At 38.0% G+C, this 43,831-nt stretch carries 42 protein-coding genes (1 of these 42 only partly in view); 8 read left to right on the forward strand and 34 right to left on the reverse strand.

Annotated elements, in window-relative coordinates:
- The 5 genes from BMX30_RS15760 to BMX30_RS15780 all read right to left on the reverse strand — a co-directional run.
- Positions 1-933, reverse strand: the 5' portion of a protein-coding gene (locus tag BMX30_RS15760; RefSeq protein WP_090747781.1) for an FAD-dependent oxidoreductase. Its footprint begins 363 nt before the window's first position; the window shows 933 of its 1,296 coding nt (coding positions 1-933); it begins with the start codon at positions 931-933; its stop codon lies beyond the left edge, outside the window.
- The gene (locus BMX30_RS15765) at positions 926-1,945 is read right to left on the reverse strand and encodes an electron transfer flavoprotein subunit alpha/FixB family protein (RefSeq protein WP_090747784.1); all 1,020 of its coding nucleotides are present in this window, start codon (positions 1,943-1,945) and stop codon (positions 926-928) included. The genes BMX30_RS15760 and BMX30_RS15765 overlap by 8 nt, the downstream gene beginning before the upstream one ends.
- Before the next feature lie 24 nt (positions 1,946-1,969).
- Positions 1,970-2,797 carry an electron transfer flavoprotein subunit beta/FixA family protein gene (locus tag BMX30_RS15770; protein ID WP_090747787.1) on the reverse strand — a complete coding sequence of 276 codons (828 nt, stop codon included), beginning with the start codon at positions 2,795-2,797 and terminating at the stop codon, positions 1,970-1,972.
- A gap of 300 nt (positions 2,798-3,097) precedes the next feature.
- Positions 3,098-3,352, reverse strand: coding sequence for an aspartyl-phosphate phosphatase Spo0E family protein (locus tag BMX30_RS15775; RefSeq protein ID WP_090747791.1), 255 nt, complete (start codon positions 3,350-3,352; stop codon positions 3,098-3,100).
- Between the two features lie 314 nt (positions 3,353-3,666).
- Positions 3,667-4,170 carry a methylated-DNA--[protein]-cysteine S-methyltransferase gene (locus tag BMX30_RS15780; protein ID WP_090747794.1) on the reverse strand — a complete coding sequence of 168 codons (504 nt, stop codon included), beginning with the start codon at positions 4,168-4,170 and terminating at the stop codon, positions 3,667-3,669.
- A 338-nt stretch (positions 4,171-4,508) separates the two neighbouring features.
- On the opposite strand from BMX30_RS15780, the gene BMX30_RS15785 reads away from it, so the two are divergent.
- Positions 4,509-5,552 (forward strand): acyltransferase family protein, encoded by a 1,044-nt coding sequence (locus tag BMX30_RS15785; RefSeq protein ID WP_090747797.1) that lies wholly within the window; start codon positions 4,509-4,511, stop codon positions 5,550-5,552.
- A 102-nt stretch (positions 5,553-5,654) separates the two neighbouring features.
- Positions 5,655-7,403, forward strand: coding sequence for a B12-binding domain-containing radical SAM protein (locus BMX30_RS15790; protein WP_090747799.1), 1,749 nt, complete (start codon positions 5,655-5,657; stop codon positions 7,401-7,403).
- 17 nt (positions 7,404-7,420) lie between these two features.
- Here BMX30_RS15790 and BMX30_RS23595 read toward each other — a convergent pair whose 3' ends face one another.
- Positions 7,421-7,561, reverse strand: coding sequence for a hypothetical protein (locus BMX30_RS23595; RefSeq protein ID WP_170843907.1), 141 nt, complete (start codon positions 7,559-7,561; stop codon positions 7,421-7,423).
- The gene (locus BMX30_RS23600; protein WP_170843908.1) at positions 7,561-7,722 is read right to left on the reverse strand and encodes a hypothetical protein; all 162 of its coding nucleotides are present in this window, start codon (positions 7,720-7,722) and stop codon (positions 7,561-7,563) included. Before BMX30_RS23600 ends, BMX30_RS23595 begins: the two co-directional genes overlap by 1 nt.
- 144 nt (positions 7,723-7,866) lie before the next feature.
- Between BMX30_RS23600 and BMX30_RS15795 the strand changes: the two genes are divergently transcribed.
- Positions 7,867-8,214, forward strand: a complete 348-nt coding sequence (locus tag BMX30_RS15795; protein ID WP_090747802.1) for a DUF3905 domain-containing protein — start codon at positions 7,867-7,869, stop codon at positions 8,212-8,214.
- Positions 8,215-8,246: 32 nt separating this feature from the next.
- Here the strand turns inward: BMX30_RS15795 and BMX30_RS15800 are convergent, their stop codons facing one another.
- Complete coding sequence (locus BMX30_RS15800) at positions 8,247-9,605, reverse strand: TrkH family potassium uptake protein (protein WP_090747805.1); 1,359 nt, start codon at positions 9,603-9,605, stop codon at positions 8,247-8,249.
- A 219-nt stretch (positions 9,606-9,824) separates the two neighbouring features.
- Between BMX30_RS15800 and BMX30_RS15805 the strand changes: the two genes are divergently transcribed.
- Positions 9,825-10,031, forward strand: coding sequence for an alpha/beta-type small acid-soluble spore protein (locus BMX30_RS15805; protein ID WP_090747807.1), 207 nt, complete (start codon positions 9,825-9,827; stop codon positions 10,029-10,031).
- 51 nt (positions 10,032-10,082) lie between these two features.
- Here the strand turns inward: BMX30_RS15805 and BMX30_RS15810 are convergent, their stop codons facing one another.
- The 12 genes from BMX30_RS15810 to BMX30_RS15865 all read right to left on the reverse strand — a co-directional run bounded on the left by BMX30_RS15810 (position 10,083) and on the right by BMX30_RS15865 (position 24,867).
- Positions 10,083-11,162, reverse strand: coding sequence for an anti-sigma factor domain-containing protein (locus tag BMX30_RS15810; RefSeq protein ID WP_090747810.1), 1,080 nt, complete (start codon positions 11,160-11,162; stop codon positions 10,083-10,085).
- Positions 11,159-11,914 carry an RNA polymerase sigma factor SigI gene (gene sigI, locus BMX30_RS15815; protein WP_244532627.1) on the reverse strand — a complete coding sequence of 252 codons (756 nt, stop codon included), beginning with the start codon at positions 11,912-11,914 and terminating at the stop codon, positions 11,159-11,161. Before sigI ends, BMX30_RS15810 begins: the two co-directional genes overlap by 4 nt.
- 513 nt (positions 11,915-12,427) lie before the next feature.
- Entirely contained in the window at positions 12,428-12,886 is a 459-nt protein-coding gene (locus BMX30_RS15820; protein WP_090747815.1) for a hypothetical protein, read from the reverse strand.
- A 252-nt stretch (positions 12,887-13,138) separates the two neighbouring features.
- Complete coding sequence (locus BMX30_RS15825; protein ID WP_090747819.1) at positions 13,139-14,536, reverse strand: Na+/H+ antiporter NhaC family protein; 1,398 nt, start codon at positions 14,534-14,536, stop codon at positions 13,139-13,141.
- 297 nt (positions 14,537-14,833) lie between these two features.
- Entirely contained in the window at positions 14,834-16,411 is a 1,578-nt protein-coding gene (locus tag BMX30_RS15830) for a peptide chain release factor 3 (protein ID WP_090747822.1), read from the reverse strand.
- Positions 16,412-16,730: 319 nt separating this feature from the next.
- Complete coding sequence (locus tag BMX30_RS15835) at positions 16,731-17,924, reverse strand: alanyl-tRNA editing protein (RefSeq protein WP_090747825.1); 1,194 nt, start codon at positions 17,922-17,924, stop codon at positions 16,731-16,733.
- Positions 17,925-18,400: 476 nt separating this feature from the next.
- Positions 18,401-18,532, reverse strand: coding sequence for a YjcZ family sporulation protein (locus tag BMX30_RS15840; protein WP_090747828.1), 132 nt, complete (start codon positions 18,530-18,532; stop codon positions 18,401-18,403).
- A 47-nt stretch (positions 18,533-18,579) separates the two neighbouring features.
- Complete coding sequence (locus BMX30_RS15845) at positions 18,580-18,687, reverse strand: YjcZ family sporulation protein (protein WP_090747831.1); 108 nt, start codon at positions 18,685-18,687, stop codon at positions 18,580-18,582.
- 185 nt (positions 18,688-18,872) lie between these two features.
- Positions 18,873-20,339 (reverse strand): UDP-N-acetylmuramoyl-L-alanyl-D-glutamate--2,6-diaminopimelate ligase, encoded by a 1,467-nt coding sequence (locus tag BMX30_RS15850; RefSeq protein ID WP_090747834.1) that lies wholly within the window; start codon positions 20,337-20,339, stop codon positions 18,873-18,875.
- Positions 20,340-20,551: 212 nt separating this feature from the next.
- Positions 20,552-21,283 carry a protein-glutamine gamma-glutamyltransferase gene (locus BMX30_RS15855; RefSeq protein WP_090747836.1) on the reverse strand — a complete coding sequence of 244 codons (732 nt, stop codon included), beginning with the start codon at positions 21,281-21,283 and terminating at the stop codon, positions 20,552-20,554.
- A 153-nt stretch (positions 21,284-21,436) separates the two neighbouring features.
- On the reverse strand, positions 21,437-24,055 hold the full coding sequence (gene cphA / locus BMX30_RS15860; RefSeq protein WP_090747839.1) for a cyanophycin synthetase: 2,619 nt from the start codon (positions 24,053-24,055) through the stop codon (positions 21,437-21,439).
- Positions 24,056-24,057: 2 nt separating this feature from the next.
- Positions 24,058-24,867 carry a cyanophycinase gene (locus BMX30_RS15865; protein ID WP_090747842.1) on the reverse strand — a complete coding sequence of 270 codons (810 nt, stop codon included), beginning with the start codon at positions 24,865-24,867 and terminating at the stop codon, positions 24,058-24,060.
- A 329-nt stretch (positions 24,868-25,196) separates the two neighbouring features.
- Between BMX30_RS15865 and BMX30_RS15870 the strand changes: the two genes are divergently transcribed.
- Positions 25,197-26,426, forward strand: a complete 1,230-nt coding sequence (locus tag BMX30_RS15870) for an NAD(P)/FAD-dependent oxidoreductase (RefSeq protein WP_090747845.1) — start codon at positions 25,197-25,199, stop codon at positions 26,424-26,426.
- Positions 26,427-26,660: 234 nt separating this feature from the next.
- Here BMX30_RS15870 and BMX30_RS15875 read toward each other — a convergent pair whose 3' ends face one another.
- The 5 genes from BMX30_RS15875 to BMX30_RS15895 all read right to left on the reverse strand — a co-directional run bounded on the left by BMX30_RS15875 (position 26,661) and on the right by BMX30_RS15895 (position 32,970).
- Positions 26,661-27,221, reverse strand: a complete 561-nt coding sequence (locus tag BMX30_RS15875; protein ID WP_090747848.1) for a M15 family metallopeptidase — start codon at positions 27,219-27,221, stop codon at positions 26,661-26,663.
- 111 nt (positions 27,222-27,332) lie between these two features.
- The gene (locus BMX30_RS15880) at positions 27,333-29,114 is read right to left on the reverse strand and encodes a TIGR04190 family B12-binding domain/radical SAM domain protein (protein WP_090747851.1); all 1,782 of its coding nucleotides are present in this window, start codon (positions 29,112-29,114) and stop codon (positions 27,333-27,335) included.
- 270 nt (positions 29,115-29,384) lie between these two features.
- Positions 29,385-30,845 (reverse strand): alanine/glycine:cation symporter family protein, encoded by a 1,461-nt coding sequence (locus BMX30_RS15885; protein ID WP_090747854.1) that lies wholly within the window; start codon positions 30,843-30,845, stop codon positions 29,385-29,387.
- Positions 30,846-31,074: 229 nt separating this feature from the next.
- A complete protein-coding gene (locus BMX30_RS15890) occupies positions 31,075-31,917 on the reverse strand; it encodes an STAS domain-containing protein (RefSeq protein ID WP_090747857.1) in 843 nt (280 codons plus the stop codon).
- A 30-nt stretch (positions 31,918-31,947) separates the two neighbouring features.
- Positions 31,948-32,970, reverse strand: coding sequence for an STAS domain-containing protein (locus BMX30_RS15895; protein WP_090747860.1), 1,023 nt, complete (start codon positions 32,968-32,970; stop codon positions 31,948-31,950).
- A 243-nt stretch (positions 32,971-33,213) separates the two neighbouring features.
- Between BMX30_RS15895 and yfkAB the strand changes: the two genes are divergently transcribed.
- Positions 33,214-34,338, forward strand: coding sequence for a radical SAM/CxCxxxxC motif protein YfkAB (yfkAB, locus tag BMX30_RS15900; RefSeq protein WP_090747862.1), 1,125 nt, complete (start codon positions 33,214-33,216; stop codon positions 34,336-34,338).
- Positions 34,339-34,527: 189 nt separating this feature from the next.
- Here yfkAB and aroD read toward each other — a convergent pair whose 3' ends face one another.
- Together aroD and BMX30_RS15910 are read right to left on the reverse strand one after the other, a co-directional pair.
- Positions 34,528-35,292, reverse strand: a complete 765-nt coding sequence (gene aroD / locus BMX30_RS15905; RefSeq protein ID WP_090747865.1) for a type I 3-dehydroquinate dehydratase — start codon at positions 35,290-35,292, stop codon at positions 34,528-34,530.
- Between the two features lie 46 nt (positions 35,293-35,338).
- Positions 35,339-35,887 carry a shikimate kinase gene (locus BMX30_RS15910; protein ID WP_090747868.1) on the reverse strand — a complete coding sequence of 183 codons (549 nt, stop codon included), beginning with the start codon at positions 35,885-35,887 and terminating at the stop codon, positions 35,339-35,341.
- A gap of 307 nt (positions 35,888-36,194) precedes the next feature.
- On the opposite strand from BMX30_RS15910, the gene BMX30_RS15915 reads away from it, so the two are divergent.
- Positions 36,195-36,611, forward strand: a complete 417-nt coding sequence (locus tag BMX30_RS15915) for a Fur family transcriptional regulator (protein ID WP_425283770.1) — start codon at positions 36,195-36,197, stop codon at positions 36,609-36,611.
- A gap of 398 nt (positions 36,612-37,009) precedes the next feature.
- Here BMX30_RS15915 and BMX30_RS15920 read toward each other — a convergent pair whose 3' ends face one another.
- A complete protein-coding gene (locus tag BMX30_RS15920) occupies positions 37,010-37,906 on the reverse strand; it encodes a hypothetical protein (RefSeq protein WP_090747874.1) in 897 nt (298 codons plus the stop codon).
- A 242-nt stretch (positions 37,907-38,148) separates the two neighbouring features.
- Between BMX30_RS15920 and cls the strand changes: the two genes are divergently transcribed.
- Complete coding sequence (gene cls, locus BMX30_RS15925) at positions 38,149-39,597, forward strand: cardiolipin synthase (protein WP_090747876.1); 1,449 nt, start codon at positions 38,149-38,151, stop codon at positions 39,595-39,597.
- 128 nt (positions 39,598-39,725) lie between these two features.
- Here the strand turns inward: cls and BMX30_RS15930 are convergent, their stop codons facing one another.
- The 6 genes from BMX30_RS15930 to BMX30_RS15955 form a co-directional block, all read right to left on the reverse strand.
- Positions 39,726-40,826 carry an AI-2E family transporter gene (locus tag BMX30_RS15930; RefSeq protein WP_090747879.1) on the reverse strand — a complete coding sequence of 367 codons (1,101 nt, stop codon included), beginning with the start codon at positions 40,824-40,826 and terminating at the stop codon, positions 39,726-39,728.
- 239 nt (positions 40,827-41,065) lie between these two features.
- Positions 41,066-41,641: a sulfurtransferase TusA family protein gene (locus BMX30_RS15935; protein ID WP_090747882.1), complete on the reverse strand. Its 576-nt coding sequence runs from the start codon at positions 41,639-41,641 to the stop codon at positions 41,066-41,068.
- Positions 41,642-41,758: 117 nt separating this feature from the next.
- Positions 41,759-42,238, reverse strand: a complete 480-nt coding sequence (locus tag BMX30_RS15940) for a DsrE/DsrF/DrsH-like family protein (protein WP_090747884.1) — start codon at positions 42,236-42,238, stop codon at positions 41,759-41,761.
- A 60-nt stretch (positions 42,239-42,298) separates the two neighbouring features.
- Positions 42,299-42,526 (reverse strand): sulfurtransferase TusA family protein, encoded by a 228-nt coding sequence (locus tag BMX30_RS15945; RefSeq protein ID WP_090747887.1) that lies wholly within the window; start codon positions 42,524-42,526, stop codon positions 42,299-42,301.
- 92 nt (positions 42,527-42,618) lie between these two features.
- Positions 42,619-42,879: a metal-sensitive transcriptional regulator gene (locus BMX30_RS15950; protein ID WP_090747890.1), complete on the reverse strand. Its 261-nt coding sequence runs from the start codon at positions 42,877-42,879 to the stop codon at positions 42,619-42,621.
- A 16-nt stretch (positions 42,880-42,895) separates the two neighbouring features.
- Positions 42,896-43,261, reverse strand: coding sequence for a rhodanese-like domain-containing protein (locus BMX30_RS15955; RefSeq protein WP_139195401.1), 366 nt, complete (start codon positions 43,259-43,261; stop codon positions 42,896-42,898).
- Positions 43,262-43,831: the final 570 nt, after the last annotated feature.

Here is a 43,831-nt window from a genome sequence, read left to right on the forward strand (position 1 = left end):
AATAGCATTAACAAGTTGTGCAGCATCTCCTACTACCACAACCCCATTACCAGCTACTTTTGGAACGGAACGATAGCCTCCTTCTGGAATTAAATGAGCGAGATATTCAGCTGATTCCCCGCCTTCAAGATACGGCTTGACCATAGGGTGAGTTTTCAAATGATCAAGCAAGTCGTATGGTCTAAGCTTTGCTTTTGTCATACTTGACAATGTGGTGCCTACTCCTATATTCAAACTTTCTTTATTTGTATAAAGAAATGCTGTACCTAGATTGCCTTTGGTTGAATCCCCAAATATCTCGATGGTACATCCTTGATTTTCACTCAGGTTAAATCGGTCATTAATCTTATCTTTCGGTAAATTTATTACCTCCATGACAGTTAGTGCCACTTCATCGGGGCGAAATTCCTTATGAAAGCCTAGTTGTTTGCCCAAAAGGGAATTAACCCCATCCGCAAGAACAACTACGTCCGCAAAGAGGTCACCATCAGGGCGATCGGTTCGAACTCCAACGACTTTGCCATCTTCAACTAGACATTCTTTCACCACTGTTTCATTAATAAGGAGCGCTCCAGCTTCAACTGCTTTTTTCGCAAACCATTGGTCAAATTGGGCACGTAGAATGGTGAAATTATTATACGGCTCCTGTCCCCACTCGAGACCCTTGTAGCCAAATTGAACAACTGATTCTTTATCTAACATCCAGAATCTTTGCTCAATCACAGGTCTTTCAAGGGGTGCCTCTTTCCAGAACTCTGGAATAATCTCTTCCAATTGTTTACGGTATAACACGCCACCCATTACATTTTTGCTGCCAGGATACTCACCACGTTCAATTAAGAGGACATTCAGCCCGTTTTTTGCACAAGTATATGCACATGCCGTTCCAGCAGGACCAGCTCCAACCACTATCACATCAAATTTTTCAGACATAGCTCAGGTCCCCCTTGCTTATCCCTTTAAATTGCTGAATTAATTTCGGGACGATTTCATGTGCGTCCCCGACAATCCCGTAAGTAGCAACATCAAAAATCGCAGCCTCCGGGTTTTTATTAATGGCGATAATAATCTCCGAGTTCTTCATTCCGACAACGTGCTGGATGGCACCTGATATTCCAATGGCAAAATATATCTTAGGCGTAACCGTTTCACCTGTTTGACCAATCTGTAATTCGTGCGGTAGCCACCCAGCTTCAATCACATCTCGTGTTCCACCTACGCTAGCACCAATTGTTTCAGCTAATTCATGGATCAATTGGAAACCCTGTTGATCTCCTAGCCCTTTGCCACCGGCCACGATTACATGAGCATCAGCAAGATTGGCCTTTTTTGTTACATCTTTCACAATTTCAAGCACTTTTGTACGCATATCTTCTTCCCGAAGTTCTAGTTCTTCTTCGATGATTTTACCAAGTCTACTATCATCAGGTTGTAATGCCTTCATCACCTTAGGACGAACTGTCGCCATTTGTGGACGATGTTTTTTACAAAGAATGGTCGCCATAATATTCCCACCAAATGCTGGTCGACTAGCTTCAAGGAGTCTTTTTTCAAGATCAATATCTAGCATCGTCGTATCTGCCGTTAATCCTGTACTTAAATCCGTGGCGATCGCACTTGCAAGGTCTTTTCCATTTGGTGTTGCTCCATATAAGAAGATTTCTGGCTTATATTTTTCAGCTAGAAGAATGACCGCTTTCATAAAAGCCTCAGTACGATATAGGTTTAAAACTGGATGGTCGACAACATAAACCGTATCTGCCCCGGAATAGATCACTTGGTTTGCAAGACCTCTGATATTATCTCCTAGTAACACACCAGCAAGTGGAACATTCAATTTATCGGCTAGCGCTCTCCCTGCACCCAGCAACTCTAAAGAAACGCCCTCGATATTTTTTTCCTCGTCTACTTCGATGAATACCCAGACACCACTGTATTCTTCCATGCATAATTCCCCCCTACCGCAAATTTACGAGTTATTAACATCAAAATTGAAAAGGTTCTTCTTTTCCGCTAATAATGTGACAAGTTCCCTTACCTGCTCATCCGAGGTCCCTTCCAGTCTTTTACCACCTTCAGGCTTAGGTGGAGTAAACATCTTGCCAACAACTGTTGGGGATCCCTTAAGCCCAAGTTGTGCTTTATCAACATCGTTTAGATCATTTACTGACCAGACAGTTGGCTCATAACGTGCCGCCTTGATCATATTTGGCATAGGTGCATATTCAATCTCATTCACTTCTTTCTCGACTGTTAACAAACATGGTAATTGTGCCTCGATTACCTCATAGCCATTTATTTGCTTTCTTTTAATGAGGACTTTCTTCTCTTTGTGATTCACTTCTGTTACTTCTATTACATTGGTTACTGGAGGAATATCTAACCGCCTAGCAATACCAGGGCCTACTTGTCCAGTGTCTCCATCGATGGCATGCTTACCGCAAATGACCATATCAATGGGCATTTCCTCCTGAATTTTTTCAAGTGCTTTTGAGAGAGCATAACTCGTTGCGAGTGTGTCAGCCCCAGCAAATGCCCGGTCTGAAATTAAATACCCTCTATCTGCCCCGATTTCAATGCTATTTTTAATAATGGCAACAGCCTGTGGAGGCCCCATGGATAAGACGGAAACAGTTCCCCCTATCCTTTTTTTAATTTTCACAGCCTCCTGGACAGCATGGGCATCAAATGGATTCAAGATAGCTGGAGCACTTCGTCGATCTAAGGTGTTGGTTTTTGGATTGATTTTGATGATTTTTGTGTCAGGCACTTGTTTGACACAGACAACAATATGCATAATCCCAGTTCCCCCTTAATATTGAAAGCGTTTTCTAAAAATTGAAAGGAAGCATGTATTCGAATTGATCGATTACATGCGTAGAGCATAATTGGAGAGTTATTGATGTTTTTTCCAGCGAAAGAAATCTTTGTAAGTTTAGAATATAGGAAATATTTTATTTATATCTATGATAAAAATCACTTTTTTTCATTTTTTAGGTTTAGTCTCTTTGTTACCGGGTATAAATAAATAAACCACCGACAGAGGGTCAGTGGTTATAGATATGAATCATGTATGTTTTCTATCTTTAAAAATCGTTTACGTATCAAAGCTGCCAGCAGCCTTTTGCGGTCGATGCAAAAACCAAAATAACTGACGAAAATGAATTTTTTCCTTTTTCACCTCGGTTTGAACTGTTTGCGCTGAGATTTGATATTCATAGATCAGTTTATCAAGTTCCTGGCTACAACTAACTGTTTCCACACTATTAAATCCTGTGTCTCGAGCAAAAGCAAACATCTCTTCTTTCTTCAATTGAATCTGCCTAAGCAAAGGATTATTGTTCTCTTGCACTTGCAACTCCCCCTAATCCGTCCCTTTCCATTCACTCTATTAAAAGAATGACCCGGTTATTAATGCAGTATTACAGAAAATTAAATTGATGTAAATAGAATCGCAAAATTAGACATTTTTCTTAAATAATAATTTTTCTTCGACAGTTTTTAGTTAAATAAAGTCTATTAATCTGACAAAATCAACCACAGCTACGCTGTTTCTTTTTTTGTAATAAATGGTATATTTTTCAAATAAAGCGCTTTCATTGTTTGATACTATATAAAAAAAACAATTCCCTTAAAATAGAGAATCGTCCGTACTAACCGTTATTATTAATTCCTCTCCCGAATAAAAGAAGCCCCTTCTATCGTTAAGAGTATGTTTTTAATTTCCTTTCTTGAACCAGCGTATCCTGTCAGGGTCTGATTTTTACCGATTACTCTATGACAAGGTATGACAATCGGGATTCTGTTCGCCTTATTCGCTTGTCCAACAGCTCTAACAGCTTTAGGTCTACCAACTGCTATGGCAATATCTTGATAGCTTTTCGTTTGGCCAAAGGGAATATCGGCTAACTCTTTCCATACTTCAATCTGGAAATTCGTTCCTTTTGGTTCAATTGGTAAGTTGAAATGGTTCCTCTTTCCTCTGAAATATTCTTTTAGCTGAGTGACACACTCTAGCAATAATCCATTTTCCGATTGTGCTGTTACGAGTGACATATCTTCATTGGCTAGGAAGTCGGCTTCACCTATATATATAGCAGATAGTCTATTGTTTTCAACAACAATGTAGAGCGTGTCAATCTCTGTTTCTAAAGAAGTATACATTCTCATATTTTTCACCCTCCGCTTAAACTATAATATGGAATAAAAGAAGAAGCAAAGACAAATCTTTGCTTCTTCTTTTATCTTACCAAGCCTAATTTACTCCTGTTGTTTGGTAAATGCCCATCTTTTGCTTCCTTCTTTTCCACCATGATTTATAATTTGGGGTCCAATTTTTATATGTCTTTTGAAACTTTACCTTTTTTACAAAACAGAGAAAAAAGTTACAAGTGTTCATACGTTTCTTACGTTTAAGTTAAATTGAGCTAATCCAACTATTATCCCAGTTTCTTTTTCATTACAATTGGTAAAAATGTAATTTGGAGTCTACTATACAAGGAGGAACTATGAAACAACGGGCTTACTACTTTGATAATGCAAAATTCATCCTAATTTTTTTTGTTGTTTTTGGGCATTTACTTCAACCTTTTATCACAGATAATGAAACAGCGTATACTCTTTACAAGGTCATTTATACCTTCCATATGCCTGCCTTTATATTGGTATCTGGATTTTTCGCAAGAGGATTCTTAGAAAATGGGTATATAAATAAGATTGCTAAAAAGCTAATCATTCCCTATTTAATTTTTCAAGTTGTCTATTCTGTTTTTTACTACTTTTTATTTAATAAGTCTGAGTTTGCGGTAGATCTATTGAATCCACATTGGTCCCTCTGGTTTTTAATTAGTCTATTTTTTTGGCATTTAATGCTAACAGGTTTCTCACGCCTTAAACCTTTATTAGGGCTTTCACTAGCCTTTGGCATTGGTCTTGGGGTCGGCTATATTGATTGGATTTCAAATTATTTAAGCTTGTCCCGAACCTTTGTATTCTTTCCGATGTTCCTACTGGGGTACTATTTAACGAAAGACCATATTCAGCAATTAAAGAAGTCAAATATCAGGTTATTAGCTTTTGGGACTTTTGTTGTTGCATTTGTCTTGTATTTCTCTTTTCCTGATATGAACTACCAATGGCTATTTGGATCCAAGTCCTACAGTGCCATGGACACACCCGTTGTTTTCGGAATGTTGATAAGGCTGGGCTTGTATTTATTAAGTACCATTATGGTTTTCAGTTTTCTGGCTATTGTGCCAAAAAACCAGTATTTTTTCACGAGTCTTGGCAAGAACACTTTATATGTTTACCTACTACACGGCTTCTTTGTCCGGGTTTTTCGTGAGAGCGAAGTAACAAATTACTTCACAGAAACGGAAAATTTCATCCTGCTCGGGATGGCTTCTTTTCTTCTCACTGTTTTACTTGCCAGCAAATTCGCCGCCGCTATCGCTCAGCCGTTCATTGAATTAAAAGTCTCGCTCTTAGCAAAGTATAAAGATAGGGTGAGAATACGATTCAAAATGTACAAAAAGAAAATGTTAAGTCAATAATTCCGTTTCGGGCCCCTTCATTTGGATGGGCCCTATCTATTTAGGTTACAATGGGGTATAATGATTTGTTGTTTTGGTACACGATATTGAAGGAGTAATGATATGAACATTATTTGCGCAACGTTAAATGCAAAATACATCCATACAAATATAGCTATACGTTATTTGAAGGCCTATGCTCAACCTGAGTTTGATATAACGTTAGCTGAGTATACGATTAAGGACCCGATTATTAATATTGTCACGGATTTAATTCAGAAAAAACCACAGGTAATCGGTTTTAGCTGCTACATCTGGAATATCGAAGAGACGATAAAGGTTATAACATTAATTAAAAAAATTAATCCTTCCATAACTATTGTCGTTGGGGGTCCTGAAGTCACCTATGACTATATTGATTGGATGGATCGTGTAAAAGAATTTGATTACCTTGTCATCGGTGAAGGCGAACAAACTTTCAAGCAACTTCTAACTGAACTTAATACAAATAAAGCAATAGAAAATGTAGCTGGGATTGTCTACCGAAAAGGGGATACAGTCAAGGTAAACCCTCAAATGAATAAACTAGATTTAAAAGAACTTCCATCACCACATCGATTCCCTGAAGATATCTCACACTTGTCTAAACGTGTCACTTATATCGAGACAAGCCGAGGATGTCCTTTCAGTTGCCAATTCTGCCTTTCTTCAATAGAAGTGGGTGTACGGTATTTTGATCGAGAAAAGGTCAAAGAAGATATTCGCTATTTAATGGCCAATGGAGCAAAGACGATTAAATTTGTCGATCGCACGTTCAACATTAGTCGGAGCTATGCGATGGAGATGTTTCAGTTTCTTATTGACGAGCACCTCCCAGGTACTGTCTTTCAGTTTGAAATTACTGCAGATATTATGAGACCTGAAGTCATTGAATTTCTGAATCAAAATGCCCCAGCTGGACTATTCCGCTTTGAAATAGGCGTTCAGTCAACAAATGACTATACAAATGAGCTTGTTATGCGAAAACAAAATTTTGAAAAATTGAAGCGGACCGTTACGATGGTAAAGGATGGAGGCAAGATTGATCAACATCTCGATTTAATTGCTGGACTCCCTGAAGAAAACTACTCTTCCTTTAAAAAGACATTTAACGATGTATTTGCTATGCGTCCAGAAGAATTGCAGTTAGGTTTCTTAAAAATGTTGCGGGGTACAGGATTAAGACTTCGTGCAGAGGATCACGATTACATCTATATGGATCACTCACCATACGAAATTCTCGGTAATAATGTCCTACCTTTCAGCGATATCATCCGTATCAAGCAAGTTGAAGATGTATTAGAAAAATATTGGAATGACCACCGTATGAATGCAACCATTGAATATCTTGTAACCAGAACCTTTTCAACCCCTTTTGACTTTTTCCAGGATTTTGGTGCTTATTGGGAAGAACAAGGATGGTCGCGAATTGGACACCAACTTGAGGACTTATTCAAGCGTCTATATGAATTTTTAAAAGAACGCAATACAGAGGATTTACCGATTATTGAGGGCCTGATGAAATACGATTACCTTGCTGGTAAGAAACAAAAACCACGTAAACCTTGGTGGACACTTGACAAAGACAAAGTTCAAAGATCGGAAATGTATAAAGAACTCATGGCTAGCGGAATTCTTCCGGAACAGCTAAAAATTCCTGAAAAGGAACTATATAAACATACAGTCATCGAAGAGGTATCCTTTGACCTAGACAACTACTTAACAAATAGCGTAGTTGAATGGAGTCCTTCGATAGTCGTTGTATATTTCCACCCCTCGCTTGATCAAGCCTTTGTTTATTCATATAAAAAGTCTCAAATAAAGCCGGCATAGAGCCGGCTTTATTTTTTCTACGATTTTTTACTTTTTTGTTTCTGTTTCTTTGCGGGAAAAGGGCGGTCATACATTTTTGCAGCATTCAAATCACCAAATTCTACTCCAAATTCAACGTTTGCTGCATCCTTTTGATTTACTTGTTTTTTATTGTTCATTAGGCCCTTCCCTCTTTTCCCTGCTTAGAATTTCGATTCGCAAATTTCCCTGCATCTTCACCATTTGAGAATTCAGCTGAGAACTCGGACTCATGAGTGTTTTTATGCGGTGTTTTCGAATATTTTTCAACAGCGTTTCTTTCCGCTTTACGCTTTGCCATTTCATCCACCTCCATGATAAAGCATTATTATTTTCTTCGATTACAAATGGTTTATGTAATAAGTTCTTTTCCTGTTTTTACTTGGACTTGAATGAAATAATAATCTTAAAAAGACTAATAATAACAAAAAAGGGGGAGTGAAAAATGGGTAAAGACAATAAAAAACTAGAGCCATTAGACATTGATGGCACCATGCCGCATCAAATAAGTGCCCCTAGTTTTAAAGGGACTGGAATCAAATTTCAACCTCCTTTTAAGAATGAACATGGTGTGATTATCGGCGATAGTCATTATTCTTCACAGAACTCACCATTAGAAAATTGGAGTGAAGATACTGACCCAGCCATTATGTCTGGAGATGAATGGGTCCATCCAACCAATGACATCGGGTGGAATACAACTGAGAATCAAGAAATTCTTGAAGAAAAGCGGGAACCAAAAGCATATCCTTTTATGCATCCGACAATCGATGTAAGTAAAGGTCAGGACTAAAAAAGATCCGGGTAATCCCGGATCTTTAACGTTTATCCAATAATAACTCTTTCTTTAGGGTAATGAATTTGTGTGTTATCCCCCTTACCTCCAATAAATAATAGGAACATAATAAGCCCCACACGTCCAATGAACATTAACAGAATAATCACAAATTTACCAATCGTACTTAACTCTGGGGTTATTCCCATCGAAAGACCGCTTGTTCCGAAAGCTGAAGACACTTCAAATAGGATTTCAATCAGCGAATGATCTTCTGTAACTCTCAGAATCACTGTAGCGGTAAAACAAATGACGATAGCCATTATTGTAACAACGAGTGATTTTATAATATCCTCATCTGTCAGTTCTCTTTTAAAGATTTTAATGGAACGGTTCCCCCGTCCAAAATGATAAAGAAAAAGCAGATTTAATGCAAAGGTTGTTGTGCGAATCCCGCCTCCAACTGAGCTAGGAGAAGCACCAATGAACATTAAGGAACACATAACAAGTAAGGTTGTCTCTGAAAACTGATTAATATCCATAGTTGCTAAACCGCCACTTCTAGTTGCAGCAGATTGGAATAAGGCATAGAAAAATGCTTCATGCCAAGTTTTATCAGCAAGGAAATGGTTTTGTTCCAAAAGCAAAATAGCCAATGTACCAAATATCAATAAACCTAAGAACGTAATAGTAGTGATTTTTGTAAAAAGAGAAAACCTAAATAAATGGTTCCTCCTATAGCGATTCACAAAAAATTCTTTAACTTCAACAAGTACCGGAAACCCTATTGCACCGAGAGTCATCAACACAATACTAACAATTTGAACATAATAATCATGAGCATATGGAACCATTGAAGCGCCTGTTATATCAAAGCCTGCGTTTGTAGTAGCACTGACAGAAGCAAACACACCTTGTATCATGGCTTCTTGCCATGTCGGGTAGTAACTAAGAAATCGAGTACCTAGGAGAATCGCGCCAATTACTTCAATAATGGTAATAATAAGCAAAATAACTTTTAGCATCTTTACCATCCCAGATAAACCAGTTTGGTTTTGATCCGCCATAATCAGCCGGCGCTCTTTTAACCCGATTTTCTTACCAATTAACAGCCAAAAGAAAGTTCCTAATGCCATTATTCCAATTCCACCAAATTGAAAAACAAACAGCAAGATAAAATTACCCGTAACTGTAAAGGTTTCACTTATATTAACCGTTGTTAGTCCTGTTACACTTACAGCACTAGCAGCAACAAATAATGCATCCATGAATGTCCAACTAACACCAGGTTGTGTTGCTACAGGAAGTCTTAATAAAAGAACCGATACAAAAACTGCCATAAAATAATATAGAACAATCATTTGAGCAGGTGTCATATGGTTCAGCCGTTTTCTTAGTTTGTTTAACATCAAAAATTTCCTTTCAGTCATCCCTAGTCTTAGTCCTATCATATAAAATATCAAAGCCCGTATAAGAAGTAAACGTTTGTAGAAAATTTCTATTTAATAACCCTTTTTTTTCATGAATCATTCTATATATGCAAAGATTACCAGGCATAAAACCTTTAAGTAAGCAGAAAATAGTAATGCAGAAAAAAATACTGCAAATGCAGCAAGGAGTGACAAAGTATGGCTAGAAACTCAAATAATCTACTTGTTCCTGGGGTTGAACAATTCCTTGATCAAGTGAAGTACGAAATTGCCCAAGAATTTGGTGTTCAACTTGATGCTAATACTGTTTCTCGTTCAAATGGTTCTGTTGGTGGCGAGATAACGAAGCGTCTAGTCAAACAGGCACAAGCCGAATTATCAGGAAACAACAATCAAAATCAATAAGAAACTTAATAAATTGGACAAGAAAAAGTCCGGAGGCAATCCGGACTTTTTTTAATCGCGTGGGCCTGAGTTTTTATTTTGTTGGTGCCCATTACTCCTATTGCTTTTACCTTTTTCATGGTTCTTATTATTTCCATTGTTTTTTAATTGTTTTTCCTGGTTTTTATTATTTCCATTGTTTTTTAATTGTTTTTCCTGGTTTTTATGCTGTTTATTGTTTCCATTTTCATTATACTTTAAATTTTTATCCTGATTTTTAATCTGTTTATCTTTTTCTTTACGTTGGGATTTATCTGCTTGATTTTCGTTTCTTTTATCTAGAGCGTTTTCAACCTGACTTTTATTAGACATACCTGCTGAGCGGCTAGGATTCCCCTTCGTTGCCTCTTGTTCCTTTACAGGTCTATTATTCTGCTTGTCTTTTGTATTCACCTTTTCCTGACTAGGTGTTGATTGATCTTTTTCTATTATTCCCTCATTTTTTTGTTTAAAGGTTCCCGAAGTAATGCCTTGTTTAATTGCATCGCTCCGTTCTTCCTCGGTAGCTGTAACAACCGTTAACTCTAGCTGTTCTGCTTCAGTCACCTTTTTAATTTCTGTTAAAGTTTCTTCCAATTCCGAATTAGACTCTTCCTCTGAGGGAACCGTTCCAATCAAAACACGTTTTTGGTTTTCTAAGTACCCTTGCTCCTCCATCTCATCAAGAACCTTTTTCGCAACTAGTACTGCATTTTCCTTTTTCCAGTCTTTAAGTTGATTGATAATGTTTTCACCTTCACGATTATAACCTTTCATACTAATCACATTCAGGCTATCGTTTAACTCTAATTCAATGCTTGGATTCACATCAATGGACATATAGGCATAAACCTGGCGATTTTCGAAAATAGGATAGAGTGCTACAGCTAATACCATCATTACAGCAGTGAGGATGAGTGCATTCACCTTTAGCTTGTTTCGTATTGGAAAAACCCTCGATTTCCAGGAGTGATCTACCTCTACAGGAATAAAATAGATTTCCTCCCCTTTTTGATACTCCTGTGAAAGTTTACGTGATCGCATGAATTGCCCATCGGGTGTTAATAATGTTACATAGCGTTCTTCGATATCAAGGACTACACCCTTCCTCATTTCTCCAGCACTCCTTTTAAATAATCCCTTAAATAGTGAAAATCACCCATTAAAATTAAGGCAATTGCCATTATATATTTTCTATTCCGTTCAATCGTCTTACGACTCAAAGACACCTTACTCTCAAGCTGTTTTATGGGTAATCGTTTTTTTGCTAACAGCTGTTGTTTTAAATCTTCCTGATTCACTAATATTCGAGCAACCTCTATTGCATTTTCCCTCGCATCGGAATGTTTGGGAGCCTGCTCAACTAAATCATGAAAAGAAAGACCAAACTCTTGAAGCTTTTGTTGAAATTGCACAATTTCCTCTTTCCTTTGTTGTTCTTCTGTCTTTTTTCTATAGTCCTTTATTGAAATCTCATCCTCAATACTTGAACGAGAAGACTCAGTATCAAATTGGTCACTTTCGAAGTTAATCGCTATTGTCTTGGCTCGAGCCTGCTGACGGATATAATCGATTACCCTTCGTTTAATAAGGATATCCGCAAAGCTTAGGAGCGAATTTCCTTTGTCAGATGAGAACTTTTGAATGGCTTCATTAAAGGCAATCAATCCAATGCTAAATTCATCATCCGTTTCATTGATGTACCTTTTACAAATGGCCGAAACAGATTTAGCAATAAATGGCTTGTACGTCTGTATTAAATCATCTCGAAGCGTATGGTCACCCTGCTGAATCAGTATCACTTTTTCTTCTAATGTTTGTTGCTTTCTTTTTGTAATGAACAATAAACTTAGCATCAGTCTCACCTCTATTCTCCCAAAAATTATATCATAGGTTGTCAATTTGAATTATCCTAGGAGAAGGGTGGAATAAGCTTTCTATCTAATATAGAGTATCTATAGGAAATCTTATAAAGTTCATTGTTCAAATTTATTATTAAGTCAGCACTTCATTCTCTTTTACAAATTTGCTCAGCTTTTTCTTGGAATCTTATACCCTGACAGAATTTCAAACTAAGTTTCTAATCCCTCCACTTTTAGTTAATATTTCAATAGATTATAGGCAAAAGCTTCGAAGGCTATCTTTCGCTTAGAGACAAACAAGGGAGAATCTCTTAAAACCGCGCACGAGGGTGTGAGTTAATTACTTTCTTTGGGTCTTGGGTACAGCATATTTTAATTATCACTTATTCTAACTAGCATCAGTACTAATAAAGGGTACGGTTCGCCCCAAAGGTTTTTGGGGGTTTTATTTGCCGATTTAAAAAGACCTCTGCCAAGCAACTCATAACACGATTCTTCACAATAATGATGTAAATTTTACGAGGAATTTTTTAAACCGGCACGTAACAAGAAACCAATTAGCAACCCGGGTATAAGAAAGGCCATGGGCAGAAACACAGGACCAAGTGAGATATCGAACAGTCTAATTTTTGGAGAGAGCATTAGACCAACCGTCACAAAATATGCACCGAAAACAAAGGGAAGATACCTTCCTTTAATACTGTCATCTAAGGTACTACGGTAGGCATCCCACATGGAGAACATATAGACACATGGATAGAACATCAACCACTGGTAATTTATCACCATAAAGGCCTGATCGATTTCCCACAAAAAACTATACATAATAGCTTGATTAAAGTTACTGTTAACATTAATGATAAACTCAAGAGTTACTAATAAAACGCCCTTGAGATAATTCCCTGACAATAACTGAGGGAAACCTGGGAAGGCAATCGACCACAGGATGGCTTCCAGTTTACTAAGTCGCTTCATAAAATGATGTCATTCCTTTATATCTAAGATGTTTTTCGAGAGGGCAACATTTTTAGTGGGCTTATAGGTATTAATAATTTATGCTCTGTGAAAAATAGCCTTCCTGTTGATTGGAGCTGTCATTCGACAGACTTGTTCACAGAGCTTAATAATTAGTTGGAGTTCTCTGCTTACTTATAATGTACTTTAACAGGGAAAAATATTACCATATATATGGAAATGGAATTTTTAAAATATGAAAAAGCGGTCTGCTTAGGCAGCCGCTTTTCCTTCAGAGTTTGATATCGAAATTTTAGTTAGTCCGGCTAATATGGTTAGCACTGGTGATGCTAGGCAAAAGATGGCGAATAATGCATATTCTGTAGTCGGTACCCCTAACACTCCCGCGAGGAAGACTCCGCAAACACTCCATGGAACTAGTGGGTTAATCACCGTTCCGGCATCTTCTAAAAGCCTTGACAGGTTCTTAGGATGAAGATTCGCTTTACGAAAGTACGGATCAAATGTATGCCCAGTCATAATAATCGATAAATACTGTTCCCCTATCAAGAAATTAATCCCGATTGCAGAAAGTGAAGCAGAAAGAATTAGACTCGATACTTTTTCGACGCCCTTTAAAAATAAACTTAATAGCCCTGGAATGATTCCAAGCTTAAATAACAGCCCACCCATTGATAAGGCAAGTAAAACAAGGGAAACTGAAAACAACATACTTTCAATTCCTCCTCTTGAAAGCAATGTTGCAACTACCTCCACATCAGTATTAGCCTTATAACCAGAGTATAGGATAGCTGGAAGCCCACCCCACTCTTGTTTACTGGTAAGAATCAAACTTATGCCCATAGCTGACAGGGTTGCACTTCCAAGAGTTATCACTGCAGGAACTTTTTTCACTGCTAAAATTGCTAAAACTATAAACGGGATGAGTGAATACCAATGGACAAGATTCATTGCTACTAATTCCTGTTTAATAAGGGTCGCAGTCGCAAAATCGGCGCCCGTTTTCGTCGGAGAGAGCATACCAAAGATAACCAATGAAAGGACAAAAGCAGGAACTGTCGTCCAAGCCATGTTCTTGATATGTTCAAATAAATCCACTTTAACGGTTGAAGATGCAAGCGTTGTTGTGTCTGATAACGGGGACATTTTATCACCGAAAAAAGCCCCTGAGACAATTGCTCCCGCAGTAATGGCGGCAGAAAGTTCCAATGCTCCTGAAACACCCATAAAAGCTGCCCCAATCGTTGCTGCGGTCGTTAACGAACTCCCAATGCCTACGCCAATGGCTGCTGTCACAACAAATACAATGGCGTAAAACCATTTCCCAGTAACTAGTTCAAAAGCTAGATAAATAAAGGTCGGTATCGTCCCTCCAGCCATCAAACTACTAATTAGCATTCCAATAAAAAAGAAGATGAGAACTGCTCCTAATCCATTCTTTGCACCATCCATTAATGCAGCTTCTAACTCCTTCATTTTCACTCTTTTAATCATTCCATATATTAACAACAAAAAAATGGCTAACACAATAGGGATATGAGGAACCAATTGAAGTTTTATCATACTGAAACTTATTCCAGTAAGTAGGATGACTACCATTAACAACGCCTCTAGAGGGCGAATTTCAAGCATTGTATCTCTATGTTGCATATTGTTCCTCCTCTTAGCTATTCACTGTTTTACTTAAACGCTTTTACGTACGAAAGTATTATAGTTATTACTATATGGATATATTATTTGCTTGTCAACAGATATTTGCAGAACGAACAAAAGTGCAATCGCCCTAATCAGCCCTGTGAGTCTACGCGATCCACAATATGATTGTTCTTTTATCCCAGTTCAACTGGCTTATAAACCGAGGAGTTAGACACGCTGGTTAAAACTTTCTTAACAAACTAAAAAAGCCTAGCATGAATGCTAGGCCTACTTTTTGTAAAAAAACGTTGATTACTCCGTCAAATCCATTGGATTGTATAATTTAATATTGGGATTCTTATCCTGGAACCAACGTAAAGCAAAATCATTTTCAAATAAAAACGCTTTGTTCTCATAACGGTCATGCACAAGAAGACTACGGGAGTTCGAAAGGTTTTCATCAATCTCATCATTTTCAATCCAACGAGCAATTTTTGAACCTAACCTCTCCATTGTAACCTCAACATTATACTCATTACGCATCCTATGCTCAAATACTTCAAACTGTAGTTGCCCTACAGCACCTAGCAAGTATTCCTCTGTTTTTACGGTCTTAAAGAGCTGGATAGCCCCTTCCTGAACTAGCTGCTGAATTCCCTTATGGAAATGCTTCTGCTTCATGACGTTTTTAGCGGTTACTCGAACAAAAAGTTCTGGGGTAAACTGAGGCAAACGCTCATATTGGAAACTGTCCTTACCTGAAATAAGTGTATCCCCAATTTGATAAGTACCGGGATCGTACAAACCAATAATGTCACCAGCAACGGCCTCTTCAACAGTACTACGATCATCGGCCATAAACTGGGTAGACTGGGCAATTTTTATTGTTTTTCCAGTGCGTGGTAACGTTACGTTCATACCACGATCAAATTTACCTGAACATATCCGTAAGAAAGCAATACGATCCCGGTGTGCTGGGTTCATATTGGCTTGAATTTTAAAGATAAACCCTGAAAACTCTTCAGATAAAGGATCGATTTTCCCTGCTGTCGAATTTCTCGCTTGAGGCATAGGGGCAAACTCTAAGTAGGATTCAAGGAAAGTCTGGACACCAAAATTTGTTAAGGCGCTTCCGAAGAAAACCGGAATCAAGTTACCTTCGGCTACGCGCTCAGTTGAGAATTCGTTTCCTGCCTCATCGAGTAGCATAATCTCCTCTAGCGTTTGCTCATATAATGGAGATTCCTTAAGGCTATGCTCTCCGTCAATTTCACCATCTTCATTCAAAGGAATGAACTTATCTTTTTTATCAACTCGGAACTGTTCAATTCGATTATGGTGACGGTCGTAAATTCCTAAAAATTGCTTTCCCATTCCAATCGGCCAGTTCATTGGATAAGATTCAATTCCAAGAACCTCTTCTAACTCAGCTAATAGCTCAAGTGGAGCCTTTCCCTCCCGGTCGAGTTTATTAATAAACGTGAAGATAGGAATTCCCCTCATTCGACAAACCTTAAATAACTTTAAAGTCTGCTCCTCGATCCCTTTGGCCGAGTCGATAATCATAACAGCACTATCTACTGCAGTCAGTGTCCGATAAGTATCCTCACTGAAATCTTGGTGCCCCGGTGTATCGAGAATATTTACTCGAAAACCGTCATAATCAAATTGCATAACACTTGATGTTACTGAAATCCCACGCTGCTTTTCGATTTCCATCCAGTCGCTGGTTGCGAATTTCCCGGTTTTTTTCCCCTTAACCGTTCCAGCGTCTCGTATAGCGCCACCAAATAGTAGCAGTTGTTCTGTTAACGTCGTTTTTCCTGCATCTGGGTGAGAAATGATTGCAAACGTTTTACGTGATAACACATGGTCCTTTAATTTATTCATGATTAATCCTTTCTAAAAGGCTCTATTCTCGTTGCTCTTGGATATGATGAATTCAATCCTTGTATTACTTCAAAGTAGCATTAGTTTACGAGAAAAGAGCTTACAAAATTAAATTTATTGCGCAGAATAGCTTATCTTGCGTTAAAATCGGCTGTATGATTATAACAAAAATATTTACGGAAACCATCCTTCTAAAAGAGCATGTCATTTATCATTAATTCAAGAGATATATCATGCTAGAGTGAAAATCTTCATAACTTCTATCATATATTCTATGTGGAAAGTTTGCAATTAGCTTTTATTTCCCAGCACTCTTCCATTACCTTAAAATACCGTTCTCCTCTAACTGGTTGAACAGCTGCATCCCGGAAATCGTAGCTGCCCCGCCTCCTTGGGCAAAGTTAGGGCTCCCCCCACCTTTCCCATTAATAATTGGAAGGATATCTTTGATGACGGATTTCATGTTGCGATTGGTTTTTTCACCACTAGCACAAATAACTTGCAATCGATCCTCATTTTCAGCAATAAAGACCACCATCTTATTGCCTTCATTTTCTGTTACAAGTTTTGCTAATTTTTGTAACTCCTGAATACTACGGTCCCGATAGACCTTTGTAATGACCCCTTTAGAATGTCCATCTAAAAGTTCCTTGGCTTCATAATATAATAAACTCTCCATTGCTTCTTCCTGCAATTTTTTCAATTGATTGTTCCCTTCTAACAACTTCTGAACCGCATCGACGAGCTCCCCTTCTGGTGCGCTGAGCAGCCCTGTTAATTGTTGTAGAACTTCATGCTTTTTCTCAAGCTGATTCAAAACTCTTTCACCACAAACAAACTCAACACGAATCTGTTTTCGATGCTTTTCCCAACCTAGGATTTTAATAGGGCCTGTTTCTGCCGTATTCTTAGGGTGAGTGCCTCCGCAGCCATTGTAATCATAATCAGGTATAATCACCAATCGAATGTCCTCTGAAACTGAAACCTCTTTTCTAAGCGGATAGTCTGCCACCTCTTCGGGGGAGATCCATTTAGTCTCAATCATTCGACTTTCCCTAACAATCTGATTTGCCTTTTTTTCCGCTAGTAGAGCTTCCTCTTCCGTTAGTTCCTCAATATTCAAATCAATAGTGAGTTTCTCCTGTCCTAAATGAAAGGAAACAGTTGGATACCCAAATAACTGCTCGAATGCAGCGGTCAAAATGTGCTGACCTGAATGCTGCTGCATATGGTCGAACCTCCGAGTCCAATTGAGTTCACAGTTAACCGCTTTATTATCCTCAGGTAATGGCCCTTCAAGATAATGGCGAAGCTCCCCATCCACTTCTTCCACTTTTACTACTCTAATCCCATCTATCCAACCGGTATCATAAGGTTGTCCACCGCCTGTAGGATAAAAGGCTGTTTCACTCAGAATGACGAAATATTGATCTTCATGGTCTTGGCGCTGTTCCAGAACCTCTGCGGAAAACTGGGATATGTATGGGTCTTTGTAAAATAACTTATGCTCCACCTAAAATTCCTCCATTAGCATTTATCTGTTTTTCAGTATATCACGATTACTTGAAAGAAAAGACATTGTGGTTACCATTGTCTAGTGCTCTTTATTTTGTTCAATAATAGCAAGAACAAAAGCGCAAGCGCCTTGATCAGCCCCGTGAGTCTAGACGAGCCGGCCAGAAGGTTGCTCTTTAACCTTCTTGACGGATTGTACGAAAAGCGGAGGCGACTGTACAGGGACAACAAGCATAAGACGCGCCCTGTAAGAAGGTGGTTTTTACCTTCTGAAAGGGAGTGGCTTATGTCTTCGTGTCCCTAGGAGCCGCAGCTAGACAGGCTTATGACCCGAGGGGCTAGGCGCTGGAGCTGGATTCATAGAACGAACACAATTTTATTCTCACCCTTAACTTTTTAATTTCCTAAACGAAAAAAGTGCCCGGCTTCCCGGACACTTTGTATGCTTCATTCCTTATAACCAGGTCAAAGTAACTACTTATAGCAAGCACTGCCAACGATGATTAGCAAAATGAATAAGACAACGATTAGTACAAAACCGCTACCGTACCCATAACCACCAAATCCACCGTAGCCGTAGCCGCTATATCCATATCCGTATGGCATACTCTAACCTCCTTAAAATTCTTAAGTTCTATGATTAAAATTTAATCTTAGTATGCTCCACCGTATCCCCAAGATGCTCCAATAATAATCAAAAGAATGAACAAGACAACGATTAACGCAAAGCCTGCACCGTATCCACCGTGTACTTCAGACATTCATATCTACCTCCTTTTTAATTGTCAATATATCCTATTCAAGCGAAGCAATTTGTGCAATGATTTGATTGAAAAATTTACGCCCATTCTTCTCCAATGCTCGTTCACCAGAGACGGATGCTACAGTAGTCGCTATTGTGTGGTTCACGAATAAAACAAAGAGAGTACGTTACACCCTCTTTGCCTCATGCAAAATGTTCGCTAATGCCTTCTTGCAAATACGTTAATACTTCCTTATCGGATGAGACCGGAAGAGTAAACTCTGTTTCATATTCCTCAGGTCCCTTACCGGTAATGAAAATCCATTCACCGGCCTGTGCCTTTTTCCAGGCTGTTTGTATGGCGATCGTCCGATCAGCTATCACCTTTCCCTTATTCTGGCCAAACTGTAGGTTTAACTTAGATAATTCATTCAACATCTCTTCTTTCTCTATACCATTTAAGTCATCTAAGGTTAGAATAAAATGATCGCACATGGATGATGACGCTTTTATCATATTCTCACGTTTCATCTTATCCCTGCCTCCCCTAAAACCATAAATATGGGTAATTTTTTTAGCCTTGTGCTCCTTAGCCGTTTGAAGGCAAAATTCAAAAGCATCCTTTGTATGGGCGTAATCAATGATAAACTTAGCACCCCTTGGATGCTGAACGACCTCGAATCTCCCAGGAACACCTGGAAAGCTTTCTAAAGCCTTCACAATCTGTTTTGGGTTTATCCCTATTTCATAGGCTGTTAAAAACGCTAATGCAGCGTTATATACATTATGGAGCCCAGGACAAGGAAGGTTAATATTATAATTGTTTTCGGCTATAGCCACTGTAAATTCGGTTTCCCCATTTAAATTGATCTTTTCAATTATCAATTTGTGATTACCGGAACAACCTAACGTTCGTACTGGTATTTCCTTTCGGCCCAACACATTAGAAAGCTTGTCTCCCCAAAAATCAAACTCAGAAACCAGCGCTTTCCCATCTGGTTTTAAAAAGTTATACATCGAAGCTTTTGCTTTGAAATACGCTTGCATATTCCCATGATAGTCAAGGTGCTCATGAGAAAGATTAGTAAATAAACCATAATCAATTTCTAATCCTTCTATCCTTGCTTGGGTTAATGCGTGCGATGATACTTCAAGAATGGCAAATTCATCTAAACTTTTTGCTAGCAATTCCTGAAGCTGTATTGGATTGGGTGTGGTGTTTGTCGACTCATACACCTGATTATTGACTGTATAGGAAACCGTACCGAATAGTGCTGTGCTAAAACCATTCGATTCAAGAATATGCTTCAGCATATAAGATACAGTTGTTTTCCCATTTGTACCTGTTATTCCAATCACCTTTTTTCGTTTCGAAGGAAAGTCAAAAAACATGCTAGCTAGTCTTCCTAAAGCAAGCCTACTATTATTTACTATAAAATACGGTACTTTGAGCGATAATGATTGTTCCCCGACAACAGCTGAAGCACCATTTACGATTGCCTGCTCGATAAATTTATGACCATCACTTTCAAATCCAGATATTGCTACAAATAAATCTCCCTTAACAACTTTCCGCGAATCCATCTGAATTCCAGTAATATTTACATCACTATACTGACTAGTACCAACAGTATATTCATTAAGGCAATTAAGCAGCTTGGATAGTTTCATTCTCAAAACTCCCTTTTTACACATACAAGAATAAATTAGTATAACTCTCTTTTTTATTCCCATTTTTAGGTAAACTATCCCCTTTCAAACTCCTTTAATGAAACTTTATTCGAAAGAACAAAAGCGTTTGGGCTTGTTTTGCACGCAATACCAACAAAGTCCTTTAACAGTCCTAAACGTAAAAAAAAGCTGAAAGATTTCCTTTCAGCTAGTTACCAAATATTTTTTGAAAATCGGAAAAGGTATCTTACATTTAAACGGCTGTGTTGCTTGAGTAAATAAGCCGACCTCGTAGCCCCCTCTTTTCGCAAGGTGTTTAAGGCTGCAATCATTTCCGGAGCTGACTTTACACCTATACCATGGCCAAAAAACTTATTTGGACCTAAAACCACTGCATTCTCACCTAACCATATTGGGTCTTTATGATCTGGATTGTAAAAATAAACAACATCCCCACGAATAAACTCTTCCCCTCTCTTCGTGATGATGAAAAGATCCGGGTCATAACTCCAGTTCCATACAAGTAACCCATTAAATAGATAGTTAAAATCGGACTCTCGAATGGAGTCAAGTACTGCTTTATAAAAGATAAGAACCATAGCAGTCGAACATTCAAATCCGTACATGTGACCGTTCATAAAAACATCCCTAATAGCTTCGGAAGGTAGAACATCCGGCCTTAGAAGATAGCCCCTATCCCCCTTTACCCAATAAGCCGGATTAAAACTTGAATATTGGAAGGAACTAAAAACAGCCTTGCTATTATGAAGATCGAGCGCTGCATTCATAATGTTCTCTCTTAATCTTAATTCAAAAAATAATTCGGCCGCAGTAGTATATTCAAATAACTCATTCGACGCTTCCAATTCCATGTATATGTCTCTATGAACACCATGTAAACTTGCAAGTGGAATCCCTTGACTACTATTAACAATTCTAATCATTTTGTCCTCCCTTTTGCGTATGGTCACACCTAATTTTCTGGGACTACCTAAATGAAAAACTGGATGAAAAGAACCATTAACCTATTCGTATGAAAAATTTTTACTGTTAAGAAGAAAAAACTCAATCTAGTTAAGATTGAGTTAGAGTTTACTTTATTTATCTACTTTAGATTTGTGTACACAATTATCAATGAATTGCTTAACCTTAGCGAAATCCTCATATAATAACAATAACAGGTCGCCAGGCTGTGATAGCTCCCAAGCATTTGTGAAAGCATCGACTTCGTTTCGAACGACAAATATATTCTCCTGTGAAAGTTGTTTTTCAGCAGCCTTTTTCATGATGCCGGGCACCTCTAGGGACTTTCTCCCTCTTAGCTCTGCATCCTCTTTTATTAACATGACATCTGTCTTTGCGGCGGTTATTTCACTTAGCTTGGCGATATCAGAATCCAACCTATCACCAGGAGCAGAAAGGACTGTGATTACCCTTCCTGACTTCAGCGCATCAACTGCTTCAAATACCGCTTTAAGGCCAGCAAAATTATGAGCATAATCAATGATAATTTGTCTACCATCTACATCAAGTTTATTAAATCTTCCCTTCGAGTATTGAAAGTCTGGTGTAAACGATGCTGCTTTCTCTTTTAGCTTTTCAAAACTTACCCCTTGAGTATAGGCAGCGGCTAAAGCTTGAAGTAAGTTTGAGACGTTATGCTTTGCGGACCCGCCAAATGTAATAGGTAAATCCTTAACAGGTAAAAATTTAATTGTCTTTCCACGGTTAAGATACATAATCCAGCCATCTGAACGAATAAACCATGCAGATTTACCATTTTTTATATTGGATTGAATATAGGGGTTTTTTTCATTCAAGGAAGTGTAAATGACTTCCCCTTTTGTGTAGGATGACATTTTAGCCACCTCGGGATCATCCGCATTTAAAACGCAATAGCCATCTTCAATAACAACCTCTGGAATGAGCCTTTTTAATTTCACTAGCTGGTCAAACGTCTCAATTCCATCAAGCCCTAGATGATCTTCAGCGACATTTGTTACCACACCCACATCACAATGCCGGAAGGCCAAGCCTTCTCGAAGTATCCCGCCCCTAGCCGTTTCTAATACAGCTGCGTCTACTTGAGGATTACTTAAAACCTTCCTAGCACTAATTGGTCCACTGCAATCTCCTTCATCAATACATTGCTCACCGATATAGACACCATCAGAGTTGGTCATCCCAACAGTCCGAGATTCCTCTTCAAGAAAATACTTAATCATCCTCGTGGTGGTTGTCTTTCCGTTTGTCCCTGTGACAGAGATGATTGGGATTGCTCCTTCTTTTCTATCCTTAAAAAGATAGTCAACAATCGCCTTGGCAACGTCCCTACTCTTCCCTTTACTCGGGAAATGATGCATCCTAATCCCGGGTGCAGCATTCACCTCGATAATCGCTGAAGTCTGCCAATTCAAAGGTTTTGATATGTCCTGACTAATAAAGTCAATTCCAGCTATGTCAAGACCAACAATTTTTGCAGCAGCCTCCGCCACCTCTTTAACTGTAGGATGGACCTCATCGGTAACATCAATTGCCTGTCCACCTGTTGATAAATTGGCATTGCCCACCACTTGAACAATTTGCCCTTTTTCAGGAATTGATTTAAGACTCAAACCAAACTTCTCTAGAAAGCAGGTAACAGTATAATTAAATGGAATCTTCGTCATAGGCTTCTCATGCCCATCTCCACGTAAAGGATTGTTATTCTCAATCTCTATCAAACTGCGGATAGAATCATGACCATTTCCAATCACAAAAGGTGGCAATCTTAGGCTTGCCGCAACCAATTTCCCATCGATGACCAGTAATCGGTAATCATGTCCTTCATAAAACTTTTCGATGATGAATTCTTTTACATGATGGTCCATACAATTTACTACGTTAAAAAGCTCATCTTTATCTTTAATATTGGTGATGACACCCTGTCCTTGTCTCCCGTTTAAAGGCTTTAAAACAAGTGGAAACTGCAGTTTTTCAGCGACTTCAAATACATCTTTAAATGAGGTTACTACATCCCCTTTTGGAACTGGGAGACCACAGCTATTTAGCAACTCTTTTGTAGCCTGCTTATCGCAGGCTGTTTCTACACCCATACATGAGGTCTGACTAGTAATCGTGGCTTGAACCCATTTCTGCTTCGATCCAGTCCCTAGCCGAAGCTGACTGTTTAATCCTACTCTCTCTACAGGGATATTCTTCGACATTGCCGCATGATAAATCGCCTCTGTGCTTGGTCCTAGCTTGTTTTCGTAAAAAAGTGTGCTAATTTTTTTCACATAGGAGGTAAGTGATATTTCTTTTTCTTTCGCTAAAATTTTATTGACGACCTCCATGGCGGCTTTAAACGCATATAGACCTGACTCTGCTTCCCTATACTCATAAGTAACAAAGTAGATTCCCCGCTGTTTACTTGTTATCGTTTTTCCATGTTTAACATTTATCCCCGCTAGTATTTGTAATTCAATCGCCATGTGCTCAAGAATATGCCCCATCCATGTACCTTCCTCAAGGCGTTCAATAAATCCACCCTCATATCCTCTGGAACATGTATGTTTCCTTAAACCCGGTAATAAGTCGATAAGGCTTTTAGGTAACCCTGGAATTTTATTTGACGGCTGAAATTCAAATTCTTCAAGATCCAGTTCAATCCATAACATGGGCTTATAATTAAAGTAATTTGGACCTTTGAGATATCTAACACGGTTGATCTTCATTACTATGCCTCTTTCCTTTTCATGATTTCCCGAGAAGAAAGGTTAAAATAATAGCCCGCAGTGAGCGCGTGAAGTTTAAAATCGGTAATCGTTAGTTCTTCTCCACCATTCTCAGACCGAACAAAATCCACAAGACTCCCGCTCTTCCCATCGATGACAAACACCTGATGCTCACCAATCACTTCAAAATGGTCTCCTTCAACAAGAATCGCTGTATTCTCATCTATTCCAATACCCACCAATTCTTGATTTTCACCAATCGCACTAATGAGCCGTCCGAAGCGAGCACGTTGTGAAAAATGTTGATCTATTAAAAGGTTTTTTTCAAAACCGAACCCTTTTCCCATTTCAATTAACAGTCTATCTTCATCGTTATTTTTCATCTCTGAGTAAATAATCATATCCTCCCCCATAATAGAGGCTCCCGCACTTGTTCCACCAATTAACATGCCGGCTTTCCACTTTTCCGTAATGAGAGAATGAAGCTTTGTATTTCTAATGCAATCAGACAATCTTTTCTGATCTCCACCAGTTATAAAAAGAGCTGCAAGACCTGATACCGTTTTAAGAATGGAAGGGTCACTTGCTTTTTCTCTCGTATCTACATTTATGACCTCTAGTTCCTCTAAACCCAATTTTGTAAACACCTCTATATAAGCTGCACTAACTTCATTAGGGATTTTAGAAGCAGTTGGTAAAATGCCTACAGCACCTCGCTTTGCTCTCGATAAATCAACAAAGGTACTGAGGATATCTCCAGTTCTGCATTTTTCTTCTTTTCCTCCGATTATCAGCAATTTGCCTGAACTCATAGTTGATCTTTCCCCTTCTTAAATTAAGTAATTTTTAAAAGGAACTCAGCTTGCCAAAATTTTCTCCTATAACAGGTTACCCAAATAATGCTTGTTTTCATTCGTTTTTTATAGGATACGTGCCAGCTTCAAGATGATATGGAGCTTTCACAAACAAAAGAAGAGGCACTTTTCATCAATTATAGAGGCTGTTTAATTGTCAACCTTTCGTAACAAATAATCTCATTACTTGATTGTCATTTCCCAACATTTATCGTATTCTTATCACATAGAAAAAATGTGAAATAATTCACAATGTATATTCACTACATCAGAAAGAAGGACTACTAATGAAAAAAAGTAAAATTGTTATACTTGGCGGAGGCTATGGTGGCCTGATAACTAGTAGAAAATTAGAGAAGTTACTAAAGGAAAATGAAGCGGAAGTTACGCTTATCAATAAGCATGAGTATCACTATATTGCCACGCAGTTACATAAGACCGGCGCAGGAACGGCAAGTGATGACAAAATTACCCTTCACATCCCTGATCTTCTTAAGACAAACAAAGTGCAGTTTAAAAAGGGGACAGTAGAAAGAGTTGATTTTAATAACCAACAAGTTTGTCTTGAATATGGCGAGAAGGTAGATTACGATTTTTTAGTCCTTGCACTTGGTTATGAAGTGGATACATTTGGAATACCGGGTGTAGAGGAAAATGCCTTTCAGATTCGCAGCTTCAGAAGTACAAAAGCAATTTACAACCATGTTATCCATCAGTTTGAAGCCTATCAAGTAGATCAAGACCCTTCCCGGTTGACCTTTGCCGTCGCGGGTGCTGGGTTTACAGGAGTAGAAATGATTGGTGAGCTTGTAGAAGCGATGCCGAAACTCTGCAGTAAATATTCAGTTCCTGTTAGTGATACACGAATCATTAATATTGAAGCTTCTGGTACTGTGCTTCCTGGATTTGATCAAAAAGCGATTGATTTCACTACTAATTATGTAAAAAAACATGGCGTCGAATTAATGACTTCAACTAAAATTATGGAATGTACGCCTACTAGTATTAAGTTGGATAACGGCACGAATATACCTGCGAGAACCTTGATCTGGTCAGGTGGTGTACGAGGGAACAGATTACTAGAGAAACTAGATCTACCTGTCGAACGAAGTCGTGTAAAAGTGGATAATTACCTACGAGTTGAGGGAATGACAAATGTCTTTTGCATTGGGGATGCTGCCCGCTTTATGAAAAATGACAAAGACGCACTCCCTCCAACTGCCCAGGTAGCCATTCAACAAGCCGAAGTTTGTGGTCCTAACCTTATAGCTACTTTACGGGGAGAGAGTTTGAGCACCTTTAGTTATCATCATAAAGGAACAGTCGCTTCCATTGGAAATACTGCTGCAGTAGGAAATGTATTTGGATTTAAGATTACTGGACTGTTCGCAGCCCTAATGAAACAAGTAGTTGAAGCAAGATATTTATTTGTCCTTGGTGGACCAGCACTGGTCGTAAAACAATTTGCGAAGATAAAAAAGCCTCATCAACAAGTATCTGTTTCTAGAAATAAATAACAGGAATCAAGGAAAGCGGACTCAATTAATTTATGGGGCTGCTTTTTTATTTAACGCTGTTTCGTAAAGATTGTTGCTAAAATCCTAAAGCCGATTTTAGCGTAAGAATAGCTAGTTATTAGGGTTCCAACTTGTTTGCAAGCTCTTTTCTCATTAGTGTTTTTATTTAGCTCAGAATGAGCTCGAATTAATAATTTTTGCTCTTTAAAAGCAACAAAGTTTGAGAAAGGAGCTTTATTTAATGGCCGAGGTCTGTTCCGGTGGCCGCTCTCCTCTTTGTAAATCACGTATGCTAAGACCAAAATCCATTTGTAAATGGGGATAATCTTTAAACTGCCTCCAGTCACCACCCCATTCAAATCCTAAACCCTTCGCTAAACCTACAACTTCCATCCAATCGGATTGACCGTTTAGATTCCCATCATAGTCCATATCCCAAATTGCCTGTCCCTCATCGTTAAGTAATGCAAAATCTACTGCTAACCCGAAATTATGATATGATTCTCCCGCCTGGGCTTGGGTAACGATTTTTCCTTCCGCCGTTCTCCCAATAGCATATAGTTCTTCTTGTTCATGATAACTTCGGAAGTCATCGGTGATGATTACTCTTATCCCCTTAGCTTCTGCTTGTTTGATTAAGAGATCAGACTGGTAAGCCAATACCGGATGTAGTTCTCCTGGTAAAGGAATATTTTCAATAGGTTCAGCAGTTTTCAGAGCCTGTATATATAAAAGTAATATAATGATTGCGAAGCAAGATAATAGAATATGACTACGTGTTCGTTTTATTTTCATGGTATAAGTCCTTTCATGATGAATAAACCCCTGTCATAATATTAACGTATCTTCATCATATATGGTTTCAAAAAAAGAAGAAGAAGGCTCTAGCCCCCTTCTTCCCTTCTATTAAAGAGTTACCTTATGTCTGTCCACTATTCCAAGTTTTCGTTTGACTCCTCTTGACATCTCCTCTACCAATAGTTCCAATCCAATCATAGCTAGCGATGGTATATTCGCATAGAGCTTTTTCACTTCCCACTTAAGCTCGTTTTTACCACAAATGCTGTGACGATTCACTTCAAGTACATCTGATTTTATTTCTAAAAGTGCTTGACGCTGTTCTTCTCTTGGAAGTAACATAATCTCTTCAAGCCTTTCGATAAACTCTAATGATTTGGATATTTTTATCTCTATATCCTCTGATTCCTGTTGCTCAATTAACCCATACTTTAGTTTAAACTGATTTAATTTCTGAGCTGAGTAATAGGTGGCTTTCACAATTTCATCTCGTGTCATCTGATCCGTCTCATAACTTAGCATATATTTCCATGATGGTTGTAACATGGCTTGACGAAAATCTTCAAGGTTATGACAAAACTTCTTATAGCCAAATTTCTCTGGGTTTTCGAATGCCGGGCTTCCTGGGTCAAGGAAGGGAGAAAGCGGCGCAACAAAATACGCAATCTTGGAACTTTCCCCACAGGATTTGTGCACTTCTTCACAAAAGTCAATATTGTCTAACGCACTTTCATACGTTTGCCCCGGAATTCCAACCATGAAGAATAGGTCAATCTTAGCACAACCATGATTGAGTGCGCTCCTTAAAGTATCAATAATCTTCTGATTAGAACAGGGTAACTTCCCATTATACTTTCGTAGTTGCTCATCAGAAGTTTCTAATGTTAACTCAATGCTATACTTCGGTATCGCTTTTTGCAGACGCCTGAAAAATGAATCATCCGCAGATTGGAATAGTTCAAAGACAATTTCATTTTTTAATTCGATTTTTTCTAGGCCTGAAAGAAACTCCTCAACGTAAGCTGCCCCGCCCTGCCGTATGTCGTTTAACAAGAAAATAGGCGCCCGGGTGAATCGTTGAATAAAAGTGATATCTTCAATCATTTTCTTCGGAGATCTCATAACCAGCTTTTTCCGATTACAATTTAGTTCATAGGCTTCCCTGCCTCCTCCACAGATAAGGCAATTATAAGTACAACCTTTTGATGTAAGGATTGCGGTATTCGGATACTGTAACCATCCTTTATAAGGAAGTGGATCAAGTAAATTATGATACTTAAAAACAGATCTTATCACATAACGATAGCCGGGTAGTTCATAATCATCCAAGGAGTCAGGTACGTGGGAAAGCGGATTAACCTGGGTTTCCCCGTCTTTTTTCCAGGTAAGATTCGGAACATCAAAAAATTCTGACCTTCTTTGTTCCATTCGATTTAGAAGCATTAAAAGTGGTTTCTCGGTTGTATCCCCGCGCAGGACAAAGTCGATACTAGAGTATTCAATAAGTTCTTTGTGGAAGTAAGTGGAGGACAAACCCCCAAAGATGACTGGTGTATCTGGGTGTAATTTTTTTAGTACTTTAGCTAATTCAACACTTCCATGTGCATGGGGAAGCCAGTGTAGATCAATTCCAAATGCCTTAGTTCGTATCTTTTTCAGTTTTTTCTCTACGTCAAAGTTTGGATTTAACAGCATCCTATTGGCAATATTAATTATTTTCACCTTTAACCCAAATCTCTCAAGGTAGTCACCAATACTAGTCAAACCGATTGGGTACATTTCGAAAACTGGTGATGATGGGACAACATCACTAATAGGTCCTGTAAAAATCATTTCGTTTCGAAAATCGTAAACAGTTGGAGCATGTAACAATACGAGGTCATACATCATTTTTCCCCCTCTTGTTTTTAATTGGGAAAAGATACTTCCTAATTTTACTATAACTCCCAATTTAAATGCGGTGTGTGAACATTGAGGTAAACATTTTATGAAAGTGAACTTTTAGAGAAATTGAGGTCCAAACATCAAAACTCCACTATTAGATAACCCCTACAAAATAGTCATCAAGCCGCTGAAGGTGGTTCCTCCTCGATTTACCCGTTTCATCTTCAAACAATAAAGAAGGAAGCTAAGACAAAACTCCTAGCTTCCTTCCTTCTATTATGAAACTTCTTTATCTTTTCCGACCTTGTATTCTTGCTCCCAGTATTCTGCATTTTTAATTCCTAATTTAATTGAGTTAAAGACTGGATCAAGACCTTGCTTTTTTTGCTCCTCATAATCTTTAAGGGCAATAAGCGCTGGTTTTGCCAAAAGAAGAATGGCAATTAAGTTTAACCAAACCATTAAGCCCAGTCCTACGTCCCCTAAGGCCCATGCAAGGCTGGCAGTCCTTACTGCACCATAGAATGTAGCTGCTAATATGACAAGTTTCAGTATGAACATTGCTGGCTTACTATTCTTTCCTCTTGTCAAATAAGCAATGTTTGTTTCCGCAATATAGTAATAAGCCATAATCGTTGTAAATGCGAAGAATAATAGCGAGATTGCGACGAATCCAGCACCGAATCCAGGAATAGCCGACTCAACAGCTGCCTGTGTATAACCCGGCCCAGGCTCAACACCCGCAAGGTTCTCAACGATATGCGTTGAACCATCTGGACCAACCACATTAAACGAACTTGTAAACAAAATCATAAAGGCAGTAGCCGAACAAACAAATAATGTGTCGATATAAACGGAAAACGCCTGAACTAAACCTTGCTTCGCAGGATGGGAAACTTCTGCTGCAGCTGCTGCATGTGGCCCTGTCCCTTGACCAGCCTCGTTTGAATAGATTCCCCGTTTAACCCCCCATGCGATCGCACTACCAATAATTCCTCCAAACATTGAATCAGCACCGAATGCACTGCTAAAAATTAATGCAAAAACCGAAGGAATCTCTGTGATATTCATCCCGATGATAACTAAAGCGACAAGAATATAGCCTATCGCCATAAATGGGACTGCATACTGGGCAACAGTTGCAATTCTTTTAACTCCTCCAAAGATAATTAAACCTAAGAAAACTACTAAAACTGCACCTGTAATTGTAGGGCTAATTCCAAATGCGTTTTCCATTCCTAATGCAATCGAATTAGACTGGATTCCAGGCATCAATAGACTCATCGCCAACAAGGCAGCTACAGCAAAAACAACAGCAAACCACTTAATACCAATGCCCTTTTCGATATAATAAGCTGGTCCGCCTCGATAGACTCCATCTTGTTTCACCTTATAAATTTGGCCAAGGGTAGATTCAACAAACGCACTACCCGCTCCGATAAAAGCAATCGTCCACATCCAGAACACTGCTCCCGGTCCTCCCATTGCAATTGCAGTGGCGGTTCCAGCAATATTACCGGTACCAACACGACCTGAGAGCGCTAGAGATAATGCTTGAAAAGAGGAAACCCCGGCCTCAGAACTTTTCCCTTTAAACATAAGCTGAACCATGTCTTTAATATGTCTTACCTGTAAAAACCTCGTTAAAATAGAAAATAATAACCCAACACCTAAACAAATATAAATGACTGGCGTACTCCATAAAATCCCGTTCAGCCAATTAACAAATTCCTCCAACTTAACCCCTCCTCCATATCCAAATATTCTTTCTATTTTGAATTATATGCAAAAATAGACTTTTGCACAATCTTTTTTTTAAATATTATGTTAGCAAATCTTCCAAAAGTAAAAAAAACCTAAATTCTCTCTAGGAATCTAGGTTTTGTACTGTTAAAAACATAATTATTATTATTGTATCAATATACTTTACTATAGAATCAAAAGTTTCAAAGGCTGAAAACAATCCTTATATCATGGACAGTTTAGGGGATAATGCTTGAGCTAAGGTAGACCTTACTTCTACGTCATCGAAGGATAGTCCTAGTTTAACAGCAGTCGTTGCAATCTCCGGTCTTATACCTGATAGTGTCGCTTTTACACCGATTAATTTAAGTGCATTAATTAGTTGAAATAACTGTTGCGCCACCATCGTATCGATCATAATCACTCCAGATAAATCAATGCACAAGTGTTTTACCCCTCTTGTGGCACATTGGTTTAGAGCATTATCAATAATCATTTTCGCTCTAGTCGTATCAATATCTCCAACTAAAGGCAACAATGCCGTACCCTTCGTTAAAGAAATAACTGGTGAACTCAACTCATTAATCATCTCTTGCTGAGCTTGTAATTGATAATTTGAATACTTATATGTCTCCTCTGTAAACTTTAGAATCACAGTGTCAAACAAGGTCACTATCTTTAAATTCCATTCTTCCACTTGACCAGGAACGATATGCTTAGGATATTTCTCAGCAAATTCCTGAATAGACTCCAAGTACTGAGATCTTGTTCTCATAAATTCTCTTATAACAAACTGTAATGGCGTCTTTAAATGTTGCTGATCGCTCGCAATCTCATGAATCCAAGGATCGAATTGGACGGTAAAACTCTTTTCATCCATATTGAAAATTTCTATAAAATGCTCGTGAAATTTTATATTTTGTTGTTTCATATTTTTTATCACTTCTGGGTCTAGAGAGGAGTATATCCCTGTCGGATCACTCTTATCAAGACCTTCATACCATTCTTCCGTTAATTTCGTGACTCGTTGTAAAAGAAAGTGATACAATTCCTTATTTTTCTGCAAGCTTCCCTACCCCCTTTAAAGTTGAATGAATTAAATGATTCGATGACCATCCTGTGCAAGAGCATGATAAATCCCATGTTGTAAGGTGTGAAAGCACTGGTATTTTGAAAAATTAAATCCTGTGTTTGTCATCATAACTCCAAGTTCAGCAGAAATCCCTACTAAAATCATTTCTGTACCAATTAAGGATGATGCCGCCCCGAGCTTCTCAATCATGGAAGCCGTATATGTATCTTCATCAACATGTAAACCTGTCATATCTACTATCAAGTACCTTGCTTGATGCTTGGGTAGACTGCTCAATGTTTTATCAATCATATCATTAGATCGACTATTGTCGTATCTACCGACTAGAGGAACGACTACTATCCCTTCTAATACCGGGATTGTCGGTGAAGATAGTTCTCTGACTAATTTCCTTAGGTCACTTGTCTGTTGGTCAACCATTTTCTCAAGACGGTTAATTTCTTCCGATTCATTTGTCCGAATCAACTTATGTATGTTTTTTGTAACGGTAATACTCGAAGGAAAATAGGCGATCGTGTCCTGTTCATTCCCTTCTAGCTGCTTTTCCAAAACCTTAAACCAAATGTTTTCTCCAAAAAGCCCGGAAAATATCCCTGCATAGTGGGCCGGTAAAAAATTACCACCACTAGTTTTTCCTTGAGCCTTATTAATTTTATTCTCCCAACTATCTTTTAAATGAATCTTAAGTGTCTTTTTTTCTTCATTTATTTCATGTATAATCGCTTTCCCCCAACCTGCAGATGCGTAAGTTGCTGGAATCAGGTCTGCTACTTGCGAAATACTCGCGTTCAATTTTTTAAAATACTCGCCGACAATTAATCCCTGACGGAACCCTGTAGCTTCAAGCACTAAATTCGCTGCTTCTTCTCCTGAGATTTCTTCAATGGTGTCAAAAAACACCTTCATTGCCGATGAGATCCAAAAAAGAACAGCATCCTCCTCTTCAAATAAGAATTGCCCCTTGTCTATGTTCCATCTAAACTTAAGGCCACCCACCTCTATGTTTGAATTGGAAGATTCAGTCATAGAAAAACCCCCTATATAAAATGTAATGAAACTAAGCTAATGAAATATTGTTAATATATACAAGTTTACCTTTTACAACTGTCACATGTCTATTTATACAATTTTCCTAGAATGAAAGAAGTGTATTTTCATTCCTATGATGCAATAGATTGGGGAATTAATTATTGAACCCGATTAAGGGTATTGACAAGCCTTTAAGTGATGCTAAATAATTGCAAAGGAAACTTAAAAGGGAGTGTTTACATGCCAACTTCTACAAAAAAAACGTTAAGCCCCGACTTTGATCCATGGGAGGCATACATTGATAGGGCTCAATTCCATAAGCCCGTTCTATCCAATCTTGAATTTACGACAACAACATTATGTAACATGCGGTGTGAGCATTGTGCTGTTGGCTATTCTTTGAGTCATAAAGATCCGGATGGACTTCCCATAGCCCTCCTTCTAAAGAGACTGGATGAAACAACTCACCTACGTTCAATAAGCATAACAGGTGGCGAACCCATGTTATCGTTAAGATCAGTTGAAAACTATGTCCTTCCGCTCCTAAAATATGCTCATGAAAGAGGGATTTACACACAGATTAATTCCAATTTGACCCTAGAAATGAGTAGGTATGAACAAATTCTTCCCTATCTAGATGTCCTTCATATTTCACACAATTGGGGAACAGAGACCGATTTCGTTGAGGCTGGTTTTGCAATGATGCAGCGAAAGCCTTCGTTAACCCAACGAGAAGCTTTGTTTAAAAGAATGATTGAAAATAGTAAAACGATATCTAAGAGCAATGTGCTTATTTCTGCAGAAACGATGCTGAATAAACGGACTTTCCCTTACCTTGAGAAGATTCATCACCAAATTGTAGACGAAATGGGTTGTAAGCGGCACGAGATTCATCCTATGTATCCCGCTGATTTCGCTTCATCCCTCATCACATTATCACTAGACGAGATACGTGAAGCGATTCAACAGATTCTCCAATTTAGAAATCCAAATGTATGGATGCTCTTTGGAACCTTGCCTTTTTTTGCTTGTAGTAACAATACGGAAGATTTAGAGTTACTTCAGCGATTATATGCCGAAAAAAACGTAACCGTCCGAAATGACCCAGACGGTCGCTCTAGATTAAATGTAAATATCTTTAGTGGTGATGTATCTGTTACAGATTTCGGAAATCCCCCTCCACTTGGAAATATAAAAACAGACACTTTTGAAAATATTTATCAAACCTGGACAAATTCGTCCTTAGCAACTTCGCTAAGTTGCCATTGCCCTGAAGCGAATTGTCTGGGACCAAACGCACTGGTTAAAGAAAAGTACTATCCGGATATAGACTTTAGACAAATGAAAGCAAAAATCACTGTTTAATACATAAAAAGAAGAAGGTACCTATAATTAATAAGGCGCCTTCTTCTTTTTATATGGCTGTTTCCGCAAAGTTAGTTGTTTAAATCCTAAGCCGATTTGTAACACAAGATAAGCAAACTCATTTCTCATGAATTAGAAAGCAATTGAAACAATGCTTAATACGACACCAAAGTTTTAGAAAAGAGCCTTCTATAAATTCTTATGTAACAAAGATAAAACATCTTTTAACTCTTTCACTGGTACCTGCCCTGGGGCGGAAGCCTTCTTCACAGCTCCAAAGGTAATGGCAGAACCAAATATCTCCCCTGCTAAACGACTGATTAATCCTTTTCCTGACATGGATATCGTAATGATTGGCCGATCAGCATATTTTTCTGTCATAGTTAAGGTTGCTTCTAGCAAGCTCAGTACATCTGCCGAGTTTTTAGGCATGACTGCAATCTTAGGTAGGTCTCCCCCAAGGGCCTGTGCTTTTCGTAACCGAGAAACCATTTCTTCGATTGTAGGCGTTTTTACAAAGTCATGATTCGAAAGGATAACAAATGTTTGGTGTGAATGTGCTAGTTTAATCAACCTTTTTATATCTGACTCTTCGTTAAACAGCTCAATATCAACAAAATCGACTAAGCCAGATTCTATGATTTGTTTATTTAAAGCAAAGTAGGCTTCCTTAGTGAGTTCCTTTTCTCCACCTTCTTTGGCTGTTCTGAAAGTAAACACCAATGGTATCTCTGGTAAAAAGGAACGAATTTCAATAAGAGCAGAATGAACCTTTTCAATGCTTTCCACATTTTCAAAGAAATCGACACGCCATTCAATTATATCCAGTTCTTGTTTCCGTAGAAATGTGGCTTCTTCACTAAGTTCCGCTAATGTTTTACCTGTCATCGAAACGCAAATTTTGGGTGCCCCTTCGCCAATGGTCAGATTTTTTACCTGCAGCGTTTTCTTCATTTCCTTTCCCCTTCCAATTGTACTCCGTCAAGCTTGACCAAACACTTTAGCTATCTAGCTCCCAGGCGAGTTTCAATGAGTCAACGATATGGTTTGCTATCTCCTCCATGGAAAGGTTATCAACCTGGATTTTAGAATGATGGTTTGAATATACCTCTTGTCTATTATTGTAAAGCTCCTCTATCTCCGCCAAGGTCTTTCCTTGCAGCACAGGACGACTATCAATAATAACACTTATACGCTCTCTCCAAGACTCCCAAGATAGATCTAGAAAAAACACGATAGAGGAAGATAAGCATTCTTTTCTAATCTCCTCTTGCAAGAAAGCCCCACCACCTACAGAAATAATGTGTAGCTTTTGCCTACACTTTTTAACAATCAGTTCCTTTTCTTTTTCCCTAAACACCTTTTCACCCATTTCACTAAAAATCTGTGAAACTGGCATATTGAATTCCTTTTCAATTTCCTCATCTATATCAATAAAGTCACGATAAAGTTTCTTGGCAACAAGCCTCCCAATCGTGGTTTTTCCTACACCCATAAATCCAATAAAGACGATGCTTTTTTCTTTAAGCGCCACTTCACGATTATCCATGATTCTACCTCCTATGCTAACAGCTACATTATAGATGAAATTATTTACAAGGTAAATCACATCATCTTCGCACCTTTATTTATAATTATTTTAATTTAGTATTGATTTCTAAGTAGAACATGATATTATGTAATTATAGTTAAAGCACATAGGGTAGGCATAATATCGGATAGCCAAGCGGAAGGAATTTATTCTCATTCACTTTCTTCATTCTCATTCAATTTCAATGTTTTTATCAAACCTTTTCTCTAATCAATTTTTTGGCCCGACTATTTTGCCTACCTTAAATTAATTCAAAGGGTTGGTTATTTTGGAAGAAGCTAAATCATTAGACTTGATTCCTTACTTAAAAGAACGAGGCCTGCGCATTACTCCACAAAGGTTGTTAATCTTGCAAGCAATTATCTCCTTAGAAGGCCACCCTACAGCAGAAGATATCCATAGGTCCATACCGTATACTAGCTTAACGACAATCTATAACAACCTTAAGCTCTTTGTAAACCTTGGGATTATAAATGAACTACCTTATGGAAATGCCCTAAGCAAATATGAATTCAACCACTCAAAGCATTATCATGTAATCTGCCAGAGGTGCGGTAAAATCGTTGACTTTAATTACCCGAACCTAAAAGAAATCGAACACTTAGCATCTAAATTAACGAACTTTACGATACACCACCATCATTTTGAAGTATATGGAATCTGTTCTTCTTGTCAGAGTTAATCTCACACACTGCTAGCTAAAAAAATACCCAGTAGGATTCTAATGAAAGGGTGATCAAATTGGCCCATGAGAAAAAACTATGTCCAAACTGCAAATCGGAAATCAAACAGTTAAAGCATAGTGTTCTTTGTAACTGTGGATTAAAGTTAAAAGCGATAAAGTCCATCGTTTCCTAAAGAATATTACATGCTGTTGGTCAATAATCCAACCCTACTCCTGTAATTCCATTTAAAAAAAGGTTCATGACATCGCTATAGTCATGAACCTTTTTTAGCGCCATAGTTATAGTTCTTACCCACTCGGTAAGAACTACCATGATCAGTTGAATTCTTTTCTGGTTAGATAACTTATTTACACCAATGGTCTAATGATATAGTCCTTATCATCCTTCCGTTTGGTCAATGGTAGTGCCTGTGGACCATTGGAAAAAGGTTAAGCTCTTGTGCTTTTTCTTCATGATTAATGATTATTTCGTTCATCAATTCCAACGTTGATTTCCCCTCGGTATCCATCCCTATGTCATTGGCTACTTTAATGAGTTGTTTTTCCCTCACCTCACTAGCCAATTGGAAAAAGTCCTTCCCATCAGCTCGAACTCCTAGCTCCTTTGCCAATTTATTCACTTTGGCCTTGTGCACCTCGAAAGCAAGTTGGTGGAACTCTTTCCCGTTATCCGAAATTCCTAATTCACTTGCTTGTCTCTTTACCTTCATTTTGTGTATGTCATGAGCTATTTCCTTGGTTTCCATTCCTTCAGTTTTAATAGACAGCTCTTTTGCCTCATCTTTTATTTCTTTTTCGAATACTTCTGACGCTACCTTCTCTATCTCTTTATCCTTTGTTGAAATCCCTAATTTTTTTGCCCTTTTTAGTATTAAGGCATTATGGACCTCTGTTGCAATCGCCTTGATATCCTTGCCCTTTGTATTAATATCTAGCACCTTCGCTTGACTTTTTATATGTAACTCATGGATTTCTTTCATTAATTGTTCGCTATCCTTGCCTTCTATATCTAATCCTAGAGATTCTGCTTGTTTTTTGATAAAAACTGCTTTCACTTCATGGGCAATTGTACTAGAATTTTTCCCTTTTGTTTCAATTCCTAGTTCTGCAGCTCTTTTAAGTAGAAACTCGCTATTTTGATTCTCTCCTTCATGACTATGGTTTTCCTTAGACTGTACTTCTTTTTCTGACTTCGGATTCCATTGGGCAGACACAGAGATTGCATCAGTGCTCGAGACAAAAAATACGCCTAGCACCAATACTAATAAAATAGACATTCTTTTCTTCTTCAAATGAATTCCCTCCTAGTTGGAAATAATAAATTACAGAAATAGGTTGCCCAATAGTTTTGAACAAAATGGGGTATGTTTAAATTTATTTTCATTGCTATGCTTTCTTCATTCCAATTTGTGTGTTTAAGCTTCAGTTTAAGGCCTCCCATAAAACAAGGTTACATATATCTCATCTTCTCTTTATGTAAGTTCGCAGTCTAATGTATAATGGATGGTAAAGTAGGCTTTTAGAAAGGGAATTTATGAATATTACTTCTATTCTCCTGGGGTTAGTTCTTGTTTTAAATATTATTTTTGCCTTTGTCGTTGTTTTTGGCGAACGGCGTGACGCTAGCTCAGCATGGGCATGGTTACTAGTTTTATCCTTTATTCCTGTAGTAGGTTTCTTTCTGTATTTATTTCTAGGACAAAACCTTAGCCGTACACGGCTTTTTACATGGGAAGATAAAAAGAAAATTGGAATTGAACAAGAAATATCTTGCCAGTTACAAGAAATACGCTCGGGTACTTTTGATTACCGTAAAGACTCAGAGTTCAATGCTCGAGAATTAATTTATCTTCACCTATTAGGGAATGATGCTCCCCTCACACTTGATAATTCGGTTGAGATTTTCACTGATGGGCGAAATAAATTTGAAAATCTATTGCTAGATATTCAAGCGGCGAAACATCACATTCATTTGCAATATTATATAGTGAAAAAGGATGAACTCGGCAAGCGTATCAGAGATTCGCTAATTCAAAAAGCTAAAGAAGGAGTCAAGGTTCGAGTCCTGTATGATGAGCTCGGCTCTAGAGGATTAACCAAGCGTTTTTTTGATGAACTCCGCCAAGTTGGGGGAGAAGTGGAAATATTTTTCCCGTCTAAGTTCAAATTGGTTAACTTCAGACTTAACTACCGCAACCATCGAAAGATTGTCATTATAGATGGAAAAGTTGGCTATATTGGTGGATTTAACATTGGCGATGAGTACCTAGGGCTAAACCCACATTTTGGCTATTGGAGGGATACTCACCTTAAAATCCAAGGTACGTCTGTCCACGCCATACAGACTCGTTTTATTCTCGATTGGAATCAGGCATCGTATAGCCATGATATAGATTACGATCCTATTCTTTTCCCTACTCCGGAATTAAAAGGACATGTGGGAATACAAATTGTCACAAGCGGCCCCGATTCTGAATGGTCACAGATTAAAAATGGTTATATAAAGATGATTTCTTTAGCGAAGAAATCCATTTTAATCCAAACTCCTTATTTTATTCCTGATGCGAGTCTTTTAGATACGATTCGAATTGCATGTCTCTCAGGGGTAGATGTTAGAATTATGATTCCTAACAAACCAGATCATATTTTTGTCTACTGGGCTACTCTCTCGAATGTTGGTGAGCTTTTAAAAGCCGGGGCAAAAATATATATTTACGACAATGGATTTTTACATGCTAAAACAGTGGTTGTTGATGATGAAATATCTTCTGTTGGGACTGCCAATATTGACATTCGTAGCCTAAACCTTAACTTTGAAATCAATGCTTTTATGTATGACAAAAAAATAGCTAAGGACTTGTCTTTAACATTTGAAAACGATATGACAAACTCTAGGCTATTGACATGGGAGCAATACAAAAATCGTTCAAAATGGATTCAATTAAAAGAATCCATCTCTAGGCTACTATCACCGATTCTATAAAATATAGGAACTTTACGTAAATCGACAATATATAAAAGGAGGCAAGCTAGCGCTTTGCCTCCTTTTAGTTTAGTTTTTTTAAAAACTTACCAGTATGCAAATCAACAATGTACTAACCTCGGTCTTTTTTACGTCTCAGTTTTTATTGACGCTTCCCGTCTCAATCTTAAAAAACGCACCACATTTAATACTATCGTTTTCGCCACTGCATAGGTAGGGACAGCAAGGACCATTCCTAGCAAGCCAGCCAAATTTCCGGCTACTAACAATAAGATGACAATCGTCGCTGGATGCGTATCCAATGATTTTCCAAGGATAAGAGGCGATAAAAGATTTCCTTCCAATTGTTGAGCGATGACAATAACCACCAAAACGAGAAAGGCTTTTGTTGGAGAATCAAACAGCGCAACGATGACAGCAGGAGCTCCACCAATTATCGGACCCACGTAAGGAATAATATTCGTGACGGCAACAATCAATGCCATGACTAAAGCATATTCTAAACCAACGATTAAAAAGCCTATGAATGAAAGAGTTCCAACAAATAGAGCGACCGTAATTTGTCCTTGAATATAGGCAGACAATGTTTTAGCCGTACCTTCTAGAGTTTCTACACCTTGACTACGATAAGAAACTGGAATGAATTTAGCTATGGCATCTTTAAGTTTATGCCCATCCTTAAACATAAAAAATAATAGAAGTGGCACGGTTACAATTGTTATGGCAATGTTTGCAAGCAACCCAAATATATTGGTTATCCCGTTTGTTATTCGATCGGGCAGAGTGTTTGCATATTCTGTAACTCGTTGGATAATTTCCTCTTGCGTAACATATTGCTGTGTCATTAACCAGCGATATTGCTCTGTATTAGCAAAGTTGTTAAAAAACCTTTGAGCATCCCTTGCATATCCTGGAATATCATTAACTAATTCCATCACCTGTCTAGTAATTACAGGAACTAGGTTTCCAATGGCAAGAACCACCAGGCCTATGATGGCTATGTATAATAAAATAATCGATAATACCCTAGGTATTTTCCATTTTACTAACAGATTAACAAGTGGATTTAATAAAAAATACAGAAACCCCGAAATGATAATTGGAAAAAATAAAGTTGATACAAAGATGCCGACTGGCTCAAATAAAAAGGAAATCTTTGATGAAACATAAATAATTGTCAAGATGATTAAAATTTGTAATGCCCAGTATTGAAAGCTTTTCTTAGTCACATTCTCACCTTTTCTTTTTTAAACATTAAAAACATTATACCAAGTTTCAATTAACTTTGCTTATTGAGAGCAATTTATATCAATAGTTTTCGGAATATTTACATTAGAAGTAGTATATGTACATAAAAATCTGATCTTATAGTTATAAAACTAAACCACACTAACTAGTTTCCATTAAACACCAAAAAGGGCATTCAAGTAAATTGAATGCCCTTCCCTAATTTATGCCCTCATCATTTCTAATTGTTTAAACTCTTTATTTCTCCTGTCCACTGACTCATACCTGGGACAACATTAACAACTTTCTTGAAGCCTTTTTCTGCTAATTTCTGAGCTGCTAAATCACTGCGATTTCCTGTACGACAAACCACATAGATGTCTTGATCCTTATTTAGTTCATTCATACGGCTTTCTAAGTCGCCCATAGGAATGGAAACTGCATTTGGTATGTGATTAAACACATATTCCGCAGTCTCTCTCACATCGACTAAAACAATGTTTTCATCTTCTTTCAGCTTACCCTCAAGTTCTTCATTTGAAACCACATTAGGATGTTTCTTCTCAATTGTCTCTTCACCTGAAGCTTTTCTTAGATAATGTTTTAAAACTTCACCTTCCTCAAGTACACCTAAATACTGGTGTCCAGTGCTTCCTGCCCAAGCTTTAATATCGGCGATGGACCCCTTATCTGTTGCTTGTACTTCAAGTACTTGACCCGCTTCTAGGTCATTTATTGCTTTTCTCGTTTTAACGATTGGCATTGGGCAAGCTAACCCTTTTGCATCTAAGACTACATTCACCTTAATATTATTCATTCTGTCATTCCTCCATCACTCTCTTAAAGTATTATTCAAGAAAATTTTTACTAGATTGCTCTGTTTAACAAGTCCCTTGACTTCCGCTCCAACATTGTTCTTTAACATAGCAGCCTATTAGATAAATAGATTCACATTTCCTTCTTGAGCATCCGCTAAATAAGCGGCAACTCCAGCATATTCAATATTATCTAGTAGTTCTTCCTGTTGAAGGCCCAAAAGATCCATTGTCATCGTACATGCCACTAGCTTAATGTCTTGCTCTTGTGCCATTTCAATTAGCTGTGGTAACGGCATTGCATTATGCTTTTTAATCACATTTTTAATCATTTTAGGGCCCATACCTGCAAAGTTCATTTTTGACAGCGCCATTTTATCAGCACCTCTAGGCATCATTTTTGCAAACATTTTCTCCAGAAGCCCCTTTTTCAATGCCAATGGTTCATCTTTTCGTAATGCATTTAATCCCCAAAATGTATGGAAAATCGTTACTTCGTGATCATAAGCAGCTGCACCATTTGCGATGATGTAGGCAGCCATTGCCTTATCGTAATCACCACTAAATAGAATAATAGTCGTTCGTTTTTTTTCAGTCATAATATCCTCCTTGAAAATATCTTAATTACCCTAGTGGGTATTAATGTTTTTATAAAAAAATTAACCTTTTTTTATCCAAAACTTAAGAACCTCGTTATCTACCTCATGTTTAACTAACTCATGGCCACCAGACTTTGCCCATGCGGCAAGGTCATTTTTAGCACCTTTATCTGTAGCGTGAATTTCTAGTACTTGCCCTGACTCTAGTTCGTTCATTGCTTTTTTCGTCTTAACAATTGGCATTGGACAAGCTAATCCCTTTGCATCTAATAATTTATTTGAATTCATATAGAAATTTCCTCCGCTTCTATTATTTCATTTTTACCATTACCCCTATGGGTATAATACTAAATAAAAAAAAGAAAGTCAACTCGTGAAAACTACCTGCTTTTCACGAGTAAATTGACCGCCTCTTTTATAAAGTCTTCTGTATTCTCACCTTTTTTTTCTGCCTCCAGAACACACTCCACTAGATTTGAGCTCACAATTACTCCTACTGTTCGATCAACTGCCGAACGGACGGCAGATAGTTGTGTAATAACTTCCTTACAATCCTTTTCTTCTTCCATCATCTTCAGGATCCCTCTAAGCTGTCCTTCCATGCGCTTTACCCGGTTTTTAACTTGATCATTGTACTCCATCGTTTTAGTCCTTTCTTTATGCGGTTTTTTTGTTTTGATTGTTTTGATTGCAATCACAGTTCATCATTGTATAACCACTAATATGAAATCCTTTTTTCCTTAAGATACGAATAGCCATATTCTTTTCAAGATGGTCAGCCGCTATAATATGAATGTTAAGGCTAGATATTTCTTGGTAATTTCTCTTTATATATGCGATTGGGATATTAATTGATTTAGGAACTGGCTCCTTATATGACTGATTATACTCTCGGACATCTACGACTTGGAATGATTCAGCATCAAGACTAGACATAGCCAAGCAGCGGACTCCTAGAACAGGAATATATCTAACGTAAATTAATCCTAGGATGATACTCAATAACAGCAAAGTCGTTATCATTTTTATACCTCATTTTCAAAAAAATAACTGACAACCTTATAATATACCCCTATAGGTATAATGTCAACATTCAGACTGAACTATTCATTATTCTATCAAAAAAAACCGTTAAGTACTAAATTTTAAATTTATAAATATTAAATGCCAATCATCTTTGTACTCCCTTTGTTTAATTATGTTAATAAGATAAAAAGACTGCCCAATAAGTGAGGGCACTGAAAAGGTCTGTTGAAACTTAGTAATATGCTAAAACATAGTTGTTGATTTCCGTTCCAGGCGGCTTCGCTTTCCGCGGGCGTGCCGGGGAGCCTCCTCGGTGCCCTAGGCACCTGTGGGGTCTCCCCTGCCCCGTACTCCCGGTCGAGTAAGCGGGAACTTGTTTTCTAGTATAGATAATAAGTTCCTCACTCCTCACAGAACCGTGCGTGCGGTACTATCGCACACGGCTCTTCCTATCATCATTCACAGAATATAGTTAATATTTTTCTTCAAATCATATATGTTTACTTTAATTCTGGGTCTAGGCAACGGATATTTACTAAGGAATAAATTAAATTTATCCCAACTGAA

Source organism: Mesobacillus persicus (assembly GCF_900109925.1).
In the GTDB taxonomy this organism is placed as follows: Bacteria; Bacillota; Bacilli; order Bacillales; family Cytobacillaceae; genus Mesobacillus_B; species Mesobacillus_B persicus.

Coding starts and splice junctions, on each gene's coding strand:
- BMX30_RS15765 (WP_090747784.1), bottom strand. CDS start 1,945: ATGGAAGAATACAGTGGTGTCTGGGTATTCATCGAAGTAGACGAGGAA.
- BMX30_RS15770 (WP_090747787.1), bottom strand. CDS start 2,797: ATGCATATTGTTGTCTGTGTCAAACAAGTGCCTGACACAAAAATCATC.
- BMX30_RS15780 (WP_090747794.1), bottom strand. CDS start 4,170: ATGAGAATGTATACTTCTTTAGAAACAGAGATTGACACGCTCTACATT.
- BMX30_RS15785 (WP_090747797.1), top strand. CDS start 4,509: ATGAAACAACGGGCTTACTACTTTGATAATGCAAAATTCATCCTAATT.
- BMX30_RS15790 (WP_090747799.1), top strand. CDS start 5,655: ATGAACATTATTTGCGCAACGTTAAATGCAAAATACATCCATACAAAT.
- BMX30_RS23595 (WP_170843907.1), bottom strand. CDS start 7,561: ATGAACAATAAAAAACAAGTAAATCAAAAGGATGCAGCAAACGTTGAA.
- BMX30_RS23600 (WP_170843908.1), bottom strand. CDS start 7,722: ATGGCAAAGCGTAAAGCGGAAAGAAACGCTGTTGAAAAATATTCGAAA.
- BMX30_RS15795 (WP_090747802.1), top strand. CDS start 7,867: ATGGGTAAAGACAATAAAAAACTAGAGCCATTAGACATTGATGGCACC.
- BMX30_RS15800 (WP_090747805.1), bottom strand. CDS start 9,605: ATGTTAAACAAACTAAGAAAACGGCTGAACCATATGACACCTGCTCAA.
- BMX30_RS15805 (WP_090747807.1), top strand. CDS start 9,825: ATGGCTAGAAACTCAAATAATCTACTTGTTCCTGGGGTTGAACAATTC.
- BMX30_RS15810 (WP_090747810.1), bottom strand. CDS start 11,162: ATGAGGAAGGGTGTAGTCCTTGATATCGAAGAACGCTATGTAACATTA.
- BMX30_RS15820 (WP_090747815.1), bottom strand. CDS start 12,886: ATGAAGCGACTTAGTAAACTGGAAGCCATCCTGTGGTCGATTGCCTTC.
- BMX30_RS15825 (WP_090747819.1), bottom strand. CDS start 14,536: ATGCAACATAGAGATACAATGCTTGAAATTCGCCCTCTAGAGGCGTTG.
- BMX30_RS15830 (WP_090747822.1), bottom strand. CDS start 16,411: ATGAATAAATTAAAGGACCATGTGTTATCACGTAAAACGTTTGCAATC.
- BMX30_RS15840 (WP_090747828.1), bottom strand. CDS start 18,532: ATGCCATACGGATATGGATATAGCGGCTACGGCTACGGTGGATTTGGT.
- BMX30_RS15845 (WP_090747831.1), bottom strand. CDS start 18,687: ATGTCTGAAGTACACGGTGGATACGGTGCAGGCTTTGCGTTAATCGTT.
- BMX30_RS15850 (WP_090747834.1), bottom strand. CDS start 20,339: ATGAAACTATCCAAGCTGCTTAATTGCCTTAATGAATATACTGTTGGT.
- BMX30_RS15855 (WP_090747836.1), bottom strand. CDS start 21,283: ATGATTAGAATTGTTAATAGTAGTCAAGGGATTCCACTTGCAAGTTTA.
- cphA (WP_090747839.1), bottom strand. CDS start 24,055: ATGAAGATCAACCGTGTTAGATATCTCAAAGGTCCAAATTACTTTAAT.
- BMX30_RS15865 (WP_090747842.1), bottom strand. CDS start 24,867: ATGAGTTCAGGCAAATTGCTGATAATCGGAGGAAAAGAAGAAAAATGC.
- BMX30_RS15870 (WP_090747845.1), top strand. CDS start 25,197: ATGAAAAAAAGTAAAATTGTTATACTTGGCGGAGGCTATGGTGGCCTG.
- BMX30_RS15875 (WP_090747848.1), bottom strand. CDS start 27,221: ATGAAAATAAAACGAACACGTAGTCATATTCTATTATCTTGCTTCGCA.
- BMX30_RS15880 (WP_090747851.1), bottom strand. CDS start 29,114: ATGATGTATGACCTCGTATTGTTACATGCTCCAACTGTTTACGATTTT.
- BMX30_RS15895 (WP_090747860.1), bottom strand. CDS start 32,970: ATGACTGAATCTTCCAATTCAAACATAGAGGTGGGTGGCCTTAAGTTT.
- yfkAB (WP_090747862.1), top strand. CDS start 33,214: ATGCCAACTTCTACAAAAAAAACGTTAAGCCCCGACTTTGATCCATGG.
- aroD (WP_090747865.1), bottom strand. CDS start 35,292: ATGAAGAAAACGCTGCAGGTAAAAAATCTGACCATTGGCGAAGGGGCA.
- BMX30_RS15910 (WP_090747868.1), bottom strand. CDS start 35,887: ATGGATAATCGTGAAGTGGCGCTTAAAGAAAAAAGCATCGTCTTTATT.
- cls (WP_090747876.1), top strand. CDS start 38,149: ATGAATATTACTTCTATTCTCCTGGGGTTAGTTCTTGTTTTAAATATT.
- BMX30_RS15935 (WP_090747882.1), bottom strand. CDS start 41,641: ATGAATAATATTAAGGTGAATGTAGTCTTAGATGCAAAAGGGTTAGCT.
- BMX30_RS15940 (WP_090747884.1), bottom strand. CDS start 42,238: ATGACTGAAAAAAAACGAACGACTATTATTCTATTTAGTGGTGATTAC.
- BMX30_RS15945 (WP_090747887.1), bottom strand. CDS start 42,526: ATGAATTCAAATAAATTATTAGATGCAAAGGGATTAGCTTGTCCAATG.
- BMX30_RS15950 (WP_090747890.1), bottom strand. CDS start 42,879: ATGGAGTACAATGATCAAGTTAAAAACCGGGTAAAGCGCATGGAAGGA.
- BMX30_RS15955 (WP_139195401.1), bottom strand. CDS start 43,261: ATGATAACGACTTTGCTGTTATTGAGTATCATCCTAGGATTAATTTAC.